Here is a 57282-nt window from a genome sequence, read left to right as displayed (position 1 = left end):
AGCCAAGGTGGCCCTTTCAGATCATCGGTCATCCCATCCCACAGTAGAAGAGTTGCGAAGATTGATTTCTGATGCGAGAGTTGGTGGTATGCTGGCTGGGAAGGCGGGGATTGTAGAAGCTCATATGGGAGCTGAAGAGTGGGGGCTTGGTATTATCCAAGAAGCTCTTGCTGGAACACAAATTCCTATGAGTCAGATTGTACCTACACATGTAAATAGAAATCAAAAGCTTTTTGACGAAGCCCTTAAATATTGCGAACAGGGTGGAGTTGCGGATATGACTACAAGTATGGGAAGTGATAGTGACTCGGTGAAGCCCTGCGATGGAGTGCGTCAGGCGCGGTTGCGAAATATCCCCCTTTCCAGGTTTACTATGAGCACAGATGGCAATGGAAGTATGCCAGTGTTTAATAAAGCAGGTGAACTTGTAGGTATGGGAATTGGCGAGCCTATAACTCTCTTTACGGCGCTGCGGGAGATTCTTCTGGAATCGGGAGTCTCTACAGAGGAAGCTCTCGCTTTAGTGACAAGTAATGTAGCCGATCGGTTGAAACTAGCCAATAAAGGACGTCTCTCTGCAGGGAATGATGCAGATCTTCTTATCATCACGCCTAGCGATATAACATTACGTTATGTAGTGGCTAAGGGAGTTATAATGATGAGAGAAGGGACGATTATTCGCAAAGGAACCTTTGAGTCCTGCTAGATTGCAGGCCGAAGATAGAAAGCAAAAGATAAAAGATAAAAGATAAAAGATAAAAGATAAGTTTAGAGAGCTCCTGTGAAAATAGGAGCTCTTCTTGATTTTTAAAAGAAGAGGGGGACTATGATAATGAATGGTCTTGTAATTAGGAATGTTCGTGTCTATGCTCCAAACTCTTTGGGCTATAAGGATATTTTTATTTTCGGGGGGAAAATCATAAAGATTGAAGACCATGTTTCTTGTAATGCATTGAAAGAAACAGGCCTCGTTTTTCGCATTATAGAGGGGGACCAACTTCTAGCTGTTCCGGGGCTTATTGATCAACATGTACACTTTAATGGAGCCGGAGGAGAGGGAGGCCCTCTCTACCGAACACCGCCTACCCCTCTCTCCCTACTCGTTAAAGCGGGCATAACAACAGCTGTGGGATTGCTAGGAACGGATGGTGTTGCTCGTTCTTTGCGAGAGTTGCTCATGAAGGCCCGTGCCTTAGAGATGGAAGGTATAACCACAAAGATATTTACAGGAGCCTATCAGATCCCCAGCCCTGTTCTGACAAGTGATATTACAAGCGATATAATGCTCATCGATAAAGTAATAGGTCTTAAAATTGCCTTTTCAGATCATCGGTCTTCGCATGTGAGTCGACAAACCCTTCAAGAAACTGTATCACAGGCACGGGTAGGTGGCATCCTCTCTGGAAAATCTGGAGTTGTGATGATCCATATAGGGGAAGGAACTCATCGTCTTCGTCCATTTTTAGATATTGTAGAGACAACTGATATTCCTATTCACCAATTCGCTCCAACCCACCTCAACAGATCTCAGGAGGTTCTTCAAGAAGCTGTTTTTTGGGGAAGGGAAGGGGGATATGTGGATATAAGTGCTGGGGTTTCGAGTCGTTATGGTTTTATTTCAGCTGTAAATCCCAGCCAAGCTGTAGCATTGCTTTTGAAACAAGGAGTGGCTGAAAACCGCATTACTATGAGTTCAGATGGCAACGGAGTCATGACTGTCCATAATCCCGATACAGGTACACTACAACCACTTATCGCGCCGGTGAAGGCTTTATTTGAAGAATTTACGCAAATGATTCGCGAGGGGATAGCTATAGAAACGGCAGTTCGGATTGTATCGACGAATGTAGCTGATCATCTTTGCCTTTTCGAAAAGGGAAGAATTGTCGAAGGTGGTGACGCGGATCTTCTCCTTTTAAGTGAAGATGAACTTTCTCTTCACACAGTCATAGCTCGCGGAGAGATTATGTTTGAAAAGGGACGAGTGATAAAAAGAGGACTTTTTGAGGAACAATAAAAAAGAAGGCCCTCTACTAGCTCTAGAGGGAGGGCCTCTATTTCTCTACATATCAAATTCTCCAAAGGACATATGCGGACTTTTTTGGGGATTAAGCATTGAGTTATAGGCGATAACAAGATGCTCTTGCATGGCCTTTTCTGCAGCAACAGGGTCGTTAGCGGTGATAGCTTCTACAATTTTATGGTGTTCTTCGTAGCTTAACCTTATTTGGGATCCAGGCTGGACCTTATTGAGTTGGGCCAGATTATAAAAACTCATGAAAAAGAAAACATAGAGGTTGGAACGCCAAAAAAGTTGTTGTATATAGCGATACAGATACGTATTTCCTGACATTTTAGCAATGGCCATATGGAACTTCTCGTTCAAGGCAGCATATTCATCTTTTTCGTTAGCGAGATATCTCTTTTTCTCTTCTTCATTGATGCGTGTCAGGGTTTCGGCCATTCTCTTGTCAGCAATTCGCGCAGCAATTCGTGCGGCTTTCCCCTCCAGTGTTATGCGCATGTAGTAAATTTGTTCCATATCGTCCGGAGAAAGAGTAGGGATCAAATATCCTTTTTGCTTAGGCATTTTTTCAATAAAGCCTGTTGAAGCTAAACGAGAGAGAGCCTCCCTCACGGGAGTTCTGCTCATATCGAGTTCTTCAGCCAGGTTTGTTTCATAAATTCTATCTCCAGGTTTAAGTTCATGAGACAAAACAAGTCCTATGATTTTTTGGAAAGCTCGATCGCTTGCTCCTGAACGTTCAGCCACAATTTTTCCTCCTCTGCATAGTAACGTATACCCACTTCATCTTAGCATAAGAAATACATAGCGCTTTAGTCTACCATAAATAAAAAGCGGTTCTGAAGTACATCCCAAAAGTTGGGCAGATATGGCATATGGAGGAACACATTGTCCTTGACAGAAGAAGAGGCTTCTTTATAATCGCTATTGAAATAACATGATATTATAAAACATATAAAGAAATATTTTAGGAGGAATAACCCTGGTTATAGATACGCATCTTCACTCAGAAGAATTTTCTTCCGATAGCTTTCTTCCCATAGAAGAAGCCATCCAAAGAGGTCAAGCTCTTGGGCTTAATGGTATTTGTGTCACAGACCATGAAAGCATGGGAATGCGTGCTTTTGCTCAGGAACTGTCGAAAAAACATAATTTTCTTGTGTTGGTAGGTCTTGAGCTTTTAACTTACGAAGGCGATCTTCTTATTTTTGGTCTTGACGCTGTTCCTCAGAAGAAAATGCATGCTATTGATGTGGTGGATATTGTTGCCCAACAAGGAGGAATAGCTGTGAGTGCCCATCCTTTCCGGGATAATGGCAGAGGTATGGGGAATTTTATTCGCTCTCTTCCTGGACTTAATGGAGTGGAATCTTTCAACGGAAGTACTCGCCTTACTCATAATTTTAGAGCTCATAATCTTGCTTGCGAGCTGGATCTTCCTTGCCTTGGCGGTAGCGATGCTCATCTTGTCAATAGAGTAGGGCGTTATGCCACCGCTTTCCCTGGTATTGTGAGGAGTGAAGAGGATTTTATTGGTGCTATTAAAACAGGAAATGTTTATCCCGTAGTCTATGATGTAGACCGATATGTACGTGTATAGTCTTTTACTTTAAAGGATATAAGCCACCCATATAACGGCAGTCATAACTGCGGCACTTACTGGTGCAGTGAGAAGGTTGTCCAGCTCATGTTTGAAAAGACCTTCTGTAAAGAGCGTTGCCAAACTGCCCCAGAGTAATATGAGCCATGGTGCCTGTCCCATAGGAACCAACAGTCCAAAAACGTATCCTCCAGAGATAGCACCACAAAAACATGCCAAGCTTCCTTCGAGAGTCTTGCCTTCCAGCCATGGAATTTTCCCCCAACGCTGTCCTACAAGTACGGCCCAGGCATCTCCGATGGTAGCCATGACGAGGGCTTGAACTGAAGCGGGATCTGGAAAAAGGGACGCAACAAAAGCGCCGAGAAGATAGCACGTTGTGCCAGAAATAGATTTTTCTTTTCTCTCGTAAGGTTCTGGAGATATGACAGTTAGCCATTTAGACAGGAAAGGGACATGGCAACTTATTTTCTCAAGAGCGAAAGAGAAAACTGTAGCAATCATAAGGTATTTATTCATGACGCCTGAGCCACCAAACGGGTAGATAATGCAGGGAAAAATCAGCCCCCCATATCGGAGTAATTTTCGGCGAACGAGAGGTTCTCGAAAGGCGCGAGTTACGAAAGTTATATCTGAAGCTATTTTGTAGCGCCAGTTAATGAAGAACCATATGCCCACAGGTATTAGCGAAAGAATAGTCCAAAGGTGTGTTTCCGCTCGAACCATCCCCAAAAAAACGCCTAAAACCCATCCTAGGAAAATGCAGAACAAAACGCCCCCACGAAAAGTCAGCCAAAGGGTCAGGGCAATAAGAATAGCTGCTGACATTTCAAGAGGGAGCAAGAGCATGGAAACGATTCCTAAAAGAATTGCAGATCCAATCATTTTTCTCCTTCCTTTTTATCATTTTCCTGCGAGAAAAGAGGATAGTCTTGAAGTTTAACGAAACGGAATCCTTTCTCTTGCAGTAGCGGAATTACGCTCATAAGCCCTTCAGCGGTGCTGCTTTCGGGATGGTTCATATGACAAAGAATAATGTCTCCAGGGCGAGCCTTTAAAAGAACAGAGATAATTTCTTTTTTCGAAAAAGAGGCCCCGCCATCGCCGGCAATTGTGTATCCTACAACAGAGTAGCCCCGTTCCTTAATAATGGAAAGAGCTATATCGTCGTAATAATTTGTTCCTGAACGAAATAGCTTAGGATGTCGCCGAGTCCTGTTGTAAATTGAAGCAGCGCCTTTATCTACCTCTTCCAATAATTCATCTATGGAGCAAGACCCTTTAATTCCGTATGCAGATTGGCCAGAAACAGAAGCAGGTTTGTGGTTCATCCCATGGTTCTCTATTTGAAAGAGGGGAGAGGAAGCGAGATTTAAAAAAACTTCTTCGTTTACCTCTATCCATCGTCCTGTAACAAAGAGAGTGGCGGGAATTTTTTCCTTCTCAAGCCATTCAATAAGCTCCCTGTCAAATCCGTTCCCTCTTTTCCCTCCGCAAGCATCTAACGTGAGCGCTACTACAGGCTCCTCGGTTTTCATGCGAGTACAAACCCCAGGAATAGTTTCTCCCCACAACCGGGGTACAGGGGAAGAAAAAACCTCCCCAGCAGGGAGTAAAAGATATGTATATACCATAATGATAAAGAAAAAAGGGTAACTCACGTATCTTTTTTTCATAGTTTTAGTGTGCTCAAGCTAGAGAAATTCCCTTCTCAAGATAAACATTTTGTACGGAATGAATAAGATCAATGCCTTCTTTAAAAGGTTTCTGAAAGGCTTTTCGACCAAGAATGAGCCCCAGACCACCTCCTCTTTTGTTGATTACCGCAGTTCTTACAGCCTCTCTAAGATCGCTAGCACCTAAAGAAGCCCCCCCTGAGCTGATGAGACCAATTCGTCCCATATAGCAGTTCGCTACTTGGTAACGAAGAAGGTCTATAGGGTGATCGGTAACAAATTTTTCATAAAGCTCTGGCGATGTTTTCCCAAAATGAAGATCTCGAAAGCCTCCATTTGTCATAGGAAGTTTTTGTTTAATAATATCTGCTTCAAGCGTAACACCTAAATAGTTTGCCTGTCCTGTCAGATCAGCAGCGAGATGATAATCCTTTTCTTTAGTTTTAAAGGCCTTGTTTCGTAAGTAACACCAAAGGATGGTGGCCATGCCCATTTCATGAGCTGCTTGGAACGCTGCGGAAACTTCTTGAATTTGGCGAGGCGACTCTGGGCTTCCAAAATAAATAGTCGCGCCTACCGCCACTGCCCCCAAATCTCGAGCTTGTTTTACCGACGCAAAAAGAATCTGGTCGTAGGTGTTGGGATATGAAAGAAGTTGGTTATGATTTATTTTAAGTATAAAGGGAATGCGGTGGGCATATTTTCTAGCCATGGCTCCCAACACGCCAAGTGTGCTGGCTACTGCGCTGCATTCGGCTTCTATAGCAAGTTTCACAATGTTTTCTGGATCAAAATAGATTGGATTAGCTGCAAAACTAGCGCCGGCAGAGTGTTCCACGCCTTGATCTACAGGAAGAATAGAAAGATATCCTGTCCCTTTAAGTCTGCCATGGTCAAAAAGTGTCTGGAGAGATCTCAGCACAGGGGTAGGGCGGTCTGTCTCAGCCGCAAAGCGATCTACAAAATCTGGGCCAGGAACAACAAGCATATCGGAAGGAATTCCCCAACACGTATATGTGAGGAGAGATTCCCTTTCAGGCCCAAGAATTTCCCCAATTTCGTCCAGATACTGCGACATAATTTATCCCTTCTTTCTTTTCTGGATTTCTTCAAAAAAGAGCGAAGCAGAAGAGAATATGGTGTAAAAACAATTCCATCATAACCATGATACCCAATGAATTCAAGCCATCATGTGATACCATACGTTATATAGTTAACTAGAAAGCGGAGAGAGGAGATGACGCTTATGGAAGACGTTCTTGCACCAAAAACTTCTGTTATCGGTTTTATAGGGTTAGGCGTTATGGGAGGTAGTATGGCGAAGCATATTCTCGATGCAGGATATGAACTACATATCTACAACAGGACTCGTGAGAAAGGAAAGGACCTCGTAGAACAGGGCGCTATCTGGGAAGAAAAAGTAGCTGATCTTGCGAGAAAATGCAATGGTGTTATCACAATGGTGGGGTTCCCCAGAGATGTAGAGGAAATATACTTTGGGTCTCAAGGGCTGATTGAGAATACAAAACATGGCACATTTCTTGTTGATATGACGACCTCAAGTCCGAGTCTGGCTCTTCGTATTTATGAAGCGGCGGAACGCAAACAACTTCACGCATTGGATGCTCCTGTCTCTGGTGGGGATAAGGGGGCAAGGGAGGGCTCTCTCTCCATAATGGTTGGGGGCAAAGAAGACACGTTTAAAGCGGTTCTCCCTCTTTTCCAGGTCATGGGAAAGAATATTGTTTACCAGGGCAGGGCTGGGAGTGGTCAACATACTAAAATGGCCAACCAAATCGCCATCGCTTCCAACATGATCGGGGTGTGCGAAGCTATTTCTTATGCTCTTAAAGCTGGCCTTGACCCGGAAAAAGTTCTTGCTAGTATTAGCCAAGGTGCCGCTGGCAGCTGGTCTCTATCGAATCTTGCCCCTCGTATGATTGCCGGCAACTTCGACCCAGGCTTTTATATAAAACATTTTATTAAGGATATGAAGATTGCACTGGAAGCGGCTGATGGAATGAGCCTTGACACTCCTGGTTTGGAGATGGCTCTTTCCATGTATAAGAAATTAGCGTCTTTGGGACACGAAAATGATGGGACCCAGGCCCTCTTCCGTCTTTATAGCGACAAAGAATAAGAGAAAATTTATAGAGCAAATGGAGAAGGCCCTCTCTACAGGAGGGCCTTCTTTAGAGTAGTTCTCGAATTTTCTTTAATTTTTGGGCACGTTCAATAGCACGATCCATAAGTGCCATATGGTTGACCACGACTCGCTCATGTGTGGCAGTTAAAATAATTCCGAGGGCATCGTTTGCAGAAATTTGAAAGAGTAAGCGATTCCCCTCTATTTCGGCGAGAGTCGCTTTGAATTCCAGAGAGACTCCGAGCATAGCGGTGGCTTCATGAACAACTTCAATAGATTTTCCAATAGAGATATATCCTTCGGGCAGAAGATGGTCCACTGTTTTCATACATGCCTCAATAATAGATTGAACACACGACGAGGTGGAAAGAAGCTGGTTGAGATGAACATTTTTATTCCCCACAGTGTCGTCCACTTCCACGGTTTTCTTTACAGTAGCAAAGAGACCTGGTGTCAATATATTCCGCACATCGAACATGTTCCGCCCTCCTTTACAAGATTATTTGTTCTTTATTTTAACACTTGTTTGTCGATCTATGAAAATTTTATGATATATTAAATATTAAGTATTTCCCAAATAGGAAGGAGAGAAGAGAGTGGCGAAAATACTTGCAATTTGTGTGAGTGAGAAAAGAAATGAACCTAAAAGACTACAGAATGAGGCCTCTTTTATTCCAGGTGGAATTGAAGGAGACTCGCACTATGGTTTAAGCGAGCGAGAAGTGAGCCTCCTTCGTCGTGAAGATATAGAGGATGCGGAACAAAAGGCAGGCTTTTCTTTCCCACCAGGTTCTCTTGCTGAAAATCTGATTGTGGAAGGCTTGCCGAGCGAGATGCCTTCAGGAGCTCTATTGCAAATAGGAAAGGATGTAATCCTCCAGGTTGTGGGAAAAGGGAAAAAACCTGGCGAACCCCACTCTTATGACTATAAAGGATGGTGCCTTCTGCCTCTCTGCGGATATTTCCTTAAGGTTTTGAGTGGAGGTACAGCTTTTTTAGGTGATGAAGTGATCTTCCGTTAGTTTGGAAGACCTGGACGTTTCTATAAACATGCTTAGATTAAATATGATTAATAAAATGGATAATAAAGAAAATACGCAACAAGTGATACAGCAACTTTTTGTCAATTCTCATGAGGCCGTTGTTTTAAGCGATGGATCTGGGCGCTGGATATGGGGCAATGAGCAGGCTGTACAGATTTTTGCTCTTCATGAAAAAAAATTAAGAGGGCATTTACTCTATTGGCTGGAAGATGACCAGAAAAGATGGTTTGAAGGAGGAGAGGTAAAGAAAGAGATTTTCATCACGGAAACAACGGGAAAAAGCTCTTTTAGCCTTCAAAAAACCCCCCTTTTCGATGAGCAGAACAATGTTCGGGAAATGGTAGGGGTTATTCGGGATGTTACGTATAGAAAGAAACGAGAGAAAATCGTTCAATTGACTTTAGGTGTTATGAACCACGCCTTGGAAGGTGTGGTTATAACCGATTCCTATGGAACGATTACAATGGTGAACCCTGCCTTTACAACTATTACTGGCTATGAATCTCATGAAGTGATAGGGAAAAACCCAAGAATATTGAAGTCGAATAAGCACACAAAGAACTTTTATATGAATTTTTGGAAATCTCTTATTGAGAAAGGATATTGGGAAGGCGAGATTTGGAATCGCCGTAAGGATGGGGAAGTGTACCCTGAGTGGCTTTATGTTACTAGCGTATACGATGAGAAAGGGCAAGTTACGGAATATATCTCTGTTTTTAGCGATCTTTCCACAATGAAGACGAAGGATGCCCAAATTCGCCTAAAATCTTGGTACGATCAGCTTACGGGACTACCGAACAAGGAGATGTTTCTTGACCTTTTACGTCGGGAGATGAAGAAAAGATCAAAAGATGCCCCTTTTTTGGGAGTTTTATTTCTGAATATAAATCGTTTTAAAGCTGTAAATGAGAGTTTAGGTCATTTTTCCGGCGATCTTCTTTTACAGCATGTAGCTCAACGTCTTCAAAAAGCTGCTGGAGAAATAAATACGGTAGCTCGTATCAGTGGAGATATTTTTTATATTCTTGCCCATCAGGCTAAAAATGTTATGGAGATAGCTCAGATAGCAAAGATGCTTTTAGAGTGCTTCAATGAGCCCTTTGATGTAAATGGTACGCGTTTTTTCCTAACAGCACGGGTTGGTATTAGCGTATTTCCAGACGATGGAACAGACGAGGAGATTTTACTTCAAAAAGCAGATATTGCTCTTTTTAGAGCGAAAGAAACGGGTTTAAATGCGCATCAATTTTTTAAAGGTGAACTTGGTGTTCAGACCGGTGAGCGCCTTTTACTGGAAAGCGATCTTCGAAGAGGGCTTTTATATAACGAGTTTTTTCTCTATTACCAGCCGCAACTCGATATGGTGAAAAAGCATGTTTGTGGAGTAGAGGCATTAGTACGATGGAAACATGGGAAGCGAGGGCTTATCGCTCCTGGAGACTTTATTCCTACAGCGGAAGAGACAGGTCTTATATTACCTTTAGGAGAAAAAATACTTTCTATGGCGTGTAAGCAAAAGAATCGATGGAACGATCGCTTTCTCGGTTCCATCGAAGTGAGCGTAAATATTTCTCCTAAACAGATCTACCAGAAAAATTTCATTGATGAAATAAAAAATACCCTTGAAAAATATTCTATTGAACCGGGCCAAATTGCTTTTGAAATTACAGAATCTGGAATTATGAAGAACGGAGATTTTTCTCTGACAATACTTCAGAAATTAAAAAGCTTCGGTTGTCGGCTTTTTATCGATGATTTTGGTACAGGATATTCTTCATTAGCGTATCTTAGCCGTTTCCCTGTAGATGTTATAAAAATAGATAAGTCTTTTATTGATGGAATTGGGAAGAATAGCAGTGATGAATTACTTGTTAAAACTATAATCAACTTAGCACATTCTTTGGAACGTAGCGTGATAGCTGAAGGAGTGGAAACTGCGGAGCAACAGTGCTTTCTTGAAAACGTACACTGCGATGTAATTCAGGGGTATATTCTGAGTCGTCCCCTTCCTGCAGTAGAAGTCCCAAATTTCATAAAAAACTATTATCATGCCTAACATAATAAAGGAGTGGGTCTTCATGGATCATCAAAGTTCCATCACGCTCTATGAGCAGGAAGATCACAAGTTTTATCTTCTCGGATGGGAAGAACAGGAAGAAGAAGGAGTTGTCCAGACGAATCAATACGTTATCCTTTCAGGTAAGGACGTTGTATTGCTCGATCCAGGTGGGGCTCATGTTTTTCCCAGAGTACTTGCCAACGTGGCAGAACTCTTTGAGCTTAAAGACATTAAACATATTTTTTATTCTCACCAAGACCCAGATGTATCGTCTGGCATTACTCTCTGGTTGTCTATGACAGAGCGATCTCAGGTTTATATTTCGGGGCTTTGGACCCGATTCCTTCCTCACTTTGGAATATACGATCATAGAAGGATTACAGCTATCCCTGATAAGGGCGGCGTCATATCTCTTTCCAATGGCCGGACTATGAAGCTGATTCCTTCTCATTTCCTTCACTCGACGGGGGCTTTTTCCCTTTATGACCCTACCTCGAGGATTCTCTTTACGGGAGATATTGGTGCTGCGATTTTCCCTCAAAATGGCCGATATCCCGTGGTAGAAAATTTTGAAAAACATATTCAGTACATGGAGGGATTTCATAAACGGTACATGGCTTCCAACAATGTTTGTCGACGCTGGGTGAAACAAATCTCTTCTTTGGATATAGCAGCTATTGCGCCACAACACGGAGCTGTTATCAAGGGTAACGACGTGAAGAAATTTCTTTCCTGGTTCGAAAATCTCCAGTGTGGAATGGATCTTCTCGGAACAATATACGGAGCCTAAGGGATGCTTCATATGCTCAACAAGGGGGGGGATTCATTCTAATGGATAAAAAATATGAAGACATTATTCGACGGTTGAGTACGGCTTTTTTTGCCGACACTATGATGAATTCCTTTATGACTCAACTCGACGAAGTGTTGGTGAGACGTGTTCGGCAGGTGGAACGAGAGATCTCGGAAACAGCGGAAGAATTTATAAGATTGAACGTTTCTCTTGGAGAAATGGTGAAAGATTTTGAAAAAAAGAGTGAGCAGACTCAAAAGAGCATGGAAGAGATTCATAGAATGAACCAGACACTTATGGAAGATTTAAAACGTTCTGGCACGGATCTTGAAGGAATGAGTAACGATGTGGATCGTACCGTTCATACGACTTCCGGGACGTTGGAATCTTTTCTAGAGGTAGAAAAAATGTCTCGGGAAATTCAGAGAATTGCGAAGCAAACGAACCTCCTAGCCCTCAATGCCTCTATTGAAGCAGCTCGAGCTGGGGATCATGGGCGGGGTTTTGCTATTGTCGCAAAAAATGTTCAGGAGTTAGCGGCGGAAACTAAAGTCGCCTCTGAAAATATCACATCTAAGGTAAACGAAATATCTCGTTCAGTTAATGAAGCCGTAGAGAGTGTCCAGCGAGTGGGAAGCATGTTTAAAACGATTCGAGATTCTTTAACGTCTTTTGCAGAATATTTAACCGAAAATAAGGTTTTTTTGGAACAAGTGCGGAATACAATGACTGACGGTGCTCTTCAAATAACGGAAACTTCTGACGAAATGGAGCGTTCTGTTGTAGTAATGGGGGATGCCTCTAAAAAATTTGAATCTATGGCGGCTACTATCTCTGCAATTGTCCTTGCACAAAAAAATTTGAAAAAAATCAGGCTTTAGACAACTTTTTTTACTTTCTTTTCCCTTATATTCTGTAGACGAGGAAGAGAATATAAACGGAGGGAAGGGGGATAATATCTCCCTTCCCTCCGAAGAAAATTCCTTAAAGTCCGAGAATGTTAGGTAGCCACGTAACAGTAGCTGGAATATACGTGATGAGTGCCAGCAGTATCAATAAAGGTATGAGCAAAATACAAAGATCTTTAAGCATCTCCCGTATAGTTATTTTTGCAATGCCACATGCCACAAAAAGGCACACGCCAAGTGGTGGAGTGCACATTCCAATAGTGAGGTTTACAGCCACAACCACTCCGAAGTGTATTAAGTCGATGTTGAAGGCTTTGACTATAGGAAGGAATAGTGGCACAAAAATAGTCAGCGCACTCGTTGTGTCAATAAAGGTCCCTGCGATAAGCAATACTATATTAATGATAAAAAGAGCTCCCCATTTACTGTGTACAAGAGACATAAGTGTTGCTGCTACTTCTTGAGGAACCATTTTTACGGTCATGAACCATATAAAAAGATTTGCAGTCATAAGCACCGTCAAGATAATACCGTTCATAATGGCGGCATTCACGAACGCTTTCCATATTTTCTTCCATGAAAGCTCTCTATAAACTAATCCACCGACGATGAGGGCATAAGCAACAGCTACTGCTGCTGATTCTGTTGGAGTAAAGATGCCGCCAATAATACCTCCAATGATAATAATGGGCATGAGCAAGGCTAAAATAGCATCTTTAAGTCCTGCTCGACGCTCTGCGACAGTAGCTCGAGTTTTGCTCCCTTGATATCCTCGCTGTTTACTGATGAACCAGTTAGATATCATAAGAAAGATGCCCATAAGGACTCCTGGAACGATTCCGCCCATGAAGAGTTTGGCGATAGAAGCACTAACAATAACACCATAGACGACTAAGGGAATGCTTGGTGGAATAATGGGGCCTATGGATCCTGCTGTGGCAACGAGAGCTGCTGAGTATGCCGGAGAATAATTTTTATTAACCATTTCCGATATGAGAATGCCACCGATGGCAGCAGTAGCAGCGATAGCGGATCCGGTAACGGCAGCAAAAATCATAGAGGCTACGATGGTGACCATACCTAACCCGCCTGGCCAATGTCCCACAAGAGATTCAGAGAAGTTAGTAAGCCTTTTCGATATTCCTCCAGCTGCCATAAGATCTCCAGCGAGAATAAAGAGGGGAATAGCGATAAAGGCAAAATTGTCTACGCCCGTAAACATTCGCTGCACAATAACCTCTAATGGTAAAGATGTTCCGAGCAACCCTACAAGCGTGACGAAGCCCAAAGAGAAGGAGATGGGGATCCCCACAAGAAATATAGCAAAAAGACCAAGAATCCAACCCATAGTTCACCCCTCCTAAGCCTTGGGGGTGTGCTTGAAGAAGCCACCCACAATTTGAAAGGAATCGATAGTAAGAAAAATAAGCATACTTAATACAGTAATTGGAATGACCGCATAAACATAACTCATAGGAAACATGAGATATGGAGTGTATTGATCAGCGTTCGCTTGCATAAAGGGAATGCTGTAGCGAAGCAAACATGCCAAAAAGATAAAAATCACCACATTAGAGATCAGGTCGAAATAAGGGCGGGTTTTCGAAGGGAAAACCTGTAAAAGCACATCGATGTTGAGGTGTGATTTCTTAAAGAGCCCTACAGCCATGCCAAAAAAAACGGAATAGACGAAAAAAATACGAATAACATCAGTTGCCCATGGCATGGGCATCTGAAATACATAACGTTGGATCACCTGTGCAAAAGTGACGAGGAATAGAACAACAAGGCTGATGCCAGTTAATACAGAAAAAAGTTGCTCGATCTTTTTCAATAGAGGTCACCTCTCTAGCGCGACGACGAGCGCAAAATGGAAAAGGGTGAGGGCAAAAGCCCTCACCTGATAAAAGCTATTTTACCTTCGCCGCAGCATCCTTAATCTTGTTGATGAGTTCTTCAGGAACGTTATCGAGAACTTTGTAAAGGTCTGCTGTTGCTTGGGCAAAAGCCTCCTTATCGGGGTTCTCTACTATCTCTACACCAGCTTTGCGTATGAAATCCAGGCGTTCCTGATCCATCTCAAAAAGTTTTTCTCGTTGGTACGTAGCTGCATCTCTGGCAGCATCTTTAATAATTTTCTGATGCTCTTCAGAGAGAGAACTGAACCATTTGGGGTTAGCAATAATAGCTGCAGCCTCATATGTATGGCCATCTAATGTAAGATATTTTTGAACCTCATAATATTTCATGGAATAAATAGTAGCGATGGGGTTCTCTTGTCCGTCCACTACTTTCTGCTGAAGGGCGCTATAGAGTTCACCGAAAGAAATAGGTGTGGGGATACCACCGAGCATTTTAATAAACTCCATCCAGCTTTTTGATTCCTGAACGCGGATTTTTAGACCTTTTATATCCTCTGGTTTTTCAATAGGTCGAATGTTGTTTGTGAAGTTACGGAAACCAACTTCCCAGAAAGCAAGATTCTGGAAGCCTTTCCCCAACATAAGGGCACCGAGTTCATCTCCAACCTCACCATCAAGGACGGCATAGACTTGCTCTCTAGATTGGAAGAGGTAGGGAATCCCCAGAACCTGAAACTCTGGTACGAAGCTTGGAAGAGCTCCTCCGGCAGCAATAGAAACTATTTCGATCGTTCCCATGCGAACCCCTTCAAGAAGTTCACGTTCACTGCCTCCTAACTGTCCTTGCGGGAAAATATTTACTTTAATTTCTCCATTAGATCTTTCTTCAACTAATTTCTTAAAATATTCTGCGCCAATCTGATATTGGTGTTCAAGGCTTCCTCCATGGGCAAATTTCAACTCCACTGCTGCCATAGAAGTACCGGAAAGAACGAACAACATCGTTACTGCTAACATTGCTACAATTTTCTTCACTTTTACGTACCCCCTCACAATATGGATATAAAAACAGTGGGCATAGTGCCGCTCCTGCTTGTGCCTCCCATGTTATTTCAGATAGATTTCAGGGACTCTATCTTTAAAGATGGGCATATAGGTGCGTATCTCTTCAACTTTCTTCGTGTCAATAGTGACGAAGCCAGCTTCTTCTCCGTCTCCTGCTTTATATACAACCTGTCCCCAAGGATCAATCACCATAGAGGATCCACCAAAAAGGGTCCCTTTTGATGTCCCCACACGGTTACATGCCACAACGTACATCTGATTTTCGATGGCTCTTGTTTGAAGGATATTTTCCCAGTGGTCAATACGCACAGTAGGCCATTCTGCACTAACGAAAAGTACTTCGGCTCCATTAACGGCATAGGTTCGAAGCCATTCACAAAAGCGGATATCGTAACAAATAACACACCCAGCTTTTGTCCCATCGATGGAGAAGAGGCAAGATTTTTTGCCTGGGGCCAGATATGTATCTTCGCCCATAAGGCCGATAAGATGTACCTTATCGTAAAAAGCAATAAGTTCACCTTCCGGAGAAATAACTTGGGCGCGGTTAACGAACCTATTCCCACTCTTGGCTAGGACAGACCCTCCTACAAACCACACATTATATGTGCGTGCTAACTCACCAAGAAAATGTGCGGCTCCTTTCCCCTCAGGGTCTGCAAGCTCTTCAGCTTGTTCCAATGCGTAACCTACGTCCCATATCTCTGGAAGGACAATAGCTGTCGGAATCTCCGTTGGGGTAAGAGTCCGTTCTAACCATTTTTGTATATTAAGGCGATTGGCTTCTCTGTCCCCTATTTTTATATCAAGCTGCAGCATTCCAATTCTGAGCATAGGCACTCCTCCTTAATTCCGATCTGGCAACCTACGAACAGTGTACGTATGGCTTATAGACCGCTTTAGGACGGGATCATTCAGTTCCATCCTGAAATCGCCTTCGTAACAGATTTCGCCTTTGAGAGGTAACGTTCCACTGAAATAGGAAAATTTCCCGGGATAAGGTTTATCTTCTGTTGCCAGTTCTAGAAGTCGTTCTGGTATCAGAAGGCTCGCGAGGGTTCCCTCCTGATAAAGATACTCCTCTTCTTGTGGTGTTTTTCGAACCCAAGATCGTAGCTCTATTTCATCCCAATGAGGGCGAATATCGCTCATTTTCCAAAAAACGTTTCCAATCACCTTGCTGCAGGCTTGCTTGGCCTTTGAAACAGAGACGGTCTCCAATGCCCGATCTGTATGATCGCTGGCAACTGTCATAAAGAGGTTGCCGCCCTTATCTGCAGCAACAAAAAATTCTACTTCACCAGAACAGCCATTTCCTACCACCCATAAAATGGTATTAGTGGTTATACGTTCCGGATCGATCCAGTACATACTTGGAGTTTTTTCTGGTGCAGGGACGCCAATTTTTCTCAACTCCTCTACGTGGGCCATAACACCGGCTTGATCCCGACCAGCATAACCAATGGCTACACAAAGGTCCCATTCGAGGCAAATTTCTTCAAACCTTCCGTTATCTCTTAAAGCAATACTATGAAAATTCATGAGCTTTTCCTTTTCCTCCTTTCTGGATTAGGACATTTTTTTGTCATATAGAGCTTGATCCATAGCTACCATGCGCTTATGGAGAATCAATTCTGTATCGTCGAGATGTGCCAGTAGGGCTTTTTTGGCTTCCCGCCTCTGTCCATTTCGAACAGCACTGCAAAAAACAGAATGATCAGCAAGGACTCTGGGAAAACGCTCTTTCCCTGCGGCCATAGCCATGACTCCAAGCCATATCATTTCTTCGCTGATAGCATTCCAAAATTTTTGGAATCGAACATTCCCAAAAACCGAGAAATTCGCTGAATGAAAGTTTTGGTCTGAAGATATGAAAGAGTACAGGTTGTCCATGGAGTCTTTCATCTGTGAAATATGTTCGCTCATAACATCGGCTGCCTGTCGGTGGAGTTTTGCATTGAAAATAAGATTTAGCATAGCTGTTTCAAGAGTGCGTCGAACCTGGAAGACTTCTTTGAGGTCTTCCACTGAGACAGAACGAACCTGAATATTTTTTCGGGCATGAATTTTTAACCATCCTTCCTGAGAAAGACGATGAAGAGCTTCACGAACGGGAGTGCGACTTACCCCTAAAGAGTCTGCAAGAACTCGCTCTTGGAGAATAGCTTCAGGGGGGTATTCGAGAGAGAGGATGGAGGTTTTTATTTTTTGATATACAGATAAAGCTAAACTATTATTCTTCATCTGGCATACCACCAATAAAAAAGATTTTTTAGTTTCTTATACAGGTCTGTAATTAGAATGTATAGCAAGATAAAAAAACTAGTGTTTAAGCATGTTTACATGATATTTATAAAACAAAAAATATTTTTTGTCATCACCTAAAGAGGAGGCTAATAGTTTTTATCTTTTATTTATCTCAAACTAGTATACCAATAAATTTTTATGCCCTAAATTCGAGAATAAAGAAAATGGGAATATTAAGATTTTGAGATTCAATCTATTTATATCTGTAACGATGTTTAAAAATAACTGAACAAAAATAGACCCCCAGTCATCTTTTTGGATGACTGGGGGTCTATAAAAAACAAGTTTATAAAAATATAGAAGAACTTCTTCGCCTGTTTTATAACGAAGGAGGTTCGTCTCCTCGTAAGGATCCTTCGATTTCGTTGATTTTCTCTTCAAAACCATAAATTGTAGGATCAATATCATCGACTGTCTGATTTAATTCCCTCATGCTGCGGAAAGAATATCCCGGGGGAAGATGATTGGCATACCGTTTAATTTTTAAAAGAGATTGAAGATAATTTCGTTCATAAGGAGCGATAAGTTGAGCGGCAAAAAGAGCTTCTGGCTTTTCTTCTGCAAAAAAGAGTCTTGCCATTTCCAGATTTTCATCAGCGCTCATTTCTTCGTACCAAATTTCTGCCAAAAGGGTTCTAAATCGTTTCCGGTGCTGGGGACGTACCATTCGTCGCAGAGCCCGATCTATACGTTGCAGTCCTTGGCGGAGTTCCCCTCTGAGAATGGCCGGATCCATAGGAGGGAGAGAATATTTACTAATATAATCTGCCTCATCGTTAATATGTATTTCTCGGCGGAGAAGTTGCCCCCACGCTGGGCGTAAAGAGACTGAAGCTGCTTCTGGGTCAATATGGAGCAATTCCTTAAAAACGTCCCCTGTCTCATAGCCTCGATGCTCGCAAGGAGATTGAGAAAGCCATGTTACATATCCTGTTTCAAAGAGGCCTTTTCGTCCTGCCCGCCCGGCCATCTGTAAAAATGCGTTTTTGCTGATAGGCGCATTGTCATGAAACTGCACGAGCTGGGCAAAAATAACGCTTTCTGCTGGCAGGTTGACACCAAGAGCTAGAGCATTAGTTCCCACAACTACATCGAGAATACGTTCGCGAAAAGCGGACTCTACAAGAAGCTTCTCTTTGGGAAGCATGCTTCCATGATAGATTCCTACCCCGCATAAGAGAGGCATTTGGACCTTGGGGACATCAAGAATCGTAGCCAGTTCATAGAGTCGAGTTCGTTGATCTTTAGGAATGCGGCGACGAGTTCTTGCAATGGAGTAAGCTAGATCCATGGCTCCTCGCTGAGAGAAAACAAAGACGAGGGAATCATTTATATTGTAGATTTGAGCGGGTTTTTTAGGGGTATAAATCAACTCTGTAGCCCGTTCCTCCCCTTGGTAAACCACAAAAGAACGTTTGGTAATAGACTCTAAATACCTTCCGATAGCTCCCGGTTCGCTGAAGGTTGCGGACATGACGAGAATTGAGGTAGTGGGGGCCGTTTCTCGAATGCCGTCTATATAGGTCCGCGCTCGGTCTGGATCCTCAAAAATATAGTGAAATTCGTCAATAATCAATTTTTGGTGAGGAGTCTTTGTATATTTTAGGGTATAGATTTCCTGAGTGCAGCAAATAATAGGGGCCTCTTCGTTTCTTTTGAAGTCGCCAGTTTCGATCCCTACATCGAATCCCATACGTCGAAGGTCCATATATCTTTCATTGCTCAATGCTTTTATGGGAGCTGTAAATATAACCCTTGATATATCGGGAATTTGCGGGTTCCCTTCTTCATCAAGGAGTCCAGACCAAAGATAGGCAACAAGAGTTTTGCCTGACCCTGTAGGGGCAGAAAGAACGGCATTTTCTTCCCGTATTTTTTTATATGCCTCTATTTGCCACGGGTAGAAGCTTTTTACCATATCTACTGAGATCTCCCTTTACTTAGATAATACCTTCCAACTTATTATTTTTATATTATATCAGTACAAAAGAAGGGGCTGTACAGCCCCTTTTCGAAAAGTTGTTTATTTAAAGATCCTTTAACGTTTCGTCGGATCCAGGTGACGAGCAAAACCCTGGGTGATCCTATCTATGGCAATAGCCATAATGACAATGCTGATTCCTGCTTCGAAACCGCGTCCCATATCGATACGGTTAATAGAAAGAAGAACCTCCTGCCCCAACCCTTGAGCGCCGATCATTGAGGCTACAACTACCATAGACAGCGCCATCATTGTTGTTTGGTTAACTCCAGCCATAATAGTGGGCATAGCTAGCGGAAGTTGCACCTCTTTTAACAATTGCCACGACGTCGCTCCATACGCGATAGCCGCTTCTTGAGCTGGTTTGGGAACTTGTTTGAGCCCAAGAGCTGTTAAGCGTATTACTGGCGGTAGAGAATAGATAAGGGTGGCCAGTACGGCTGGGACTTTCCCCAAACCAAAAAACATCATGGCTGGAATGAGATAAACAAAACTTGGCATCGTTTGCATGGCATCCAAAATAGGATGAAAAATAGGCCCTACACAGTGAACTTTTGCTATGAGTATTCCCAGGGGGACTCCCATCAAAAGTGCTAAAATTACTGCTGCAACGACGATGGAGAGTGTTCCTATAGCAAGTTCCCATAATCCAAAGATTCCTATAATCAGGATAGACATGGGTAAAATGATCGTTGAGCATAAACGTTTTGTAGCTTTCCAAGCTAAGAAACCTACAAGGAACACATAGCCCCACCAAGGGATTGCGCTTAACAAGTTTTCTATTCCTAGAAGTACCTCTAAAATGCCGTTGGCGATACTGTCGAAGGTAGGGGCTAACTTTTCAAGAAGATAGTCCACTCCACTATTTACGAAATCTGCAATATGAAATTCAAGCGTTTCCGGAAATATGGTTTTTCTCCCCTTCCTTTTATATCTCGTTGATATTGTTTCCCTATTAAAAAGATTCTTTATTCGCTCTTTCTAACTGATGCCGTTTATCTTGGACAAATCTCGCAACGTAGCTATCAGCTGGATTTGCAAGAATATGGGTAGGACGACCTGTTTGAACAATAGTCCCGTTTTTCATGATGGCCATCCTGTCTCCAAGTTGTATGGCTTCATCCAAATCATGCGTGACGAAAAAGATAGTCTTATGAAGCTCTTGTTGGAGGCGGGCAAGTTCGTCTTGCATCTCCCTTCTTATAAGGGGGTCAAGGCCACTGAAAGGCTCATCCATAAGCAAAATAGGAGCGTCCATTACAAGAGCTCGCGCAATGCCTACACGTTGTCTCATTCCTCCACTTAGAGATTGAGGGTAATAATTCTCCCATCCTTCCAAGCCGACATGGTTCAAAGTGGAGCGAGAACGTTCCTCTCTTTCTTCTTTTGGAATACCCTGTAGTTTCAGCCCAAAAGCTACATTTTGGAGTATTGTCTTATGGGGTAGTAATCCGTAATGCTGAAAGACCATAGCTACGTGCTTTCTCCGGAACTCGATAAGTTCTTTTTGGGAAAGAGCTGTAACTTCTTGCCCGTTTGCCTGTATTTTCCCAGATGTCGGTTCAATGAGGCGGAGAATGCATCGAATTAATGTAGATTTTCCACTTCCTGAAAGGCCCATAATGACAAAAACCTCTCCCCGTCTGACTGAGAGGGATACACCTCGTATGGCCACTATAGTGTCTTCTGATTTGTCAAGTTGAGCAATCAAGTCCTTGTTTTCTACATCTATGTTCATATTGTTTCTTGCGTAGACCTTCCATAGATCTTTTATTTCAAGGACTGTTTCTAGATTTTGATTGTTCTGGTTCTGTATCATCCTAAAATGTCCCCTTTTCAAGGGCCATTTCAATTTTTTTAATTATCAATTCATCTTGAACCCATTCCTTCCAAACACTCGAATATGTTTTTAAAAACCAGATCGCTGTTTCCATAACAGTGGAATTCGTGTCTCTCATGTAAGCTAGAGCGTTGTTATTTTGGTCGATAGTGGTTTGATATCTTTTTAAAAATTCTGCAATATCAGGGTTGGATAGAACGAATTGGGAGTTTGCCAAAATTAAGACCTTTGCCGAAGGGAAAGCACATTTTCGAGTGGTTTCCCATATTTTTTTATTGTAGGGAGGCTCCTCTAACTTTGTCATGGAATATTTACCCATAATGGCTGTAGGCTCCCAATAGTAGGCCAAAACAGGTTCACCTTTTTCGTAAGCTGAAGCGATGGCTGATGCAAGAGCTGTCTGAGAACCAGGGTCAAAAGCTTCATATGTTTTATAAAGATTGTAAGCTTTTAACTTATTAAGGTTGATGCTATGAACTTTCCACCCTGCCGGGCCATTGTAAAATCGACCTTTTGATGGTTCCTCCGGATCTCTAAACAACTTCCAATATTTTGGGAGATCCTTTACGTTTTTCAGAAGGGGAGCTACAGGTTGTAACTTGCGGGCTTTGTCCCCTTTGATTACATAGGTGGGTACATACCATCCTTGCGGTGCATCGGGGAAATTCTCTCCGAGGGATACAACTTTCCCCTTCTTTTGTGCTTTTTGCCACCATTCATGAACATTATCTGCCCAAAGTTCCATAGTGATTTGGGCATCTCCCCGTTCGATACCAAGAAGCCCTGGAAGAGATTCAGCAAACATATAATCAGTTTCTCTCCCATAGCCATACGTTATGATGTAGCCAGCTATCCGATTGTGTATTTGTACGCTATCCCAGCTGAAGTCAATGAAAGTTACTTTCCCTTCTGCTGCTCGTAATGGCAAGGTTTCGGCACTGAAAATAATCAACAGACATACGCCTATAAGTATGGTTTTCTTTAAAAGGTTTTTCTTCAAATGTATCCACTCCTTTTGATGGGATAGTAGATATGCTGGTGAGGGAAATAGAGCGGGTATTTCTGAATATAAAAAAGAGACTTCTCCCTTAATTTAAAGGAAAGTGCCTTAAAATAAATACTCATTGGTAGTATTGAATAGGGGAATATACAACACAGAAAAAGGGGAGATATTATAACTCCCATCTACTGAAAAAACGCTTATATATTTTGTTTCAACATATGAGTGTTTCGTTTAAAAACGATATTTGCAGCGTGATTACTGTGAAGTATAGAACAAGTAATGCTCAAATTTCTCTTTTTTATAATTTTGTTGTCTAACTCTCCAACCCTTTCAGCCACCTCCCTTCGTGAGCGTAAGGTTGCTTGCTTCGTAGGGCCCGTGAGCATGATGGGGCAAATAGTAACACTGTACAATAATTTAGTCAAGAAAACATTCCCTGAGTTATGAATGGACCCTTCCATTTACGTAGGGTTCGGTATATGATCAAAGCCGTCTGTGTAGCTTGAAATAAAAGGATTGAAGAGACAAGGGGGAAGCGATGTGTATAGCATGTGGAAGATAATAATTTCTGATCTTCCAGAAGAGAGTGAACATCAATGTCTATACTCCATGATTCCTGAAGAAGAGGAAGAAAAGAGAGGCTTAAAAAGTCATATTTTTTGGCAGCAAATTGGTGATGAGATAACAGCTCTCGCAGTCGATAGAAATTTGCCTTTTGAGGCAGTAACAGAATATTTAAAAAAAGCGAAAAAAAATTATGGTAAAAGAGTTTCTCTTTATATAGAAAAGTAGAAGAAACTCTAGGTAAAAAGGAGACATACTTTGGTTATTGACGTTTTATCCGCATCTTTGATCTCTTTATTGAAAGAGGCGGGAGATATTATTAAAGAACGAAAAAGTACATATATTGCTCGTCGAAGATCGTTGTCAGACTATACAACGGCAACGGATATAGAAGTAGAGCGATTTATAGTTAGTCATCTCCAAAAGCTTTCCCCGGAAAGTGTTATTGTAGCTGAAGAATCGTCATCGTCTCGCGATAAAGCTCAACTTTGCAATAAGGCATTTGTGCTTGACCCTATCGATGGAACGGTAAATTTTTATCATAACTATCCTGCTTTCGCCATTTCTCTAGCATATGTTGAGAGGGGAACTGTTCAAAGGAGTTATATTTACGATCCCATTAATGAAGAGTTTTTTTCTGCTGTGAGAGGAAAAGGGGCTTTTTTAAATGGCACACCTATTCATGTTTCGACAACATCAACTCTTTCAGAAAGTCTTGTCGGTTTCGGAACTGCTTACAATAAAGAGCTCGGGAAAAAAGAAATTTCTCTTGTAATGAAAGTCTATGAGCAGTGTCATGACGTGCGTCGGAGAGGAGCGGCCTCTCTGGATGTTGCTTATGTAGCTTGTGGAAGGCTTGATAGCTATCTTGAAATGGATCTGAAACCTTGGGATTTTTATGGGGGAATTCTTCTTCTTGAGGAAGCTGGAGGGCTTGTAACAGATTGGAGTGGCAATTCTATTCAGGGGCTTGGAAATCAGGATGTTCTCTGTAGTAACGGGTTCATTCACAATGAAATGCTTGCAATTGTGGAAGAAAATCGATCACTTATACAATAAAGAGAGATTATAAAGTACGTTTAAAGATAAGAGCTTAAAGCAAATTTTTGTATGTAGGGCGTTTTTATATTTCTATTATCCGGGGGGATTGTACAGGTGCCACTCTCAAGCATATTTCAAGTTCTGGGTGGTGTTGGGCTTTTTCTGTTTGGAATTAAGCTTATGAGCGATGCCTTGCAAGATTTGGCAGGAGACAGATTACGCAAGTTGATTGGCTCGCTTACCAGCACACCAGTTCGAGGCGTTCTTATTGGGACATTAGTGACAATACTTATTCAAAGTAGTAGCGGAACAACGGTTATGACTGTAAGTTTTGTTCATGCAGGTTTAATGACCCTGAAACAGGCAGTAGGGGTTATTATGGGAGCTAACATAGGGACGACTGTAACAGCCCAGATTATTGCCTTTAAGTTTAAAAGTTTTGCTCTCCCGGTTATTGGGATAGGCATGATTCTTGCCGTTTTTGGCAAATCTAAACGGCGAAAGTATATTGGGAATGGACTGGTAGGTTTTGGTCTCCTTTTTTTAGGAATGCAGACTATGGAAAGTGCAATGTCCTTTCTTCAGGGTCGAAAAGACCTCTTCTTGCTTTTTGGTCATAATCCCCTTTTAGGTGTTTTAGTAGGAACTTTAGTTACTATGGTTGTTCAGGCAAGCTCTGCTACCATTGGTCTTACCATTGCCATGGCAAGCCAGGGACTTCTAACTCTTGATGCGGCAATTCCTATCCTTCTTGGAGATAATATAGGTACGACTATAACGGCTGTTATCGCGTCTTTAGGGTCTAATAGGTCTGCAAAACAAGCGGCAGCGGCTCATGTGATGTTTAACCTTATCGGGGTATTTATTTTCGTGCTATTTTTACCAATTTTCAAGACGGCGGTAGTTCTTACATCATCGGAAATTGCCCGACAACTTGCCAATGCCCACACTCTTTTTAATGTTGTTAATACACTTCTTTTCCTCCCCTTTACTTCGCCTTTTGTAAAAGTTATTCAAAAGATGGTTCCCACTAAGGATAATGGAATACGGGTTGGGCCTCAATATTTGGATCCCAAGCTTGTTGTGGCATCTCCTGCGGCAGCTGTAGATGCTATTAAAAAAGAAATTGCTCGTATGGGGGTTGTGGCTCTTTCTATGTTACAGGGGGTAAAAAAAGCTTTTCTTGAGAACGATTCAAAGATGGTCGAAGAGGTAAATGAATCGGAAAAAATATTGAATGAGCTTACCCATGCTATCGCAAAATATGCTGCGGAAATATGGCAAGAAGGCTTGCCAAGTGATCTTTCCACAGTTCTTTCTTCTTATGTGAATGGAATTAGCGACATAGAAAGAGTTGGCGACCACTGCCAAAATTTAATAGAACTATACGAGTATAAGGTGGAACATCGTCTGGATTTTTCTCCTGTAGCCTTGTCGGAGTTTGAAGATATGTTCGATACGGTCTTCCGTTCCGTAACCCTCAGTCTCGAATCGGTGGCAGAAGAAGATATAAATAAAGCTCATGAAGTGATAGACGTGTTAGAGGTAGAGGTGGATAGAAAAGAGAAATCTCTTCGGAAAAGCCATATCAGGAGATTGAACCGAGGGGAATGCCAGCCGTCTGCAGGAGTTATTTTCATCGATATTTTAAGTAACTTGGAAAGAATTGGAGACCATGCCCATAATCTTTCCTTTATAGCTATCGATATAGCTAAAACTCATCGCCATTAATCTTTGTTGTCTTTCGGATCAGTAAAGCGAGGGGGAGTAAGAGAGATGGAGTCATCCATTTCTGTAAGGTAGCGCCAGTACTTCATTGGCATATTCCTTTTCTGGAGTCCTTTGTTCCTTCGGGATGTTATAGTAACGCTGTTGAAAAAGGTTTTCCAGAGCTTTTGATACTCTTTCTCGCTTTGTGGGATATTGAGAGATTTTTGGAGATGAAAGTCCGTTTCATACCAACATCGCTGATCGTAAATCAATGCCTTGCCTCTCCCCGTGTCGTGAATGACCCAATTTTGATCAGCCATTCTGTGAGCGAAGTGGTTACCGAGTAGAGGCAATATATAGTGTTCCGGGGCGATAGGGGCGTAAAAAATACCTCCGAGGTCTTTGAAACGTAAAATGCCGCAAAACATATGGCGTTCTCTCGATACTTTCCTTTGTGCGTCAAGTGTTTGTAGAACACTTTCATTAGAAAATAGAGTTTGAGCTTCTTTCCCTCTTTTCCAAACCATTTCCAAATAATTAAAAATGGCCATATCTATCTGAGGAAAATCCCCGTGAAAGGCATAATATGCAGTTGTGAGAGCTTCCTGTCCTCCTTGCTCCTTCAATAAAGTATAAACAGCCCCTGCTATTTTAGGGCGAGTGTCCACATGAATAGTCTGGAAAAGGTTTTGTTGCTCTCTCTCTTGAAGCCTTCTGATAATGTTCTCTGGCCGAAGCTGCCTTAAAGAAGCTTCAAAAATAGTGCATAAAAGACCATCAAAAGTGCTATCGTAACTGTAAATGATCATGATTCAAAGAGAAAGAGCTGCTGCCCATACGATGTGAATTTACTCCGCTCTGCTAGAAAGTGGTGGCGGAGTCTTGTCTTATCCATAGTTTTATCTCCGCGAAATACTCCATTGCATGTAATAAAATACTGAGCTCGCTTTATAACGACTCCGAGGCGGGAGAGTAACTCGAAAGAGATGATATTGTTTTTTCTCGCAACAACGATTCTCTTGGCGGATTTTACGCCAATGCCTGGAACTCGAAGAAGCTGCTCGTACGAAGCTTTGTTGACCTCCACAGGGAAAAATTGGAGGTTCCGCAGAGCCCAATCTGTTTTGGGATCGAGATCCAGGTCAAAATAGGGCCTCTTTTCATCAAGAAGCTCACTAGCTTTGAAACGATAGAAGCGAAGTAGCCAGTCAGCTTGGTACAGCCTGTTCTCTCTCCGCAAGGGGGGTGTTGATAGTGCTGGAAGTAACGGGTTATCAGAGACCGGAACATAGGCAGAATAATATACTCGCTTGAGGTTGTAGTGAGAGTAAAGGTTTTCAGAAAGACGAAGGACAGTAAGATCATCTTCTGGGGTTGCCCCTACAATAAGCTGTGTACTTTGTCCTGCCGGAACGAAAAGAGGGGCTTTCCTGCCACGCCATGTTGGCTTTTCCAGTTGATTTTCTTTAATGCGTTTCGTGAGGTGTTTCATAGGACGCAAGATCGACTCCTTGTTTTTTTGGGGAGCGAGCAATGTAAGGCTTTTTTCTGTGGGGAGTTCAATATTGACGCTCATGCGATCAGTGTATTGTCCAAAAGCATCGACGAGCGCTGGATCAGAACCTGGAATTACCTTTGTGTGTATATATCCGCCGAATCTATACTTTTTCCGAAGAAGCAAAAGTGTTTGAAGCAAACACTCCATTGTATGGTTAGGAGATTTATACACGCCAGAGCTCAAGAATAGACCTTCTATATAGTTACGGCGATAAAAATTAATGGTGAGTACGGCAAGCTCCTCTGGAGTGAACGTAGCTCGTGGGCGGTCGACACTTCGTCGATTTACACAATAGGCACAGTCATAGATACAATCGTTTGAGAAAAGAACTTTCAGAAGAGAGACACACCGGCCATCAGCAGTCCACGAATGACATATTCCTCCAAGGCTGGCGTTGCCTATTCCTGACGGATTTTTACGTTGGCTTCCGCTGGAAGAACATGATACATCGTATTTAGCTGCATCAGCAAGAATAATAAGTTTCCCTTCCGTGTCCATTTTTTCCCCTTCCATTCTCATAGGATACTGTTATTATGGTTCGGGGACGGCTGCAGCCCCGGGGATGCAAATTCGGGGGCATTCCCGGGGAGTCTCCTCCATTCTCTATTATATCCTTTCCATTTCCCCATAAAAAATGGTTTTAAAGAGAATTGTCATCTATTTTTTATATATGGTTGACATATAAAGATGCCTTCGTTTATAGTGCATTAAGACGTGGATGGACGCATGTCTGGCGTTGCATTTCGTAAACGCTCAATCGCCTGCAGAATTGGAGCGGATGTGTTATGGAGTCAATATATGAGTATATTCGTCGCACAGGTACTATATCAATACCATTGAAAAAACTTCTTTCTTGGGCAGAGACAGTTCCCCTTAAAGAGATTTTAGAAGCCGCTGATACTGTGAAACAAAAATATGCTGGTACAGGTGTAGAACTTTGTTCTATTTTGAATGCCAGGTCTGGTCGATGTAGTGAGGACTGCGCTTTCTGCGCTCAGTCGGCTTGGTGGAATACACATTGCGCTCCGAAACCCCTTATCTCTTTTCGCGAGGCTCTTTATGAAGCTCAACAGTGCGAAGCGAAGGGCGTTCATCGTTTTTCCCTCGTTACAAGTGGTCGTTGTCTTTCTGTTGAAGATACGGACCATCTCTGTCGAGTATATGAAGGGCTTGCTTCAAAAACATCGTTGCGTCTCTGTGGGTCTCATGGCCTGATTACTGAGAAACAGGCTCGTCAACTAGTTTCAGCTGGAGTAAGCCGATATCACTGTAATTTGGAAACTGGACCGAACTTTTTTCCCTCCATTTGTTCTACCCATACGATAGAAGATAAGTTGAAAACCCTCTCTTGTGCTCGTCGAGCAGGTCTTGAGCTTTGTTCAGGAGGGATTATGGGGTTGGGAGAGACCCTTCAAGATCGTCTCGAAATGGCGTCTCTTGTTGCTCAGGCAGGGGCTGTCTCGTTCCCCTTGAATATTCTCACTCCTATTCCAGGAACTCCTCTTCAGAATTGCCGCATTCCTCAAGTGCACGAAATACTACTATCGGGAGCTCTTATTCGTTTCCTTCTCCCCCACGTTACCCTTCGTTATGCAGGGGGGCGAAAGGCCCTTGGTGTCCACGTGGTAGAGGGACTCCACGGCGGAATAAATGGCCTTCTCACAGGTGATTATCTTACGACAACTGGACGATCGATAGAGGAAGATTTAAAGATGATTACTTCCGCCGGGTTCTCGGCTAGGGCTCACGATATAACCCTGCCCCCAAATGGACTTCTCCAGAGAGAAGAGCTTCGGTAGAGCCATCTTTATGGCGCACAACAAGATGGCCTGACGAATCGATGTCTATTGCAGTGGCAGTGGTGACTCCCTGAGGGCTTTCATATGTAATTTCCTCTCCGATGAGAATAGAAAGCTCCCGACAGATGCGCAGATAGGCAGGATAGGGATGTCCTTCAAGAAAACCCTGATAGAGAGGCTCAAAGGTGTTGAGAATAGCGGCCATGAGGCTTTTACGATCACATGGGGCGCCTTTTTCTATCTGTACCGATGTAGCAACAGAACGAATGTCTGTTGGGAAAGAGGGGGTGTTGACATTTATTCCTATGCCAATAATGATATGTTCAATGTGGTCAAGTTCGCAGCTCATTTCAGTGAGAATGCCACATACCTTACGCTTCGATAAAAGAACATCGTTGGGCCACTTGATTTGCGGAGACAACCCTAATTCCTGAAGAGCCGTAGCTACAGCAGCAGCTCCTACCTGAGTAATGGAAGCAGCTAGGAACGGAGCTAGATCTGGACGAAGGATGAGAGACATCTGGATGGCTGTACCAGGTGTGGAAAACCATCCTCGGCCAGAACGACCACGTCCTGTAGTTTGGTGCTCTGCCACGACGACGCTTCCGTGTGTTGCTCCTTCGCGAGCTAGTTTCCGAGCCTCTATGTTAGTGGAATCTAGCTCCTTATAGTGCAAAATAGGGTGACCGAGATGGGTTGTGGTCAGGAGAGGTTCTATTTCGTAAGAGTTGAGCAGGTCTGGAACATGTATAAGACGATAGCCTTTACGGGAAGAGGAGTCTATTTCATATCCCTCTTCTCGTAATTGCTGGATATGTTTCCATATAGCAGTGCGGCTGACCCCGAGATCCTCGCAGAGAGCTTGTCCTGAAACGTATGTTCCCCGAGCCCTTTTTAAAATATTTATAATATGTTTTCTCAAAAAATCGCTCCCTTACCATAACGATGTATAGAGATATCATCCTTGCCATAAACTATGTCTTGTCTTGGGCTGTGCGATCAAAACAATTTATAGGGGTATTGTTCTCCCAAACATTATGCCTGCCCATACAACAACAGTGGTTCGAGGCGGAACGCCATCGCCAATAAAAATTATAGCACTTCATTCCAATAATTATTGTCGTGGGAGAAATGTAAGCTAGGAGCTGTCTTTAGCCGTAAATCCCCGAAATATATTCAGCTGTCCGTTCATCCTGAGGCTGACTAAAAATAGTCGAGGTACAGCCTTCTTCTACTATTTCTCCATCGAGCATGAAGAGAGTTTTATGAGCTAATCGTCGCGCTTGGAATAGATTATGAGTTACGATAATAATCGTATAGTGTTCACAAAGCTTCGCGAGCATAGTTTCTATGTTCAGAGTATTTTTTATATCCAAAGCAGAGCATGGCTCATCAAGAAGCAGGATTTCCGGCTCTACGGTAAGAGCTCTTGCGATACACAATCGCTGCTGTTGTCCTCCGGAGAGGAGAGTTGCTTTCATAGAAAGATTATTTTGTACCTCTTCATAAAGCCCCGCTATTTTTAGCTTTTCTATAATGATAGTATGAATATTCTCTTTTTTATATCCATAATATCGAAGAGGATAGGCCATATTATCGAATATGGAGAGGGGAAAAGGTGTTGGTGCTTGAAAAACCATACCAATTCTTCGGCGAACCTTTTCAGGTTGTAGTGAGAGAATATTTTCTCCATCGAGTAAAACGTGTCCTTCTGTAATGGCACCTTCCTCCTCGCTAATAAGTCGATTCAAACTTTTTAGAAAAGTAGATTTTCCGCACCCTGAAGGGCCAATAATGGCTGTAATCTGGCGAGGAGGGATAGAAACGTTTATTCCTTTCAATATAACCTTCCCCCCAAAGGATACAGATAGGTTGTGGGTTTCAAGAATAGGATCCATTTGCTATCCTTCCTTTCTGTGCATTCTTATAAAGATGGGCACACTGTTTAAGGCTAACAGGATAATGATAAGGACGAGAGCTGTCCCATAAGCTTTGCTTAAAGAGATTCCTTGTCCTACAAGAATATAAAGATGATTAGGTAAAGCCATGGCAGGAGAGAAAAGACTACGAGGCACAGGGGCGAAGAGGACTGCTCCAGTAAAGAGTATAGGTGCTGTAGCTCCCATGGCAAAACTGCCCCCCAAAGCGATGGCGCTAGCTATATCTCCTAAACTTGCAGGGAAAACAAGGTGGAAAAGAGTCCAGGTCCTTGTAACGCCTAATGCTAATGAAGCTTGGACAAGTTGAGGAGGAAATTCCCGAAAAGATTTCTCAACGCGGACCTCTATAAAAGGAAAGATCATAACACCGAGAATAAGTCCCCCTGAAAGAAGCGATACGCCTAACTTGAGAGTAACTACGAAAAAAGCGTACCCAAAGAGCCCCAAAATAATAGAAGGTACTCCTGCCATAGAGTGAATAAAAAAGTGACAAAGACTGGTAATGCAAAGATTTTTATTGTAAAAAACCAGCCAAATAGCTGTAGGAATGGCAAGTATGGATCCGAAAAGGCAAGCAATGCTTGTAAAACCGAGACTTCCCATAATGGCAGGCCAAATTCCCCCCTCTATCCCAAGAGGGAATCCTTGGGGTGTTCCCAGCAGAAACTGGATGGAAAGCTCGTTAATTCCATGAATGAATATATCGCCTAGAATAATGGCCAGTGATGCGAAGGTCAGGCATATACTTATGAAAAGCCAAATTCGAATTCCCCGGTAACGACGGAATCTATTCATTACGCATCTCCTTCGAGACTTTTTTCGATTATGAAAAACAGGGTATTAAAAACAAACAAAACGAACATGAGTACGAATCCAGCGGCGAAAAGAGCACGATAATGGGGGCTTCCAACGTGGGCTCCCCCCATTTCCAGAGCGATAAGGCCGGGAATTGTTTGTGCTTTATGAAGAAGCTTGGGAAAAATGGGACTGTTCCCTATCACCATCATGACGGCCATCGTTTCTCCCATAGCTCTGGAAAAAGAAAGAATCAGAGCAGAAAAAAGGGCCTTAGACATGGAGGGGAAGAGCAAATACCGGATCATATGCCAACGGGAGACTCCAAGGGCAGTAGAAACGTGTTTGTAGCGGCGAAGAATTTTTGTTGCAGATTCGTGACATGTAGAGATAATGTAGGGCAGAATCATAACAGACAAAAGAATCCCTCCTGCCAATATTGATTCTCCAGACGAGAAAGAGAAGTGGGTCTCAAAAAATTTTACGATGATTAAAAGCCCTGCGAATCCGTATACTACAGAAGGGATTCCAGCCATAAGGTCAATAAGCGGAAGACAGATGTTTGGGAGTTTATTGCCTGCTAGTACAGAAAGAAATATGGCAACTCCTACTCCGATAGGGAAAGCTATGACGGTGGCCAGCACTGAAACATAAACAGTAGCTGCAATCATTGGCGCTAGACCAAAAGCTGGAGGCGTAGCAAGTGGATTCCAACGCTGCCCTGTAAGAAAGGCCCGTAGAGGGGTATTTTGAAAAAATATCAGGCTTTCTTTTGCTATGAAAAGGAACATAAAAAATAAAAGGGAGACAGAAAGGAGAGTGACTCCTTTACATATTATTACAAAAAACCTCCCTCTTTTATCCTCCTCGACGAAAAGATAAGAAGAGTTTTTCATAAGCAAGAACCTCCTAAATAATGTTTCCGAGCCAGATATGCTAAAAATTTGTGTATCATTAACAAAAGAGGCCGGAGAACAATGTCTCCGGCCTCTTTAATATAACGTTTATTAATCGCTATTGGGCCGGTACGAAGCCCATTTGTTCTACAACAGCCATTCCTTCTTCAGAGAGAAGACTGTCTACAAAAGCTTTTTCATTAGCGCTCATGGCACCTTTCTTTATTATAAGAAGAGGTCGAGCTATAGTGTAGGAGCCGTTGAGAATGTTTTCAGCAGTGGGTTCAACACCATCTACTTTAAGGGGAATGATTTTCCCTTTATTCATATTGACCATTCCGAAGGAAGCATATCCAATAGCGTTTTTATTCTCCATAACTTTTGTTACAAGTGCTCCCATGGAAGGTGCCTGTATGGCATTGGGAGTTACGTCTACTTTTCCCATGACAGTTTTCTGGAACACCTCATGAGCGCCACCGCCAATATCTCGAATTACAATAACGATTTCATCTTTAGGAAGGCTGGAATCCAAATCATTCCAATATTTATACTCGCCACTGAATATCTTGACTAACTCTTCTTTAGTGAGGTTGGGCTTGATCTCATGTACCTTGTTATCAGGATGGACCGAAATTGTAAGAGCATCTGTCCCAAGATGGAACTCGTGATAATCTCCCACAGATTTTTTCTCTTTTTCCGATACTGCTCGAGCTGTCATGCCCAAATTGCTGGTGCCATCAAGAATCGCCTTTACTCCTTCTCCAGAACCGCCGCCTGATACGAAAATTTCAATTTTTGTATTTGGTAAGGAGGAATCCACTTTATCCCAAGTTTCATATTTCTCTATAAATTGCTTGGATATTTGAGAAACAACAGGGGCCAGCGTAGAGGATCCTTTAAAAAAAAGTTGCCCATCCGCAGCATGAGCGCGTACTTTCCCAAGGGAAAAAAGCCCTAAAACCGCAAGATACAAACATAAAAAGCGGATCTTTTTGTTCAACTATAACTACCTCCTATATTATATATTCCTTATTTGCAACAAGATTATAGCCCGCAAAAAAGTCTCTGTCCATTACAATAGACTTGATTCAAAATAATTTTCATCAGAGAAGAGAAGAGGAGGGGAGCTTCGTGGATTTTTGTATTGCGGGTCTTGGTGGTGTTGGTGGATGTTTTGGGGGGCGGTTGGCTTCAGCCTATGGAAAGTCGCAACAACATAGAGTTTCTTTCCTTTGCCGTGGAGAGCATATGACGCAAATTAAAAAAGAAGGATTGATTGTTAAGACCCCCTCTGATACGTTCCGTGCAATTCCCCATATGGTTTCTTCGTCTCCTGTGGACATTGGCCCTGTGGATGTAATCTTTTTTGCGGTGAAGGGGTATGATCTCTTCAATATGGCCGAAACAGTTCATTCTCTTTGTCATGACCGCACATTGCTTATTCCTGTGGGAAATGGCATCGATAATCCGCATCTCTTGGAGAAAGCGAGTTTAAAAGGGGTCTTCTTCAACGGATGCGTATATATTTCTGCGTATATATCGGCGCCTGGAGAGGTACGTCAGGTAGGGGGCAGTTGTAAAATGGTGGCAGGCCCTCTCGATGGAAGGGTTGAACGATATGGAGAGCTTGAAAGTGTAATGAAAGAGGCAGGTATCTCTTTTGAACTGACGCCTCATGTGGAAGAAGCGGTATGGACAAAATTTATTTTTATGAGCCCTATGGCGGCCATAACTACGTTGGTTGAAAAAACATTCGGGGAGGTATTGTCCGATCCCTACTTAAAGCAGACACTCCGCGAACTTATGGAGGAGCTTCATAAATTAGCCCAGAAGAAAAATATTTCTCTCCCTGAAGATATTGTAGATCGCTCTCTTGCCCAAGCCCGGTCTTTCCCTTCGGGGACGCGATCCTCTATGGAGCTGGACTATTCCAGGGGACGTCGAGTTGAGCTCGAAACATTTGTAGGGGCTGTCGTTCATTTGGCATCTTCGCTTCAAGTTTCAGTTCCCGTGTATGATCAAATATATCGACGCCTTCATAACAAAATTTTAACTTCAGGGAAAGAGAGAAGGTAGGGGCTGCTGTCTATAAAAAAATAGAAAGAGTGCATGTAAATAAAGCAGTCAAGTTCCATTTCTCCTACCATTTGACGCAAGGTGATATGTTTAAAGAAGCTTGTTTTTGTAAAGGGCATTCAGTTTCGTGAAGATATACCTATACGTCAAGCTATAGGGAGGGGAGAGCTTGACCCTTTGTCGCTCGTCCCCTTTAGCTTTCTTGGCTCCATCCAGGGATGTAAAGTTTTTTTTCGAGGATCGATAGAAGCCAACTGGCAAGAGTTACCATAAAGAGATAGATGATGCCTACGACGGAAAAGACAAGGGTGTACCTAAAAGAACGCCCTGCTATTATTTTCCCGGCGCCAGTGAGCTCTATGCACGTGAGCATATATGCCAGAGACGAATATTTGATCAGGTAGATCATTTCATTAGAGCACCCTGGAATAGCTCGTCGTAACGCTTGAGGAAGAATAATATTCCAGACAGCTTGGGCTCGTGTCATGCCTAAAGCTTGCGCGGCTATGAGCTGGCCGCCTTTTACAGATTGTATAGCCCCTCGAATATACTCTGAATTATAGGCGCCGTTACAGAGGACAAATCCCAGAACTGAAGCTGCGAAAGGGCTGAGAGAAATCCCCATGGACGGTAGACCGAAATAGAGCATAAAAAGTAAAATTAAAAGGGGAGTTCCCTTGAAGAAAATGACGTAAAGCTTACAAAAAAAAGAAATGGACTTGTTCCCGTACACTCTTCCAACCGCTATAAGTGTCCCTGTTACCAAGCCAAAGGGAATCGACCATATAATAAGCTTGATCGATACAATGAGTCCTTCCAACAAAGCCGGAAGTACATCTTTTTGAATGAAGAGCAGATTATCCATTTACTTTTCCCAACTCTCCGTAAAGATCTGTTAATTTTCTTAAAAATTGGCGAGTCCTTTCATATTGAGGGGCGTTTAATAGTTTTTCCGGACTCCCACTTTCCAAAATTGTCCCCTCCTCCATAAACATGATTTCATTGGCTACAGAGCAGGCAAATCCCATCTCGTGTGTAACTACAAGCATGGTCATCCCTCCTCTGGCGAGATCTTTCATGACTTCCAGCACTTCCCCTATGAGTTCAGGATCCAAGGCAGATGTAGGCTCATCAAAAAGCATGACGTCAGGATCCATGGCTAAGGCCCTGGCGATAGAAACTCGCTGAGCCTGACCTCCAGAAAGCTGGGAAGGGTAGTGTTGAGCGAAAGAGTCCATTCCTACACGAGAGAGTTCTTCCATGGCTTTATCCCGAGCAGCGTCTTTTTTCATTCCCTTCACCTTGATAAGAGCGATCTCCACATTACGAAGCGCTGTAAGGTGATCGAAGAGGTAAAAATTCTGAAAAACCATTCCCATCTTCTGCCGAAAAAAATTAATATTTTTTTTAGAGTGAGTTACCTCTTCTCCATGAAGCCAAATTTGCCCTTTATCCGGGATGGTCAGTTGGTTGATACAACGAAGCAGCGTACTTTTTCCTGTACCAGAAGGGCCTATGAAGACTTTTGTCTCTCCTTTCCTGACAGAAAAGGAAACTCCCTTCAGTACTTCTACGTTCCCATAGGATTTATGAATATTCTCTACTCGTAAGATAACGTCTTCTTGTTGCGTTAATGTCGTCATGGTTACCGTTCTCCATTTCCAAAACCAGGAATACGAAACTTACCTTCTGCATAGTGAAGGAGTCGCATTCCTCCGTAATTCAACAAAATAAAGATAATGGCGCATGTGAGAAAAATAGGCATGGGCTGATATGTTCTGGAGACAACCAGATTAGCCCGGGTCAATATTTCCAGTACGCCAATGGCATATGTAACCGAGGAATCGGTGAGAAGGATGGGGTATTCGTTAGACCATCCAGGAAGAGCCAGTCGTATGGCCTGGGGTAAAATAATAGATTTAATAGCCTGTCCTTTGCTCATGCCTAAAGAGCGCGCCGCCAACATTTGTCCTTCTCCAAGGGATAAGATACTTCCCCTAAAAATCTGGGATTGATAGGCTGCACTTCGAAGCCCCAGAACTACTACTGCCGTTGTGAAGGCTGAGGCATCAATTCCAATGGAAGGGAAAATGCCGAAAAAGAAGAGAAAGAGAAGAACAAGGTTCGGAAGGCCTCGGAAAATCCACACATAGAATTTTACTATTTTTTGTGTAAGAGGAGAGCCATATACTTGTCCTACAGCCAGAGGCAATCCCATACAAAGCCCTAGCCCTAGTGAAAGAGCCACAATTCTTAGAGTTACAAGAGCTCCTTGAAGTAGATATGGTAACGATATGAAAATAACCTCCAGACTTCCCATGTTCTTACGCACTCCCTCTGTTTATATTTCTAAATCAAAAGAGGGGAATGAAGGAAAATCATTCCCCTTCAGGTCAGTTTTGAATTTAAAGATGCCTAGAACATCTTGTATTTTGCTTTGAGTTCATTCCATTTCGGAGAGCTCATGAGACGATCAAGACCGGTATTGATTAATTCTTTGAGGTCCGAATCCTCTTTCCGAATTGCTACGGCGTATTCTTCTCCCGTAGAGATTGTTCCAATAACTTTGAGAGGTTTCCCCTCTACTGCCTTAGCAACAATAACATCGTCCATCATGGCAGCATTGATCCGGCCGTTTTCCAGGTCTTTTGCAGCTAGAGGAAAGTTATCGTAGAGTTTAAGATTTTCTTTTGGGAGAATTCCTGTTTTTACAAGATAATCTTCCAACCACAAAGCTGCTGTGCAACCTCGTTGAGTTCCTATAGTTTTTTTGCCGTCGAAGAGATTCCCCATATTGATTTCCGATTCGGCTTTTACGCAGACAGCCTGATTAATGATCCAGTATACCTTGCTGAAATCAACTACTTTTCTCCGTTCAGGAGAGGCTGTCATTCCCGAATAGACCATGTCTATTTTCTTTGCGAGAAGGGCAGGAATAATGCCATCCCATGCCATAGGCTGTACCTTTACTTCAAAACCCATCTCTTGAGCGATCCACTCGATAGATTCCACGTCAAATCCTGTGGGTTTACCATCTTGGCCAATAAAAGAGTAGGGATAATAATCCCCATCAATTCCTACGATGTACGTCTTCTTTTCCGCTGCCATTACTCCGCTGGCTGCCAGAACAAGAAGAAGACAGCCCATGATTATTGCTAACTTTTTTTTCATACCTCATGCCCCCTCATAATTTTTTTATTTTTCAAGATGATAATTTATCATGCTAAAGTGCCAGTCGATCAAAGATTATAGAGAAAGACCTTTAAACTGTCAATGCGTTAAAAAATCGATTGGTTAAAAATATGGCAGAAAGAGAGTTCTTTTATAGGTATGCCAGAGATCCTTTTCCATGTAAAATAATTTTTAAAGGGCGTGAAGAAAAGAAAAGGAGGAGAGAAAAATGATTTTCCTAAAAGGCCTTTTTATTATCTCTATAGCCGTACTTGCCATTTTAGGGATAGTTTTACCCAGCTCTGCCTCTTCCCGTGCTACTGTTACATTTGCCCTCGGGTGATTCTGGGGACCAGATGCCCGGTTCGGGATCATTCGAGGGGTTCTTAGTACACGTGTTGGATATGCAGGGGGAGATACAGAGGACCCCACGTATCATAATCTGGGGAACCATATAGAAAGCATTCAAATAGATTATGATTCTCAAGTAATTTCTTTTAAAAAGTTACTTTCCATTTTCGCGGAGAGTCACGACTCTACTCGTGTTTCTTTTGCACGACAATATATGTCGGCAATTTTTTATAGCGATGAAAAGCAAAGAGAAGAAGCTTTTGCTTGGAAGGAAGCTATGAACCGTCAAGGAAATCGCCCGGTTGTGACAAAAATTATGCCTCTTAAGGTTTTCTATCTTGCGGAAGCCTATCATCAAAAATATTGGCTTCGGCTTCATCGCGAACTTTTGCGGGAGTATCAAGTTCAATACCCACAGTACGAAGATTTCTTGAATTCTACGTCTGTCGCTCGTGTGAATGGATATCTTGGCGGAGAAGGGACTCTTTCTATGCTAGAAAAAGATGTGCCTGGTCTCGGGCTATCGGATGAGGGGCAGCGGCGTTTAAAAAACGTTGTGCAAAATCGAGATTAGACAGAAAACGACATGTGTATAAAGGAACCTGACCTGACGATCAGTCATAATTGATTTTAACTTGAAATGCATTTATTACGTTGATCGGCCTCATGAGGTCTTTAAAACCCGCCATTTTACAGAAAACTAGAAATGGAGAAACGTTATAATAATATGAAAAGGGTATTCCACAGGCAAGCGGGCTCGGCTATTGAGGGAGGTTGAGAAAAGTGAGACCGGTTCATCTTGTTTATGTTTCTGCTGGTGGTGGGCATCGAGCGGCGGCGAGAGCCGTGCAAGAAGAACTCGATGCTCGGAAAATTCCAAATGTGATGATGGATCTGCTCGATTTTTCGAGTGATCTCTTTAAATGGTCCTATAGCGATGTCTATGCTTTCGTGAGCGAACATGCCCATATCGCTTGTAAAGTGATGTACGAATTGACGGATCAAGATAGGGAAGAAAGCGCTGTCTTAAGACTGCTGGAAAAGATTAATATGGAGAATGTGAAAAAGTTTATGAGGTATCTTACTGAAAACCAGCCAGATGTTTGTGTGGGAACCCATTTTTTCCCTCTCTCTGTCTTGTCTCACATGAAGGAACAGGGGCTCTACAGAGGGAAAATATACGGTATTGTTACCGATTATGGTCTTCATAGAATGTGGATCAGCCAATTTGTAGATTCTTACTTTGTAGGAGGAGCTTCTGTGAAGGAAGATCTCCTACAGGCAGGGATTCCTGAACATAAAATTATTATGTCTGGAATTCCAGTGATGAAAAGATACGGAGAGCTTTACCATCGAGACCGCCAGTTCTATAAAAGCAACGAATTTTCGATTCTTTTTGTAGCAAGTAGTGTTCCTAACTCCCTTGTCCTTGATATCCTTGAAGGAGTTATAGAATCGGGTATGTCTCTTTCCCTTTCAGTCGTGGCCGGGCGGAACGAAGACCTTATAGAACAACTGGAACGAATAACGATTCCTTCCAGGGTCAAATTTCAACTCCTTGGTTTTGTAGAGAATCTTTACGACTATATGGCTGAAGCAGATGTAATGATTACTAAGCCTGGTGGGCTTACAGTAAGCGAAGCTTTTTGTGCAGGAGCGCCTCTTCTTATGATTAATCCCATTCCAAAGCAGGAAATTAATAATGCCAAATACATAGAATCCCACAATGCAGGCATCTGGGCTCGTTCTGCATCAGAAGCTATTCACCACCTCCGGGATCTCTATAGTTCGCCTGAAAAATTGCAAATTATACGGGCAAACGCGAGAAAGCTCGCTTTCCCTCATGCGGCAAAAGCAGTGGCAGATGCGGTGCTTTCAGCTTTAAATATCTGACAAATTCTTGTAAAGCTATTTGCGCTTTTATTTCCACTGTGCTACGATTTTGTTATTTCGTGCTATTATAAAATCGTAAGGGAGGTTATGCTGATGAAGCGCAGATTGGCAACTGTTTTTGTCATTGTTTTTTGTGCGTTTGCGGTTTTATTTTTTGCAGGGGAAAGTTTTGCGCAGTCTACACATACAATAAGGGTTTCTGATTCTATTGGAAGAGAAATACAGATTTCTGTTCCCGCCGAACGAGTTATATGTTCAGGATCAGGATGTTTACGACTTCTAGTATACCTTCAGGGGCAAAATAGAGTCGTTGCTGTAGAAGATAACGAAAAGAAAGGGAATTTCGGTCCTCGCCCCTATGCCTTAGCCAACCCATGGTTGAAAGACCTGCCGTTGATGGGAGAGTTTCGAGGGAATGCAAATCCGGAGTTGATTTTAGGGGTGCAGCCTCTTCCACAGGTAATTTTTAAAACTTATCTGGAATCGGGAATTCCAGTTCATGTTCTTGAAGAAAAAACAGGTATCCCTGTCATAGGGTTAGGATATGGAAACCTGGCACATGGTAGAGAAATGCTCTATAGTTCCCTTCGACTCATGGGGAAGATTATTGGGCATGAAGAGCGAGGAGAATCTGTTGTTTCTTTTTTCGAAGAACATATTGCCGATCTACAGAAAAGGACGCAAGGTATAGCTCCGCAAGAACGTAAAACTTGTTATGTAGGTGGCATTGCTTCTCGTGGGCCTCATGGTTTCAGTTCTACCGAATTGGCCTATCCTCCTTTCGTGTTCACAGGTGCTGTGCATGTAGCGGCTCCTAAAAATGGGCAGGAGGAGAAGAATACCCACGCAGATGTGTCGAAAGAAAAGTTGTTGGAGTGGGATCCTGATGTCATTTTTGTCGATCTTTCCACGTTGAATGCTGATGATCGGACGAATGCCCTTTCCCAACTGAAAAATGACCCTATCTACCAGGAACTTTCTGCCGTTAAAAATGGGGAGATTTATGGGGTGTTGCCTTACAATTGGTATACTCAAAATTTCGGATCTATTCTGGCAGATGCTTACTTCGTGGGGAAAGTACTCTATCCTGACCGCTTTCTTGATGTGGATCCTGCCCAAAAAGCCGATGAAATTTACCGGTTCCTTGTAGGTAAGAACGTTTTCCAGGAAATGAACGATCAATTTCAAGATTTAGCTTTCACGAAAATATCCTTGAAATAGGGTCGTGTACCTATGCACTTGGAAGAAGGAACTCTTTCTCCTCTCTATAAGGAATATCAGGCGCGAAAGATTCTTTGGCTTTTTTCTGGGGGAGTCTTGCTCTGTGGCGTAATTGTACTCTCCATTTCCGTGGGAGCCGTACGTATTCCCCCTCTTGACGTGCTTTTTACCCTTTTAGGCCGGGGGGATACGAAGCGTTGGGCTATTATTATCTGGAATGTCCGTTTACCCCAAACACTGGCTGCTGTTGTTGCTGGGGCTGGCCTTTCTGTTGCTGGAGCTGTGATGCAATCTATTTTGCGAAATCCTCTAGGGTCCCCCTTTACCCTTGGCATTTCAAATGCAGCAGCTTTTGGGGCTGCTCTGTCGGTTATGGTGTTAGGGGCGGGACGCATGTTGAGCAGCCAATCTGATGCAGTTTCTATTTTGTCTCCTTTCGCCGCTACAGGAGCGGCTTTTTTCTCTAGCCTTGTGGCTACAGGTGTTATCCTTCTCTTGTCTAGAACTCGCGGTGCAACTCCTGAGTCCATGGCTTTATCAGGAGTTGCGCTGGCCTCTCTTTTTACGGCTGGTACCATGCTTTTACAGTATTTTGCTGACGATACCCAACTTGCAGCCATGGTTTTCTGGACCTTTGGGGACGTGGCGCGGGCTGGGTGGCGAGAATTAACAATTATAACTGCTTTTGTTTTCATATCTCTTCTCTACTTTTTTGCTCATCGCTGGGATTACAATGCTATTGATGCGGGGGAAGAAACAGCGATGGGGTTAGGGGTCAAAGTGCGGCAGGTGCGATTGTTCGGGATGGTTTTTGCCTCTCTTATCTCGTCGGTTATCGTAGCCTTCGTAGGGGTTATAGGTTTTGTAGGTCTTGTCTGTCCGCATATAGTTCGTCGAGTTATAGGCGATGACTATAGATTTCTTATTCCCGGATCTGCACTATTAGGCTCTCTGTTGCTCCTAGGGGCTGATATGGCAGCTCGTCTTGTGTTGGCTCCCAGAGTCTTGCCTGTTTCCGTCCTCACTTCTTTTCTAGGAGCGCCTCTCTTTATCTGGCTTATTACCAGGAGGGGGCGATCTTGATTCTTTCAGCGAAATCCATCTCTTTTTGGTATGGGAACCGTTCAATATTGAAAGATATTTCCCTTCATGTGAAAAAACAGGAAATCGTGATGATCCTTGGCCCTAACGGTTCAGGAAAAACGACGTTGCTTCGTTGTCTCAATGGCATAAATCGACCTCAAAAGGGGACAGTTTTTTTGGGGGATAGGAATATGCGGCATATGTCGGGGCGAGAAATTGCCCAAAACGTGGGATATGTGCCGCAAAGTTGTGAACAAGTACGCCTTACGGCCTTTGATGCCATTCTCCTTGGTCGTCGCCCCTATGTAGGATGGCGTCTATCCGGTAAGGATATAAAAAAAGTAGATGCTATTATTCATACCCTTGGATTGGAAACATTAGCTCTCCGCTACCTTGATGAAATGAGTGGAGGAGAGTTACAGAAAGTAACCATTGCCAGGGCTCTTGTGCAGGAACCAAAACTACTGCTTCTCGATGAGCCCATTAGCAGTCTTGATGTAAAAAATCAAATCGACATTATGGAAACATTAAGACATATTGTCTTAGGACATGGGATTTCCGCAGTCATGTCTCTTCACGATCTTACCATGGCTCTTCGCTATGGAGATCGTTTTGTTTTCATGAAAGAAGGAGAGGTTCGCCACATTCTTCGAAGGGCGGAAGTCTCTCCTTCCGTCATTGCCGAGATTTATGATATTGCTGTAACAATCGATCATGTGCAGGGCTATCCAGTTATTATTCCTGCATGGTAACCCTTAAGGACGAGGTATGAATTTTTCGAAGCAGGGGAGGCAGTAAAACTCCCCTTTAAAAAACCTGGATTTTGTCTCCATAACCCCTTCGCCGCATTGACAGCATTTCACGCTTCCTGTCATAGGGGCGTGAGGGGGAACTGTCTCTCTTGTCTCTTCTACGATAAAAAACTCTTCTATAGGGGCATTTAAAACAGAGTGACATCGATCAAACCGAAGTTTTGCAAAAGTTTCTCGCTCCTTCTCAGTGATAGTCCCTGAATTCATTTTCTCTTGTAACTCTCTATAATAAATATCTCCTGACGCTTTCCCGTTATTTTTGAGCACAACGCGTATAGATTTACCATCTTTCCTTCGGTAAAAGGAAAAAGCCATTTTCCCATAGGGACGGATAATGAGGTTCCCCTTTCCCAATGTGCATCCTGTCAGAAATTGAATAGCATCGACACCACACATATCTGTTTCGCAGATTGCTACTATTTCCTCATCAGAACTGTGTCCTATTTCAGCCAAAGCAATCTGTGCCACACGAATACCAAGAGCCAATCCAGGGCACCAATGCCCGTGAAAATGTATTACGTCTTCAATAATTTCGGAGCTGAGAGGCTGTATTTTCATGGGAGACCTCCTTTTTGTGTTACGAATTATAATTATAATAGCACGATATTCTCCTTAAGAAAACAAGGGATCCTTTTTTGAGGGGTGTTCTTCGAATAGTTCTTTTGCTCTGTAGGGAGAGATATATCCGTGTACATCAGTGGCAGTACAGAGACGCATATGCGAGATTGAAACTTTACAAATAATGTTTTTTGAGTAAAAATGTTAGCGTTAAAGAAGTTCCCAAAATAACGCACAAGGAGATTGTGATGCGATGCTTACCAACATTCTTACTGCTTTTGCTGTAGTTGTGAACGGAATTCCACAAGGATTGTTAGCTCTTAGTTTCGGTTTTGCTGCTTTCCCCACTGCTATTGCTTTTCTTATCGGTATTATAGGATCCCTTACATTTCATTCTGTTGCTACAATTTCTTTTCAGGCAGAGACTATCACTCTCGCAGGAACTATGGGAAGAAATGTCCAGGAACGATTAAGCCTTGTTTTTTGGGGGGCTGCTTTTCTTCTTATTCCATCTCTTTTAGGGTTGAACGAGGCAATAGTTACATTTATTGGGCCTACGGTAGTGCTTTCTATGATGGCTGGTGTAGGAATTATGCTTGCTTACGTAGCTATAGAACTCTTTAATTCAGAGAGATGGTCAGGAACTGCATCTATGGTTTCAGGTCTTGCCGTCTGGTTTATAACAAAGGATCTGGCGTGGACGATTATTATTTCAGTGCTGGTTTCTACCGCTGTCTATAACTATTTGAAGGCTGGGAAAAAAGTTTCGCTTGAGGAAACGAAGATAGACCTTTCTCGTGAACGTTTTGTTTTTGGCGATATTGAATGGTGTTTTTGGCGAAAACCACGCATTTTTGTAGGTGCGCTGGCTCTTGCCTGTCTCAACATTGGAGCCAATATTAGTTTCGGGAAAATAACAGGAAGCATAGCTGGGGCAAATACAAATATTGACCATCTTGCTATCTATTCAAGTCTTGCCGATATGGGGTCATCTCTTTTTGGCGGAGGTCCTGTAGAATCTATTATTTCCGGAACGGCTACTGCGCCGAATCCCCTTCTGTCATCGGTACTCATGATGGGATTTATGGCGGTGATCCTTCTTTTTAAGCTTCTCCCCACTATAGGACGATATGTTCATCGTTCTTCCATCGCAGGGTTCCTTTTTATTCTTGGAACTTTTGTAACTTTTGCCACTAATATCCATGGTGCTGTTACGTCGGTGCCAGACGTTGCTGGTCCTTTTGGTTTTAGTCCATGGGGCATGGTTATTGCTGCCACGACCTTGGTCTCTGCCCGTTGGAATCCTTTTTTTGGGCTTCTGGCCGGCCTTACTATTAAATTCTTTTTCGGAGTGTGATGATTCTTATGGAAAATACCTATGAGCTTCATATTTCAGGTTTAACTCGGCACTTGAAAAAAGTAAAAATTAGCGATGATCTTGTGATTGCTTCTTTTGTCATGTTGGGCGATACAGAGCTTATAGAGCGGACGGCGGAAGACCTCTATCGCAAACTGCCAAATGATATCGATTACCTTGTATGTCCTGAAGCCAAGGGAATTCCTTTAACTCACGCCATTGCCAGACGTTTAGGTATTAATTACGTAATTGTCAGGAAGTCGGTAAAGGGGTATATGAAGAACCCGGTTATTGAAAAGGTGCAGTCCATTACTACCAGAGAGCCTCAAATTATTGTTCTCGATGGTCTAGATGCTGAAAAATTAACGAACAAGCGAGTTTGTATTGTAGACGATGTGGTCTCTACAGGAGGATCATTGAAAGCTCTGGAGAGATTGCTGTCACATGTTCAGTGTACTGTTGTCGCTAAAGTGGCCGTCCTTCTTGAAGAAGGGGGCTATGATAAAGAAGATTTGATTTACCTCGGGAATTTGCCTGTTTTCAAGGAATAGACTTTTTCCCTCCCCCCCCAGAGAGTACAATAAGGGCGTCTTTTTTATGTATGGAAGGAGAGGGAGAAATGACATCGCCAGATGATCTGAAACGATATAAAAGGAATCTTATCGAAGAGCTAGAGGCTGCAGAACTTTATGAAATAATGGCTGCTCATGAAAAGAATAAAGCACTTATAGAAATCTATAAGCGCTTGGCTGAAACGGAAAGGAACCACGCTTCCAAATGGATAACTAGAATAGAAGAGGCGGGAGGCGTGGTTCCGGTTTTTAAAAGGAGCTGGCGCTTACGCACGTATACCTTCCTCTCTAAGATATTTGGGACATCATTTATCCTTCCCGCTGTTGCGGCTATAGAAAGCAGGGCGGGATCTTCTTATTCTGAGCAAAACGATTCTCTTGCCCAATCTATGGCTGTTCAGGAACGATCTCACTCACGAATTTTCAGGGTACTGTCTCGGGAAGGCAAGGGGCTTGAAGGAGGAGCTGTTGCTCGTCTTGAAGGGCGCCATCCGGCTACGGGTGGGAATGCTCTTCGTGCGGCAGTTCTTGGGGCTAACGATGGGCTTGTCTCGAATTTAAGCCTCGTTATGGGTGTTGCTGGAGCGGAGATGAGCGCCCATTCTATACTCATTACCGGGTTGGCTGGGCTTTTGGCGGGGGCTATCTCTATGGCTTTGGGAGAGTGGCTTTCTGTTCAGAGTTCAAGGGAACTTTATGAACATCAAATCAGTATTGAAAAAGAGGAACTGGAAGAAAGCCCGGAAGAGGAAATGGAGGAGCTCGCTCTTATTTATCAGGCTAAGGGGATTGCTCCTGAAAAAGCCCATCAGATGGCATATCACATGATTTCTGATCCAAACACTGCTCTTGATACCCTTGCGCGAGAAGAGCTTGGAATTGATCCTGAAGAACTTGGCGGTTCAGCGTGGGAAGCGGCAATAACTTCTTTTCTCCTTTTCTCTTTAGGCGCTGTTTTTCCTGTTTTCCCCTTCTTTTTTATAGAGGGGCTTCCAGCAGTTGCCACAAGTGCTTTATTAAGTACAGTTGGCCTTTTTCTTGTTGGGGCCGGCATTACTCTCGTTACTGGAAAAAGTCTTCTTTTTTCTGGCTTGAGACAAATTTTTTTTGGTCTTTCAGCTGCAGGAGTAACCTATGTAATTGGTCGTCTTATTGGCGTTGGCCTGGGAGGGTAGCAAAAGGGGGGAGACGTTAATGGCACCTAAATTAAAAGATATTTTGGAACGAGAGCCGGGAACGATACCTAGAGGAAATGAAATAAAGGAATTCGGCTGGGAGGTAGGAATTCCCATGCTCTCAAATCCCTTCGTTCTTGTGGAATTTGTCGTGTTCTTTCTTTTTATATGGATCGTAGTGACAGGCATAGCCCTTATTGTCATAGTAAGTGCCAGTCATTCCTTCAATTTTTTGGTTTTGGCGTACGCATTACAAGCAGGCGGTATTGCAGCGGCCCTCTTTGCAGGCGTGTTTTTATGTATAGCCCTGCTTTTTTTCGGGAATCGTTTCTATGGGAAATATTATCTTGATAATGATGGGATCCTTTACACTACAGTTCGTGGACAGGCGTTTTCTAAAGTGCCACTCTTCACTGTTCGCCCCTTCCCTGTAGGTCGTATCGACATGAATAAAAAAGCGGAGAAGAGAGTCTATTGGCAAAATGTGGAAACTATAGAGCCTTTTGAGAAATGGCGGGTTATAGGGTTAAAGAAAAAAAACAAGACGATTCTTCGCCTCTATTGTCCTGATAAGGGAATTTATGACCAGGCATTAGTCTGGTGTCAGGAAATTTTAAAGAGCAAGAAGCAGAAAGAGACGTAAGCCACTCCCTGCTTCTTATAATCTTGAAGCCTCTACGAGACTTGTATTTCTATTTTTTTCAACCGCAGTTTCCACTGGAAAGCTTTTCAAAGATAGGAATATAAATAGCCAAGAGCTCATTAATGTCTTTCGAACAGCATATCCCAGAAGGGTTTAATGTAGCGCATTGGTTCCCTGTGCAGGCTCCAGTCATGCTTTGAATATCTTGTAGTGTTTTAGCTCCATTTGTTATTGCACGAAGAATCTGTTGCTTATTCACGTTTTTACAGTAACAGACAGTTGTTTCTTGATGTGCTTCTTTCCAATTCATGTGTAACCTCCTCTTTCTCAAACATAAAATCTACTTTTCATTTGCAATGGATCGTTCGTGTAGAGTTCAAGACAGCTAGTAAGGCAATGCCTACATCCGCAAACACAGCTTCCCACATTCCCGCAATGCCGGCTATTCCGAGGGCTATGAAAAAGGCTTTAGTCGCAAGGGCAAGTATAATGTTTTGCCAGACAATTTTTCGAGTCCGCCGAGCAAGAAGAAGAGCGTCTGCAATTTTAGAAAGAGCATCGTCTAAAATAACAACATCTGCTGTTTCTATTGAAGCTTCGGAACCTAATCCGCCCATGGCGATGCCAATATCGGCAGTGGCTAATGCTGGAGCATCGTTGAGGCCATCCCCTACAAAAACGATTTTTTCTCGGGATCCCAATTGGGCTTTGATTTTATTGAGTTCCAAAACTTTGCCTTGAGGGAGCAAGTTCGCAATGTACTTGTCGACTCCCACCTTTTGAGCAACCCATTTTGCGCCGCTGTCCGTATCTCCTGTAAGCACAATAAATTGGGATAAGCCACTTTCACGAAGGGCTTGCATTGCATGCATAGCATCAGAACGAATAATGTCAGATACAGTAATGTACCCTAAATATCTATGGCCTTGGGCTACATGAACAACAGTTCCCTGTTCTGGATCCTTGATGTTTTTGAAGCCACTTTCTGCTAGAAGTTTTGAGTTCCCCACAAGAATAGGCTGTCCCTTAATAAAGCCTCGCAACCCTTTTCCCGCCATCTCTTCGAGGCCTTCTGGAGTTTGCAATGTGTTCACATCTGTGGCGTCGGCAATAGAGCGTGCTATAGGGTGGTTTGATTCCTTTTCCAGAGAGGCAGCCAGAGAAATGAGCTCATCTTCCGAAACGCCTTGTTGGGGGACAATGTCTGTTACCTTGAAAACTCCTTCTGTAAGGGTTCCAGTTTTATCGAAGGCAATGATCTTCGCAGAAGAGAGGGCATCAAGGATATTGCCGCCCTTAATGAGAATACCTCGACGTGAGGCAGCACCGATTCCTCCAAAATAGCCGAGAGGAATGCTGATCACTAAAGCGCAGGGACAAGAAATAACGAGGAGCACGAGGGCTCGATATGCCCAGTTCGTAAAAGTTCCAGCGCCGAATAAGGGGGGAATTGCGGCCACCGCTAAAGCACCAAGAACTACTGCCGGAGTGTAATATTTGGCGAAAGTTGTAATAAAACGTTCTGTGGGCGATTTCCTGGCTACGGCAAATTCCACCATTTCGAGGACACGAGCAATAGTTGTCTCTTCGAAGAGGGAGGACACACGAATAGTGAGGGCCCCTCGCAAATTAATGCTCCCGCCGTATACTTTTTTGCCGGGCTCTGCTCGTATAGGTACTGGTTCGCCAGTGAGAGGCGACTGATCTATTTGGGATATTCCTGACTCAATAATTCCATCCAGAGGTATTTTTTCGCCAGGTCGCACAAAGATCAATTCATTTATATGAACGTTCTCAGGTTTTACTTTTATCTCTGCTCCTTTGCGAAGAACCTGGGCATATTGTGGTCGAGCTGCGAGGAGAGATCGTATGGAGTTGCGAGATTTTGAAGCCGATATCTCTTGGAGTAGCTCTCCTGTGCTATAGAAGAGCATAACGGCTACAGCTTCTGGCAGCTCTCCTATAGATATGGCGGCAATGGTTGCTATTGACATGAGGGAGAATTCATCAAGACCTCTCCGGTTTTTTAAATTCCTCAGAGTGTTCAAAAGTACCTCGCTGCCGCTCAAAAAATAGGCAGTGAGAAAAAAAGCGTATTCTCCAATGCCGTAGGGTGTGGCTGCCAGTCGTTTCCTGAAGATGAGGCTTATGGTAAAAATGAAGGCTGCTGCTCCAAGCCTTTTCCCTTCTTTTTCAAAGCGTTCCAGAAGAAGGAACCAACCAGAAGTAGCAACACTGGGGGAAGGGATATTTTTTTCGTCAATGGATGTTACTGTAACGCTCGGTTCTATACGGCTCACGATGTCCTCGACTTTTTGATCAAGATTACTTCCATCATTTTCAATTCTTAATATTTTTGTATCAAAGTCAAATTTCACGCCGATAACTCCAGAAATAGTCATGATCTCTGCTTCAATCAGAGAGGCGCATCCTTGACAATGAAGATCTTGGAGCCTGTAGAGCAGCATGTTTTTTACACCTCTTCCCATTCATCAAAAACGCTAGAAAAAAGCTCCATATATAATCCCCGCAAAAGTAGATAGACACACGACAAGGCTTACGTAGGCGACCGTTTTTTTAGTACCCATAATGTTTTGGATAACCAGCATATTGGGGAGAGAGAGAGCCGGACCAGCCAGAAGAAGGGCGAGAGCTGGCCCTTTCCCCATCCCTGCCCCCATAAGGCCTTGAAGAATTGGGACTTCCGTTAGTGTAGCAAAATACATAAAGGCTCCTGCTACAGATGCAAAAAAGTTAGCGGCTATAGAATTCCCTCCTACGAGAGCTGCAATATAGCGACTTGGGATAAGAGCCTCATAGCCCGGTCGACCAAGGAGAAAACCAGCGAATAGAACTCCCAAAAAGAGAAGGGGGAAAACTTGTAAGCCATATCCCCATGTAGCATTTAGCCACTCGGTCAGTTCATCTTGAGAAAACCATTTTTTTGCAGCAAAGAGAGTGGACAGAAGCCCCAAGGTTGCAATGACCCATTTCGTGCTATATACTCCTGCCCAGATGCCAGAATCTATTTTGGGAGCTGCCCAGTTGGCAAAGACAAGAAAAATAACCATACTTGCCATAGTCCAAGTCGTTTGCCATAGAGATCGTGCTGGTTCTCCCACAGGAAGCTCAGCAAATCCCTGCTGTCGAATGGCTTCATCTTTACGGAAGAAAAAGGCCATGAGAAGGCCAATAATGACACTAAAGGAAATAGCCCCTATAGCACGGGCAACACCCATTTCTATGCCAAGAACCCTGGCGGTGAGAATAATAGCAAGCACATTAATGGCCGGGCCAGAGTAAAGAAAAGCGGAAGCTGGTCCAATTCCAGCTCCGCGACTGTAGATCCCTGCAAAAAGAGGGAGGACGGTGCATGAGCATACGGCGAGGATGGTTCCGGAAACGGCTGCAACAGTGTAGGCCACCACTTTTTTAGCCTTGCCTCCTAAATATTTCATTATGGCTTGCTGGCTTATAAAAACAGAAATAGCACCAGCTATAAAAAAAGCAGGAACGAGGCAAAGAAGTACATGTTGTCTTGCATACTCGTGGAGCATGGCTATAGACTCAATAGCGGCTCCTTTTACTCGAGGGTGATCCCCAGGTAAGAAATAAAAGAACAAGAAAGCTAGAATAATCCATAGAAACTTTTTCCGGTCGCTCATTATAAACGTCCTCCCTGTATTTTAAGTGGCGAAATCTTCACATAAAAGAGCCTTAAAAACCCCGATGCTAGCCATCGGGGAGTTTTTTACGTTATTTTACTGCCTTTTGCAAGAGTTCCTTGAGCGTTGCTTCTGTGGGAACTCGTCCCGCGAGTAAAACATTTCCATCTACAACAAGGCCTGGTGTCCCAATAACTCCGAAAGACATGATTTCTTTAATGTCTGTCACCTTCTCAATTTCGAAGTCGACTCCAAGTTCTGTTGCAACTTTCTCTGCCATTTCCGCAAGTTTTTTACACTTTGGACAGCCTGTTCCCAGTATTTGTATCTTCATCTTGTGTCTCCTTTCTCATGGCACAAAAACAGGGAGCATGGTGATATCCAGATATGGGATGCCCCTGCACTACGTGCTCAATACACTGAAGTAATGTGGCCAAACAATTCATCTTTAAGGAATAATAAATATGCAAACCATCTTTACGATCCTCTATAATGTCGAGATCTCGCAAGAGTGCTAGATGTTTACTAATTGTCGTCCGATCAAAGTGGAAAAGGTCTGCAATCTCACAGGCACACATTTCTTTTTTCGCTAGGATTTCTACAATTGAAAGGCGAACAGGGTGCCCTAACGCTTTAAGAACGGCAGCTTTTTCTCGTTGTAGTTTTGCCTCCAAATCTATCACTCCTCTATGTGGCAATAATACCACATAGAGGAGGATTGTTGTCAAGATTTAATTCAAGGAGAGGAGGTACCCTTTCTTCATTTCGTAGCCTTTATGAGTTACCTGCTCTAGAAAGGGGATATCATGGGAGGCTATTACGAGGGCTATAGGGAGTTTTTGTAAAACGGAGACGAGGTTTTCCCATGCCTCTTCATCAAGACCGTTAGAGGGCTCGTCGAGAAGAAGCAGTTCTGGTTTCATCGAAAGAAGCGCAGCAAGAGCTCCCAAGCGTTTTTGTCCCCCAGAAAGGGCATAAGGAGGGTACGAAGCAAGGGAAACAATATTTAAAACTTTCATAGCTTTCATGGCAGAGTCCATGGCTTCCTCTTTCTCCATTCCTAAATTGAGAGGCCCGAAGAGGATGTCATCAAGAAGGGTTGGACAAAAAAGCTGATCATCAGGATCTTGAAATAAGAGTCCTACTTTTCGCCGGAGATGGCGAATGTCTTTTTTTGTTTTAATCGGATTTCCTTCAAGGAGGATAGATCCTTCTGTAGGTTTTAAAAGTCCCATAATTAGCGAAAAAAGCGTGGTTTTTCCAGCGCCATTTCGGCCACGTATAAATATTTTTCCCTCTCGATAAAGATTAAGGTTAAGACGAGAGAAAAGAGGTTCAGAGCTAGGATAAGCAAAAGATATGTTCTGGAGAGAGAGAAAAGATGTCATAGAATGAAGCACCCCGCTAAAAGGATGTAAAGGACTCCTAAACGAAAATTGTCCCCTTCTTTGGGCGATGCTGGAGATTCAAGAAAATGAAAAGAACCATCAAATCCCCTTAATTCCATGGCGTGAGCAACCCGTTCACTCCGAAGGATACTCCGTACAAGAAGCATCCCTATTAAGTTTCCATAGGATCGGAGTGTTCCAAGGGAAAGAGATGGATGAAACATGCGAAGGGTCATGGACGTATAGATTTTTTCGGCTTCCTCTACAAAAACTCTCGCATATCGATATGTGAAATGAAGTAGCAGAACAAGCTTTTGCGGAATAGCCAGGGCTCGGAGCCCATAGAGCAACTCTCCCATACTTGTCGTACCCAAAAGAGCCATAAATGCGAAAACAGCGGCATGGGTTCTAATAGTGATAGAGAGCGCTAACTCTACACCATGAGGCCCTGAAAAAGGCAATGTTAACCAAAGGAAGATAAGAAAGCCGTCAAGGGAAAGAACGCGTTTTATGAGGGCTCGTAGTTGAATTTTAGCGAGGAAAATAAGCATGAAGCTATAGCCAAGAAGAAAAAGTTGTGCTGAAACAGATGAGAGCAAGGCTATACAAAGGGCAAAGGCCAAGACCAGCATGATCTTGGCACTTGCCGGTATTCTGGTTAAAAAACTCTCTGAAGAGTTAAAATCGTACGTTAAAGATGGCAGGTTGTTACTGTGCATGCCTTCGATGTCCTCCGATCCAAAGTAGAACCCCTACTAACCCAATAATATAACCAATCCCACCTATAATCTCTGTGAACTTTGGCTTTGAAAGTTCTTTCCGTAGTTGGAAGAGCTCCTCTCGAAGAGGGGCGGTCTCTGCTTTGACAGCTTTCTGGACGAGCTGAGAAAACTGTTCCTCAGAAATCTCCGAAGAGAAAGTAGAAATTTCTCTTTTCGTATCACTGTTTTTTTCTTCCGCTTTTTCTATGGATGTACTTGAAGAGGAGGAGGGTGTCAAGTCGATGGTTGTTTGCCCCATATGTCCCATACCCCCACTTACTGAAACTTTAATTTCAGCATATTTTCCGGTAGGAAGGGGTATTGAAAATTGTCCCCTTTCATCTGTTTCTCCTTCAACAAGAAGCTTATTAGTAGAAGTTTCTTCCACCTTTATAGGAGAGTTTTGTACGGGAGCGCCATCATTGAAATAGGCCTCTCCTACAATAGCTCCATTTTCAAAGTAGGCAAAGACATTAAGCTTATGAGCCAAGGCTTCTGTTGGCAAGAAAAATAAAGAGAAGACCAAGGCTATTACCAGAGACCGTTTTTTCATCTTTTCATTCCCTCCACTACAAATGGCATAACTCGGGCCACATACATCATAATGAAAGCGCCCACACTCGCCTCTATGGCAATGATTGGAACATGGGCTATGAGAATGAGGCGAGCCGAGGTGAAAAAAGCTTCACCACTGGCCGCTAAAGCAGTAGCTGTGAACAATGCCGCTCCCATAACTCCTACAGCTCCTGCTGTAGCGCCGGCTAGCCATGGAGACCAACCGACTCGAAGAATATATCGCCCCATCAATCCTCCAAGGACTCCTGAAAATGCCATCGTACATGTGTTGACTCCGAGAACAACAATGCCACCAAATTGGAATAAGACTGCCTGCAAAAAAAGGGCAACTACATAGGCGGGGAAAAGGCAAAAACCTAAAAGCAAACCTCCTATGCCATTCAGGACAAGATGGACACTGGTAGCTCCTAAGTTTACATGTATAAGTGATGCTACAAAAAGAGCAGCAGAGACGATTCCTGCTCGAGGAACCGTCTCCATATCCATCTTTTTAAGCCCTATGGCAATGCCTGCAATTGCACCTGCAGCTCCTGTAGCTAAAACAGGAAGAGAAAGTACACCTTCAGCTATATGCATTAGTTTCTATTCACCGTCTTTACCCATAAAACAGCTCCGAGCTCAATAGCTGCGTCCTTTGTGCCGTCTGGAGATTTCTTTGTTTCTGGCGCTTCCGCAAGAGCAGCAAAGCCCCACCAACCTGACCACGGCATAGCGTATGTGAACACTCCTTGATCATCTGTTCGAACCACTTGCGTAATGAAAGGATCGGCAGGAGCTTTTACGTCTTGGCTGTCGTTATAAAACTCTACTTCTACATCGAGATCCGCTGCTGGCTTCCCATCTACAACTACTCTCCCTTGAAAAACATTTCCTGCCCAAAGGCCATAGGGACGAGTCAGAGGTATAATTTCTGCTCGAAGGCCGACGGTTTCATCCCATCCTTCCTCCATGCCAAACGCATTGACCACAGTTTTAGTGTAGTGGATAATATATGTATCTTCAGCAGGTTCCCAATATGGAGCAGGCTCTACATAAAAAACATGGTCACCAGGTCGTTTTATCTGATATGTTGCCTTCCACGTTCTCATGTTGTCTTTAGATTTTTCGGACGTAAGGGTTGATAAAAGATCTGTCTTTTCTCCGCGTGCTAACACTCCAAACTGTGCGGGCTTTTCCATGTCCATGAGATGCTGCTCGAAAGGATGAGTGAAAAGCAGAGAAATATTGATATCTTTAACCCCATTTTGAGTTACGATATTTTGATCAGGTAGAATAACTTGGAAATGAGCCCATGACGAGGTCGCCATAAAGAAGATACTACATAAAACCGAGGCAAAAACAAAACTCCGCCACATTTTGTGATCCTTCACTTTTTGTATCCCCCTCTGAAGATTTTTAAGATTTGTGTTACGAAATATAGTTATAGTGTTACTCTACTCGTCAAGAAATGTCAAGGACATTTTTTCACGATTCCCGCTTAAAAGAGAGCTTACGACATAAAAGAATATGTTAAGGTATGTAGAAGACCATATTTAAATGTTGCTTGTCATAAGAAAGGAGGGTTGGATTATGAAAAAGCATGAATTTTACATTGTTGATGTTTTTGGGGAGAAGAAATATGCAGGCAATCCCTTAGCTGTAGTTCGCGATGCAGGAGATCTCTCTACCGAGGATATGCTGGAAATTGCCAGAGAGATGAACTACTCGGAGACAAGTTTTATCCTTCACGATAAACCTCTTAACGGCGGTTATCCAGTTCGGATATTCACACCTGCAGGGGAGGTCCCTTTCGCTGGTCACCCTACTTTGGGGACAGCTGCTGTTATTATAAGAGAGTTAGCACCTGGGAATCCAAATTCTATTGCCCTGAGCCTCAAGGCAGGACTTATTCAGGTGAGACGGGAAGAGCATCTGTTTATTATGGAGCAGAATACGCCAGAATTTGGTCCGATCTACCCTCCAGAAGATCTAGTGTCGGTGTTGGGTGTCACATCAGACGCTATAATGGAAGAGTACCCTGTACAGTGGGTTTCTACAGGGTTGCCTACGATTATTGTCCCTTTTCGGCGGCGGGATGTTTTGAGTCGTGTACGTTTGGATAGAGATGCATATGATGCTTTCATCCAAAGGACAGGGAAGGTATTAATTCTCGCTTTTTGTCCTGAACCGGTACATTCTTCAAATCATCTTCACGTTCGGGTTTTGGCTCCTTGTTTTGGTGTGGAGGAAGATCCTGCGACTGGAAGTGGGGCAGGATGTTTGGCGTCCTATTTGGTCCGTCACCGATTCCTGGAATCTAGCAGCATAGAGAATGTACGAGTAGAGCAAGGCTATGCAGTTCATCGGCCATCTCTTTTATTTATTTCCGCAAAAGATTCCGGAGGTCAGATTCGAGTATGGGTGGGGGGCAATGTGATCCCTGTCGCTAAAGGAGAACTTATTTAAAGAAAACGAAGGGCTGGGTCGGCCGACCCAGCCCTTCGTTTAGTTTTTAACGTACTTAATAAGCTCCAGGTTTTTCCCCTATGGTAGAACCTCCTCCATTTCGCTTCCCTCGCACTGCTACAGCCATTTTTTTCTCTGTCCAGCGAGCGAGGCGAACGAAAGGCAGCCCTAAAAGAAAATAGATAGCGGCTACTATAATTCCAGTCCCGAAGTAATCATAGTAAGTAGTGGCCAGCTGTCCATAGGCTTTCGTAAGGTCTACCATGGTTATGACAGACACTAACGAAGAATCTTTTAAAAGAGAAATAAAATCGTTTGTGACTGGCGGTAACGCTACTCGTACAGCCTGAGGCAAGACAACATAGCGCAATGCCTGCCAGCGAGTCATTCCTAAAGCGAGAGCGCCTTCCATTTGTTGCCTTGGTACCGCTAATAAACCAGCCCGGTAATTCTCAGCTTCATAGGCGGCGTAGTTTAAGCCTAATCCCAGAACTCCAGCAATAAATGGACTTAGCTTTATGCCGATGTTGGGAAGTCCATAAAAAATAAAGAAGAGCTGGATGAGAACTGGTGTCCCACGAATGGCTTCTATATATCCTATAGCCAGATGAGAAAAAAATGGCGGCCCAAAAATTTTAGTCATGGCCAGGAAAAGCCCGAGCAGTATGGCTAAGACCATAGCTAAAATCGACACCTTCATAGTGATAACCGCCGCTTTAGCAAGAATTGGAAGAAAGCTTATATATCTCTCGATTCTTTCTTGCAGCGAGATTTGAGGTTTCTGATGTTCAGCCCAGTGGTTGAACATAGCGGGTTCCACTCTGCTGGGCGAGAAATCTTGGAACATGTCGGCCATCATGGGGCTCCAAAGGTTCCATCGACCGTAAATTTCCCGAAGTTTCCCGCTATCTCGAAGGTAGACA

60 protein-coding genes and 1 pseudogene (2 of these 61 running past the window's edge) are annotated in these 57282 nt (G+C 43.2%); 23 read left to right on the top strand and 38 right to left on the bottom strand.

Going from position 1 to position 57282, the window contains the following annotated elements; genetic code table 11:
- Both iadA (K360_RS0100590) and iadA (K360_RS0100585) read left to right on the top strand, forming a co-directional pair.
- On the top strand, positions 1-706 hold the 3' portion of the coding sequence (gene iadA, locus K360_RS0100590; protein WP_024821246.1) for a beta-aspartyl-peptidase. 473 nt of this gene lie to the left of the window's left edge; only the last 706 of its 1179 coding nucleotides appear in the window; its start codon lies beyond the left edge, outside the window; the stop codon is at positions 704-706.
- A gap of 126 nt (positions 707-832) precedes the next feature.
- On the top strand, positions 833-2017 hold the full coding sequence (iadA, locus tag K360_RS0100585; RefSeq protein WP_024821245.1) for a beta-aspartyl-peptidase: 1185 nt from the start codon (positions 833-835) through the stop codon (positions 2015-2017).
- Between the two features lie 45 nt (positions 2018-2062).
- On the opposite strand, the gene K360_RS0100580 is transcribed toward iadA (K360_RS0100585), so the two are convergent.
- Positions 2063-2773 (bottom strand): GntR family transcriptional regulator, encoded by a 711-nt coding sequence (locus K360_RS0100580; protein ID WP_024821244.1) that lies wholly within the window; start codon positions 2771-2773, stop codon positions 2063-2065.
- Positions 2774-2990: 217 nt separating this feature from the next.
- Here K360_RS0100580 and K360_RS0100575 point away from each other — a divergent pair, with 217 nt between their 5' ends.
- On the top strand, positions 2991-3626 hold the full coding sequence (locus K360_RS0100575) for a PHP domain-containing protein (protein ID WP_334103969.1): 636 nt from the start codon (positions 2991-2993) through the stop codon (positions 3624-3626).
- 9 nt (positions 3627-3635) lie between these two features.
- On the opposite strand, the gene K360_RS0100570 is transcribed toward K360_RS0100575, so the two are convergent.
- The 3 genes from K360_RS0100570 to K360_RS0100560 all read right to left on the bottom strand — a co-directional run bounded on the left by K360_RS0100570 (position 3636) and on the right by K360_RS0100560 (position 6380).
- Positions 3636-4511 carry a diacylglycerol/polyprenol kinase family protein gene (locus K360_RS0100570; protein WP_024821242.1) on the bottom strand — a complete coding sequence of 292 codons (876 nt, stop codon included), beginning with the start codon at positions 4509-4511 and terminating at the stop codon, positions 3636-3638.
- Entirely contained in the window at positions 4508-5164 is a 657-nt protein-coding gene (locus K360_RS0100565) for a polysaccharide deacetylase family protein (RefSeq protein ID WP_245587067.1), read from the bottom strand. The genes K360_RS0100570 and K360_RS0100565 overlap by 4 nt, the downstream gene beginning before the upstream one ends.
- Before the next feature lie 151 nt (positions 5165-5315).
- Positions 5316-6380: a class I fructose-bisphosphate aldolase gene (locus tag K360_RS0100560; RefSeq protein ID WP_024821240.1), complete on the bottom strand. Its 1065-nt coding sequence runs from the start codon at positions 6378-6380 to the stop codon at positions 5316-5318.
- 168 nt (positions 6381-6548) lie between these two features.
- On the opposite strand from K360_RS0100560, the gene K360_RS0100555 reads away from it, so the two are divergent.
- The gene (locus K360_RS0100555; RefSeq protein ID WP_024821239.1) at positions 6549-7442 is read left to right on the top strand and encodes an NAD(P)-dependent oxidoreductase; all 894 of its coding nucleotides are present in this window, start codon (positions 6549-6551) and stop codon (positions 7440-7442) included.
- Between the two features lie 52 nt (positions 7443-7494).
- Here the strand turns inward: K360_RS0100555 and K360_RS0100550 are convergent, their stop codons facing one another.
- Positions 7495-7926 (bottom strand): thioesterase family protein, encoded by a 432-nt coding sequence (locus tag K360_RS0100550; RefSeq protein ID WP_024821238.1) that lies wholly within the window; start codon positions 7924-7926, stop codon positions 7495-7497.
- A gap of 118 nt (positions 7927-8044) precedes the next feature.
- On the opposite strand from K360_RS0100550, the gene K360_RS0100545 reads away from it, so the two are divergent.
- The 4 genes from K360_RS0100545 to K360_RS0100530 are packed head-to-tail and all read left to right on the top strand — an operon-like array spanning position 8045 to position 12224.
- Positions 8045-8470: an MOSC domain-containing protein gene (locus tag K360_RS0100545; RefSeq protein ID WP_024821237.1), complete on the top strand. Its 426-nt coding sequence runs from the start codon at positions 8045-8047 to the stop codon at positions 8468-8470.
- A gap of 28 nt (positions 8471-8498) precedes the next feature.
- Positions 8499-10547, top strand: coding sequence for a sensor domain-containing protein (locus tag K360_RS0100540; RefSeq protein WP_024821236.1), 2049 nt, complete (start codon positions 8499-8501; stop codon positions 10545-10547).
- A gap of 22 nt (positions 10548-10569) precedes the next feature.
- A complete protein-coding gene (locus K360_RS0100535) occupies positions 10570-11340 on the top strand; it encodes an oxygen-binding di-iron domain-containing protein (RefSeq protein WP_024821235.1) in 771 nt (256 codons plus the stop codon).
- 41 nt (positions 11341-11381) lie between these two features.
- On the top strand, positions 11382-12224 hold the full coding sequence (locus K360_RS0100530) for a methyl-accepting chemotaxis protein (RefSeq protein WP_024821234.1): 843 nt from the start codon (positions 11382-11384) through the stop codon (positions 12222-12224).
- Between the two features lie 103 nt (positions 12225-12327).
- Here K360_RS0100530 and K360_RS0100525 read toward each other — a convergent pair whose 3' ends face one another.
- The 10 genes from K360_RS0100525 to K360_RS0100480 form a co-directional block, all read right to left on the bottom strand.
- Entirely contained in the window at positions 12328-13599 is a 1272-nt protein-coding gene (locus tag K360_RS0100525) for a TRAP transporter large permease (protein WP_024821233.1), read from the bottom strand.
- A 12-nt stretch (positions 13600-13611) separates the two neighbouring features.
- Positions 13612-14085, bottom strand: a complete 474-nt coding sequence (locus K360_RS0100520; RefSeq protein ID WP_024821232.1) for a TRAP transporter small permease — start codon at positions 14083-14085, stop codon at positions 13612-13614.
- 76 nt (positions 14086-14161) lie between these two features.
- On the bottom strand, positions 14162-15148 hold the full coding sequence (locus tag K360_RS0100515; protein WP_024821231.1) for a TRAP transporter substrate-binding protein: 987 nt from the start codon (positions 15146-15148) through the stop codon (positions 14162-14164).
- Positions 15149-15220: 72 nt separating this feature from the next.
- A complete protein-coding gene (locus K360_RS0100510; RefSeq protein ID WP_024821230.1) occupies positions 15221-16012 on the bottom strand; it encodes a carbon-nitrogen family hydrolase in 792 nt (263 codons plus the stop codon).
- Between the two features lie 12 nt (positions 16013-16024).
- Entirely contained in the window at positions 16025-16720 is a 696-nt protein-coding gene (locus K360_RS0100505; RefSeq protein WP_024821229.1) for a DUF2848 family protein, read from the bottom strand.
- A 27-nt stretch (positions 16721-16747) separates the two neighbouring features.
- A complete protein-coding gene (locus K360_RS0100500) occupies positions 16748-17422 on the bottom strand; it encodes a GntR family transcriptional regulator (RefSeq protein WP_024821228.1) in 675 nt (224 codons plus the stop codon).
- A gap of 382 nt (positions 17423-17804) precedes the next feature.
- Positions 17805-19403: a DEAD/DEAH box helicase gene (locus K360_RS0100495; RefSeq protein ID WP_024821227.1), complete on the bottom strand. Its 1599-nt coding sequence runs from the start codon at positions 19401-19403 to the stop codon at positions 17805-17807.
- 120 nt (positions 19404-19523) lie between these two features.
- Entirely contained in the window at positions 19524-20324 is an 801-nt protein-coding gene (locus K360_RS0100490) for an ABC transporter permease (protein WP_245587066.1), read from the bottom strand.
- 97 nt (positions 20325-20421) lie between these two features.
- Complete coding sequence (locus K360_RS0100485) at positions 20422-21285, bottom strand: betaine/proline/choline family ABC transporter ATP-binding protein (RefSeq protein ID WP_024821225.1); 864 nt, start codon at positions 21283-21285, stop codon at positions 20422-20424.
- A gap of 1 nt (position 21286) precedes the next feature.
- Positions 21287-22306 carry an ABC transporter substrate-binding protein gene (locus tag K360_RS0100480; RefSeq protein ID WP_024821224.1) on the bottom strand — a complete coding sequence of 340 codons (1020 nt, stop codon included), beginning with the start codon at positions 22304-22306 and terminating at the stop codon, positions 21287-21289.
- A 543-nt stretch (positions 22307-22849) separates the two neighbouring features.
- Here K360_RS0100480 and K360_RS0100475 point away from each other — a divergent pair.
- From K360_RS0100475 to K360_RS0100465, 3 genes are all read left to right on the top strand, one after another.
- The gene (locus K360_RS0100475) at positions 22850-23101 is read left to right on the top strand and encodes a hypothetical protein (protein WP_024821223.1); all 252 of its coding nucleotides are present in this window, start codon (positions 22850-22852) and stop codon (positions 23099-23101) included.
- Between the two features lie 30 nt (positions 23102-23131).
- On the top strand, positions 23132-23932 hold the full coding sequence (locus tag K360_RS0100470) for an inositol monophosphatase family protein (RefSeq protein WP_051461082.1): 801 nt from the start codon (positions 23132-23134) through the stop codon (positions 23930-23932).
- 96 nt (positions 23933-24028) lie between these two features.
- The gene (locus K360_RS0100465; RefSeq protein ID WP_024821221.1) at positions 24029-25645 is read left to right on the top strand and encodes a Na/Pi cotransporter family protein; all 1617 of its coding nucleotides are present in this window, start codon (positions 24029-24031) and stop codon (positions 25643-25645) included.
- Here the strand turns inward: K360_RS0100465 and K360_RS0100460 are convergent.
- Positions 25642-26433, bottom strand: coding sequence for a TIGR03915 family putative DNA repair protein (locus tag K360_RS0100460; RefSeq protein WP_024821220.1), 792 nt, complete (start codon positions 26431-26433; stop codon positions 25642-25644). The two genes, K360_RS0100465 and K360_RS0100460, sit on opposite strands and share 4 nt — an antisense overlap.
- Positions 26430-27680, bottom strand: coding sequence for a putative DNA modification/repair radical SAM protein (locus K360_RS0100455; RefSeq protein ID WP_024821219.1), 1251 nt, complete (start codon positions 27678-27680; stop codon positions 26430-26432). Before K360_RS0100455 ends, K360_RS0100460 begins: the two co-directional genes overlap by 4 nt.
- 287 nt (positions 27681-27967) lie before the next feature.
- On the opposite strand from K360_RS0100455, the gene bioB reads away from it, so the two are divergent.
- Positions 27968-28981: a biotin synthase BioB gene (gene bioB, locus K360_RS0100450; protein WP_051461081.1), complete on the top strand. Its 1014-nt coding sequence runs from the start codon at positions 27968-27970 to the stop codon at positions 28979-28981.
- On the opposite strand, the gene K360_RS0100445 is transcribed toward bioB, so the two are convergent.
- The 5 genes from K360_RS0100445 to K360_RS0100425 all read right to left on the bottom strand — a co-directional run bounded on the left by K360_RS0100445 (position 28920) and on the right by K360_RS0100425 (position 33612).
- The gene (locus K360_RS0100445; protein ID WP_024821217.1) at positions 28920-29903 is read right to left on the bottom strand and encodes a biotin--[acetyl-CoA-carboxylase] ligase; all 984 of its coding nucleotides are present in this window, start codon (positions 29901-29903) and stop codon (positions 28920-28922) included. The genes bioB and K360_RS0100445 overlap by 62 nt on opposite strands.
- A 229-nt stretch (positions 29904-30132) precedes the next feature.
- Positions 30133-30822, bottom strand: a complete 690-nt coding sequence (locus K360_RS0100440; RefSeq protein ID WP_245587065.1) for a phosphate ABC transporter ATP-binding protein — start codon at positions 30820-30822, stop codon at positions 30133-30135.
- A 60-nt stretch (positions 30823-30882) separates the two neighbouring features.
- A complete protein-coding gene (locus K360_RS0100435; RefSeq protein ID WP_024821215.1) occupies positions 30883-31716 on the bottom strand; it encodes a PstA family ABC transporter permease in 834 nt (277 codons plus the stop codon).
- On the bottom strand, positions 31716-32612 hold the full coding sequence (pstC, locus tag K360_RS0100430; RefSeq protein WP_024821214.1) for a phosphate ABC transporter permease subunit PstC: 897 nt from the start codon (positions 32610-32612) through the stop codon (positions 31716-31718). Before pstC ends, K360_RS0100435 begins: the two co-directional genes overlap by 1 nt.
- A 118-nt stretch (positions 32613-32730) precedes the next feature.
- The gene (locus K360_RS0100425) at positions 32731-33612 is read right to left on the bottom strand and encodes a phosphate ABC transporter substrate-binding protein (protein ID WP_024821213.1); all 882 of its coding nucleotides are present in this window, start codon (positions 33610-33612) and stop codon (positions 32731-32733) included.
- A gap of 131 nt (positions 33613-33743) precedes the next feature.
- Here K360_RS0100425 and K360_RS0100420 point away from each other — a divergent pair, with 131 nt between their 5' ends.
- Complete coding sequence (locus K360_RS0100420) at positions 33744-34688, top strand: ketopantoate reductase family protein (RefSeq protein WP_024821212.1); 945 nt, start codon at positions 33744-33746, stop codon at positions 34686-34688.
- Positions 34689-34881: 193 nt separating this feature from the next.
- Here the strand turns inward: K360_RS0100420 and K360_RS0100415 are convergent, their stop codons facing one another.
- The 4 genes from K360_RS0100415 to K360_RS0100400 all read right to left on the bottom strand — a co-directional run bounded on the left by K360_RS0100415 (position 34882) and on the right by K360_RS0100400 (position 37859).
- Positions 34882-35553, bottom strand: coding sequence for an amino acid ABC transporter permease (locus tag K360_RS0100415; RefSeq protein WP_024821211.1), 672 nt, complete (start codon positions 35551-35553; stop codon positions 34882-34884).
- A complete protein-coding gene (locus tag K360_RS0100410) occupies positions 35546-36331 on the bottom strand; it encodes an amino acid ABC transporter ATP-binding protein (protein ID WP_024821210.1) in 786 nt (261 codons plus the stop codon). Before K360_RS0100410 ends, K360_RS0100415 begins: the two co-directional genes overlap by 8 nt.
- 2 nt (positions 36332-36333) lie before the next feature.
- On the bottom strand, positions 36334-37008 hold the full coding sequence (locus K360_RS0100405; protein WP_024821209.1) for an amino acid ABC transporter permease: 675 nt from the start codon (positions 37006-37008) through the stop codon (positions 36334-36336).
- A gap of 95 nt (positions 37009-37103) precedes the next feature.
- The gene (locus tag K360_RS0100400) at positions 37104-37859 is read right to left on the bottom strand and encodes an ABC transporter substrate-binding protein (RefSeq protein WP_024821208.1); all 756 of its coding nucleotides are present in this window, start codon (positions 37857-37859) and stop codon (positions 37104-37106) included.
- Positions 37860-38214: 355 nt separating this feature from the next.
- Between K360_RS0100400 and K360_RS11155 the strand changes: the two are divergent.
- From K360_RS11155 to K360_RS0100370, 5 genes and pseudogenes are all read left to right on the top strand, one after another.
- Positions 38215-38784 (top strand): annotated as a pseudogene (locus tag K360_RS11155) (peptide-methionine (S)-S-oxide reductase MsrA); the annotation flags it as partial.
- Positions 38785-38993: 209 nt separating this feature from the next.
- Positions 38994-40103 (top strand): MGDG synthase family glycosyltransferase, encoded by a 1110-nt coding sequence (locus K360_RS0100385; protein WP_024821207.1) that lies wholly within the window; start codon positions 38994-38996, stop codon positions 40101-40103.
- 93 nt (positions 40104-40196) lie between these two features.
- The gene (locus tag K360_RS0100380) at positions 40197-41324 is read left to right on the top strand and encodes an iron ABC transporter substrate-binding protein (RefSeq protein WP_024821206.1); all 1128 of its coding nucleotides are present in this window, start codon (positions 40197-40199) and stop codon (positions 41322-41324) included.
- A gap of 12 nt (positions 41325-41336) precedes the next feature.
- Positions 41337-42407 carry a FecCD family ABC transporter permease gene (locus tag K360_RS0100375; protein ID WP_024821205.1) on the top strand — a complete coding sequence of 357 codons (1071 nt, stop codon included), beginning with the start codon at positions 41337-41339 and terminating at the stop codon, positions 42405-42407.
- On the top strand, positions 42404-43159 hold the full coding sequence (locus K360_RS0100370; RefSeq protein ID WP_024821204.1) for an ABC transporter ATP-binding protein: 756 nt from the start codon (positions 42404-42406) through the stop codon (positions 43157-43159). Before K360_RS0100375 ends, K360_RS0100370 begins: the two co-directional genes overlap by 4 nt.
- A 3-nt stretch (positions 43160-43162) precedes the next feature.
- Here K360_RS0100370 and K360_RS0100365 read toward each other — a convergent pair whose 3' ends face one another.
- Positions 43163-43777 carry an FmdE family protein gene (locus tag K360_RS0100365; protein ID WP_024821203.1) on the bottom strand — a complete coding sequence of 205 codons (615 nt, stop codon included), beginning with the start codon at positions 43775-43777 and terminating at the stop codon, positions 43163-43165.
- Between the two features lie 253 nt (positions 43778-44030).
- Here K360_RS0100365 and K360_RS0100360 point away from each other — a divergent pair, with 253 nt between their 5' ends.
- The 4 genes from K360_RS0100360 to K360_RS0100345 all read left to right on the top strand — a co-directional run bounded on the left by K360_RS0100360 (position 44031) and on the right by K360_RS0100345 (position 47524).
- Complete coding sequence (locus K360_RS0100360; protein ID WP_024821202.1) at positions 44031-45134, top strand: guanine permease; 1104 nt, start codon at positions 44031-44033, stop codon at positions 45132-45134.
- 8 nt (positions 45135-45142) lie between these two features.
- Complete coding sequence (locus tag K360_RS0100355; protein WP_024821201.1) at positions 45143-45685, top strand: phosphoribosyltransferase family protein; 543 nt, start codon at positions 45143-45145, stop codon at positions 45683-45685.
- Positions 45686-45753: 68 nt separating this feature from the next.
- Positions 45754-46881 carry a VIT1/CCC1 transporter family protein gene (locus K360_RS0100350; RefSeq protein WP_024821200.1) on the top strand — a complete coding sequence of 376 codons (1128 nt, stop codon included), beginning with the start codon at positions 45754-45756 and terminating at the stop codon, positions 46879-46881.
- Positions 46882-46900: 19 nt separating this feature from the next.
- Positions 46901-47524, top strand: coding sequence for a hypothetical protein (locus tag K360_RS0100345; RefSeq protein WP_024821199.1), 624 nt, complete (start codon positions 46901-46903; stop codon positions 47522-47524).
- A 58-nt stretch (positions 47525-47582) separates the two neighbouring features.
- Here the strand turns inward: K360_RS0100345 and K360_RS0100340 are convergent, their stop codons facing one another.
- The 10 genes from K360_RS0100340 to K360_RS0100295 all read right to left on the bottom strand — a co-directional run bounded on the left by K360_RS0100340 (position 47583) and on the right by K360_RS0100295 (position 55284).
- Complete coding sequence (locus K360_RS0100340; RefSeq protein ID WP_024821198.1) at positions 47583-47834, bottom strand: (2Fe-2S)-binding protein; 252 nt, start codon at positions 47832-47834, stop codon at positions 47583-47585.
- Between the two features lie 37 nt (positions 47835-47871).
- Positions 47872-49992: a heavy metal translocating P-type ATPase gene (locus K360_RS0100335; RefSeq protein WP_024821197.1), complete on the bottom strand. Its 2121-nt coding sequence runs from the start codon at positions 49990-49992 to the stop codon at positions 47872-47874.
- A gap of 33 nt (positions 49993-50025) precedes the next feature.
- A complete protein-coding gene (locus tag K360_RS0100330; RefSeq protein ID WP_024821196.1) occupies positions 50026-51189 on the bottom strand; it encodes a permease in 1164 nt (387 codons plus the stop codon).
- Between the two features lie 91 nt (positions 51190-51280).
- On the bottom strand, positions 51281-51523 hold the full coding sequence (locus K360_RS0100325) for a thioredoxin family protein (protein WP_024821195.1): 243 nt from the start codon (positions 51521-51523) through the stop codon (positions 51281-51283).
- Positions 51483-51872 carry an ArsR/SmtB family transcription factor gene (locus K360_RS0100320; RefSeq protein ID WP_245587064.1) on the bottom strand — a complete coding sequence of 130 codons (390 nt, stop codon included), beginning with the start codon at positions 51870-51872 and terminating at the stop codon, positions 51483-51485. The genes K360_RS0100325 and K360_RS0100320 overlap by 41 nt, the downstream gene beginning before the upstream one ends.
- A gap of 48 nt (positions 51873-51920) precedes the next feature.
- A complete protein-coding gene (locus tag K360_RS0100315) occupies positions 51921-52577 on the bottom strand; it encodes an energy-coupling factor ABC transporter ATP-binding protein (protein ID WP_024821193.1) in 657 nt (218 codons plus the stop codon).
- Positions 52574-53296: a cobalt ECF transporter T component CbiQ gene (gene cbiQ / locus K360_RS0100310; RefSeq protein ID WP_024821192.1), complete on the bottom strand. Its 723-nt coding sequence runs from the start codon at positions 53294-53296 to the stop codon at positions 52574-52576. Before cbiQ ends, K360_RS0100315 begins: the two co-directional genes overlap by 4 nt.
- On the bottom strand, positions 53286-53891 hold the full coding sequence (locus tag K360_RS0100305) for a hypothetical protein (protein ID WP_024821191.1): 606 nt from the start codon (positions 53889-53891) through the stop codon (positions 53286-53288). The genes cbiQ and K360_RS0100305 overlap by 11 nt, the downstream gene beginning before the upstream one ends.
- Positions 53888-54490 (bottom strand): cobalt transporter CbiM, encoded by a 603-nt coding sequence (cbiM, locus tag K360_RS0100300; RefSeq protein ID WP_024821190.1) that lies wholly within the window; start codon positions 54488-54490, stop codon positions 53888-53890. The genes K360_RS0100305 and cbiM overlap by 4 nt, the downstream gene beginning before the upstream one ends.
- Positions 54490-55284: a DUF4198 domain-containing protein gene (locus tag K360_RS0100295; protein ID WP_024821189.1), complete on the bottom strand. Its 795-nt coding sequence runs from the start codon at positions 55282-55284 to the stop codon at positions 54490-54492. The genes cbiM and K360_RS0100295 overlap by 1 nt, the downstream gene beginning before the upstream one ends.
- A 199-nt stretch (positions 55285-55483) precedes the next feature.
- On the opposite strand from K360_RS0100295, the gene K360_RS0100290 reads away from it, so the two are divergent.
- Entirely contained in the window at positions 55484-56359 is an 876-nt protein-coding gene (locus K360_RS0100290) for a PhzF family phenazine biosynthesis protein (protein ID WP_024821188.1), read from the top strand.
- Between the two features lie 55 nt (positions 56360-56414).
- Here K360_RS0100290 and K360_RS0100285 read toward each other — a convergent pair whose 3' ends face one another.
- Positions 56415-57282, bottom strand: partial view of an ABC transporter substrate-binding protein/permease gene (locus tag K360_RS0100285; protein WP_024821187.1) — the 3' portion only. Its footprint extends 692 nt past the window's final position; 868 of the gene's 1560 nt are visible here — the last part of the coding sequence; its start codon lies beyond the right edge, outside the window; the stop codon is at positions 56415-56417.

The organism is Aminobacterium mobile DSM 12262 (assembly GCF_000526395.1).
Lineage (GTDB): Bacteria > Synergistota > Synergistia > Synergistales > Aminobacteriaceae > Aminobacterium > Aminobacterium mobile.
Note: the sequence above shows the minus strand (reverse complement) of the source record. Positions and strands in the feature narration are given on the sequence as shown.

What these genes read in the sequence shown, in the direction of transcription:
- K360_RS0100415 (WP_024821211.1), bottom strand. Translation starts at nt 35,553, where the DNA reads ATGGATAATCTGCTCTTCATTCAAAAAGATGTACTTCCGGCTTTGTTG.
- K360_RS0100435 (WP_024821215.1), bottom strand. Translation starts at nt 31,716, where the DNA reads ATGAATAGATTCCGTCGTTACCGGGGAATTCGAATTTGGCTTTTCATA.
- K360_RS0100460 (WP_024821220.1), bottom strand. Translation starts at nt 26,433, where the DNA reads ATGATCATTTACAGTTACGATAGCACTTTTGATGGTCTTTTATGCACT.
- K360_RS0100330 (WP_024821196.1), bottom strand. Translation starts at nt 51,189, where the DNA reads ATGAGCGACCGGAAAAAGTTTCTATGGATTATTCTAGCTTTCTTGTTC.
- K360_RS0100570 (WP_024821242.1), bottom strand. Translation starts at nt 4,511, where the DNA reads ATGATTGGATCTGCAATTCTTTTAGGAATCGTTTCCATGCTCTTGCTC.
- iadA (WP_024821245.1), top strand. Translation starts at nt 833, where the DNA reads ATGAATGGTCTTGTAATTAGGAATGTTCGTGTCTATGCTCCAAACTCT.
- K360_RS0100540 (WP_024821236.1), top strand. Translation starts at nt 8,499, where the DNA reads ATGCTTAGATTAAATATGATTAATAAAATGGATAATAAAGAAAATACG.
- K360_RS0100360 (WP_024821202.1), top strand. Translation starts at nt 44,031, where the DNA reads ATGCTTACCAACATTCTTACTGCTTTTGCTGTAGTTGTGAACGGAATT.
- K360_RS0100485 (WP_024821225.1), bottom strand. Translation starts at nt 21,285, where the DNA reads ATGATACAGAACCAGAACAATCAAAATCTAGAAACAGTCCTTGAAATA.
- K360_RS0100355 (WP_024821201.1), top strand. Translation starts at nt 45,143, where the DNA reads ATGGAAAATACCTATGAGCTTCATATTTCAGGTTTAACTCGGCACTTG.
- K360_RS0100535 (WP_024821235.1), top strand. Translation starts at nt 10,570, where the DNA reads ATGGATCATCAAAGTTCCATCACGCTCTATGAGCAGGAAGATCACAAG.
- K360_RS0100375 (WP_024821205.1), top strand. Translation starts at nt 41,337, where the DNA reads ATGCACTTGGAAGAAGGAACTCTTTCTCCTCTCTATAAGGAATATCAG.
- cbiM (WP_024821190.1), bottom strand. Translation starts at nt 54,490, where the DNA reads ATGCATATAGCTGAAGGTGTACTTTCTCTTCCTGTTTTAGCTACAGGA.
- K360_RS0100410 (WP_024821210.1), bottom strand. Translation starts at nt 36,331, where the DNA reads ATGACGACATTAACGCAACAAGAAGACGTTATCTTACGAGTAGAGAAT.
- K360_RS0100510 (WP_024821230.1), bottom strand. Translation starts at nt 16,012, where the DNA reads ATGCTCAGAATTGGAATGCTGCAGCTTGATATAAAAATAGGGGACAGA.
- K360_RS0100315 (WP_024821193.1), bottom strand. Translation starts at nt 52,577, where the DNA reads ATGACATCTTTTCTCTCTCTCCAGAACATATCTTTTGCTTATCCTAGC.
- K360_RS0100325 (WP_024821195.1), bottom strand. Translation starts at nt 51,523, where the DNA reads ATGAAGATACAAATACTGGGAACAGGCTGTCCAAAGTGTAAAAAACTT.
- K360_RS0100365 (WP_024821203.1), bottom strand. Translation starts at nt 43,777, where the DNA reads ATGAAAATACAGCCTCTCAGCTCCGAAATTATTGAAGACGTAATACAT.
- K360_RS0100495 (WP_024821227.1), bottom strand. Translation starts at nt 19,403, where the DNA reads ATGGTAAAAAGCTTCTACCCGTGGCAAATAGAGGCATATAAAAAAATA.
- K360_RS0100405 (WP_024821209.1), bottom strand. Translation starts at nt 37,008, where the DNA reads ATGGGAAGTCTGGAGGTTATTTTCATATCGTTACCATATCTACTTCAA.
- K360_RS0100340 (WP_024821198.1), bottom strand. Translation starts at nt 47,834, where the DNA reads ATGAATTGGAAAGAAGCACATCAAGAAACAACTGTCTGTTACTGTAAA.
- bioB (WP_051461081.1), top strand. Translation starts at nt 27,968, where the DNA reads ATGGAGTCAATATATGAGTATATTCGTCGCACAGGTACTATATCAATA.
- K360_RS0100530 (WP_024821234.1), top strand. Translation starts at nt 11,382, where the DNA reads ATGGATAAAAAATATGAAGACATTATTCGACGGTTGAGTACGGCTTTT.
- K360_RS0100565 (WP_245587067.1), bottom strand. Translation starts at nt 5,164, where the DNA reads ATGAAAACCGAGGAGCCTGTAGTAGCGCTCACGTTAGATGCTTGCGGA.
- K360_RS0100500 (WP_024821228.1), bottom strand. Translation starts at nt 17,422, where the DNA reads ATGAAGAATAATAGTTTAGCTTTATCTGTATATCAAAAAATAAAAACC.
- K360_RS0100555 (WP_024821239.1), top strand. Translation starts at nt 6,549, where the DNA reads ATGGAAGACGTTCTTGCACCAAAAACTTCTGTTATCGGTTTTATAGGG.
- K360_RS0100550 (WP_024821238.1), bottom strand. Translation starts at nt 7,926, where the DNA reads ATGTTCGATGTGCGGAATATATTGACACCAGGTCTCTTTGCTACTGTA.
- K360_RS0100345 (WP_024821199.1), top strand. Translation starts at nt 46,901, where the DNA reads ATGGCACCTAAATTAAAAGATATTTTGGAACGAGAGCCGGGAACGATA.
- K360_RS0100455 (WP_024821219.1), bottom strand. Translation starts at nt 27,680, where the DNA reads ATGGACACGGAAGGGAAACTTATTATTCTTGCTGATGCAGCTAAATAC.
- pstC (WP_024821214.1), bottom strand. Translation starts at nt 32,612, where the DNA reads ATGAAAAACTCTTCTTATCTTTTCGTCGAGGAGGATAAAAGAGGGAGG.
- K360_RS0100505 (WP_024821229.1), bottom strand. Translation starts at nt 16,720, where the DNA reads ATGAATTTTCATAGTATTGCTTTAAGAGATAACGGAAGGTTTGAAGAA.
- K360_RS0100290 (WP_024821188.1), top strand. Translation starts at nt 55,484, where the DNA reads ATGAAAAAGCATGAATTTTACATTGTTGATGTTTTTGGGGAGAAGAAA.
- K360_RS0100380 (WP_024821206.1), top strand. Translation starts at nt 40,197, where the DNA reads ATGAAGCGCAGATTGGCAACTGTTTTTGTCATTGTTTTTTGTGCGTTT.
- K360_RS0100335 (WP_024821197.1), bottom strand. Translation starts at nt 49,992, where the DNA reads ATGCTGCTCTACAGGCTCCAAGATCTTCATTGTCAAGGATGCGCCTCT.
- cbiQ (WP_024821192.1), bottom strand. Translation starts at nt 53,296, where the DNA reads ATGCACAGTAACAACCTGCCATCTTTAACGTACGATTTTAACTCTTCA.
- K360_RS0100305 (WP_024821191.1), bottom strand. Translation starts at nt 53,891, where the DNA reads ATGAAAAAACGGTCTCTGGTAATAGCCTTGGTCTTCTCTTTATTTTTC.
- K360_RS0100525 (WP_024821233.1), bottom strand. Translation starts at nt 13,599, where the DNA reads ATGGGTTGGATTCTTGGTCTTTTTGCTATATTTCTTGTGGGGATCCCC.
- K360_RS0100350 (WP_024821200.1), top strand. Translation starts at nt 45,754, where the DNA reads ATGACATCGCCAGATGATCTGAAACGATATAAAAGGAATCTTATCGAA.
- K360_RS0100560 (WP_024821240.1), bottom strand. Translation starts at nt 6,380, where the DNA reads ATGTCGCAGTATCTGGACGAAATTGGGGAAATTCTTGGGCCTGAAAGG.
- K360_RS0100400 (WP_024821208.1), bottom strand. Translation starts at nt 37,859, where the DNA reads ATGAAAAAAAAGTTAGCAATAATCATGGGCTGTCTTCTTCTTGTTCTG.